The 57,671-nt window shown below is 70.8% G+C and carries 49 protein-coding genes (1 of these 49 running past the window's edge); 14 read left to right on the top strand and 35 right to left on the bottom strand.

The annotated features are described in order from the left end of the window. From AB0A90_RS23405 to AB0A90_RS23395, 3 genes are all read left to right on the top strand, one after another. On the top strand, positions 1-2,221 hold the 3' portion of the coding sequence (locus AB0A90_RS23405) for an immune inhibitor A domain-containing protein (protein WP_357251574.1). The gene continues 575 nt to the left of window position 1, outside the view; the window shows 2,221 of its 2,796 coding nt (coding positions 576-2,796); the start codon falls outside the window, past its left edge; it ends in the stop codon at positions 2,219-2,221. A 343-nt stretch (positions 2,222-2,564) separates the two neighbouring features. Continuing rightward, positions 2,565-5,015 carry an immune inhibitor A domain-containing protein gene (locus AB0A90_RS23400; RefSeq protein WP_357252029.1) on the top strand — a complete coding sequence of 817 codons (2,451 nt, stop codon included), beginning with the start codon at positions 2,565-2,567 and terminating at the stop codon, positions 5,013-5,015. A 171-nt stretch (positions 5,016-5,186) separates the two neighbouring features. Further along, a complete protein-coding gene (locus tag AB0A90_RS23395) occupies positions 5,187-6,119 on the top strand; it encodes an alpha/beta hydrolase (RefSeq protein WP_357251571.1) in 933 nt (310 codons plus the stop codon). 4 nt (positions 6,120-6,123) lie between these two features. On the opposite strand, the gene AB0A90_RS23390 is transcribed toward AB0A90_RS23395, so the two are convergent. Together AB0A90_RS23390 and AB0A90_RS23385 are read right to left on the bottom strand one after the other, a co-directional pair. Further along, a complete protein-coding gene (locus tag AB0A90_RS23390; RefSeq protein ID WP_357251568.1) occupies positions 6,124-6,489 on the bottom strand; it encodes a hypothetical protein in 366 nt (121 codons plus the stop codon). Next, on the bottom strand, positions 6,486-9,389 hold the full coding sequence (locus tag AB0A90_RS23385; RefSeq protein WP_357251565.1) for an SseB family protein: 2,904 nt from the start codon (positions 9,387-9,389) through the stop codon (positions 6,486-6,488). Before AB0A90_RS23385 ends, AB0A90_RS23390 begins: the two co-directional genes overlap by 4 nt. A 152-nt stretch (positions 9,390-9,541) precedes the next feature. On the opposite strand from AB0A90_RS23385, the gene mycP reads away from it, so the two are divergent. Next, positions 9,542-10,765 carry a type VII secretion-associated serine protease mycosin gene (gene mycP / locus AB0A90_RS23380; protein WP_357251562.1) on the top strand — a complete coding sequence of 408 codons (1,224 nt, stop codon included), beginning with the start codon at positions 9,542-9,544 and terminating at the stop codon, positions 10,763-10,765. A gap of 85 nt (positions 10,766-10,850) precedes the next feature. On the opposite strand, the gene AB0A90_RS23375 is transcribed toward mycP, so the two are convergent. Continuing rightward, on the bottom strand, positions 10,851-11,144 hold the full coding sequence (locus tag AB0A90_RS23375) for a WXG100 family type VII secretion target (protein WP_357251558.1): 294 nt from the start codon (positions 11,142-11,144) through the stop codon (positions 10,851-10,853). 22 nt (positions 11,145-11,166) lie between these two features. Then, entirely contained in the window at positions 11,167-11,487 is a 321-nt protein-coding gene (locus AB0A90_RS23370; protein ID WP_357251555.1) for a WXG100 family type VII secretion target, read from the bottom strand. 291 nt (positions 11,488-11,778) lie between these two features. On the opposite strand from AB0A90_RS23370, the gene eccE reads away from it, so the two are divergent. From eccE to rarD, 4 genes are all read left to right on the top strand, one after another. Continuing rightward, entirely contained in the window at positions 11,779-13,698 is a 1,920-nt protein-coding gene (gene eccE, locus AB0A90_RS23365; protein ID WP_357251552.1) for a type VII secretion protein EccE, read from the top strand. Between the two features lie 61 nt (positions 13,699-13,759). Next, positions 13,760-14,146 carry a phage holin family protein gene (locus AB0A90_RS23360; protein ID WP_357251549.1) on the top strand — a complete coding sequence of 129 codons (387 nt, stop codon included), beginning with the start codon at positions 13,760-13,762 and terminating at the stop codon, positions 14,144-14,146. A 115-nt stretch (positions 14,147-14,261) separates the two neighbouring features. Continuing rightward, positions 14,262-14,759, top strand: a complete 498-nt coding sequence (locus AB0A90_RS23355; RefSeq protein WP_357251546.1) for a GNAT family N-acetyltransferase — start codon at positions 14,262-14,264, stop codon at positions 14,757-14,759. Next, positions 14,756-15,676 (top strand): EamA family transporter RarD, encoded by a 921-nt coding sequence (gene rarD, locus AB0A90_RS23350; protein WP_357251544.1) that lies wholly within the window; start codon positions 14,756-14,758, stop codon positions 15,674-15,676. The genes AB0A90_RS23355 and rarD overlap by 4 nt, the downstream gene beginning before the upstream one ends. A 24-nt stretch (positions 15,677-15,700) precedes the next feature. On the opposite strand, the gene AB0A90_RS23345 is transcribed toward rarD, so the two are convergent. Together AB0A90_RS23345 and AB0A90_RS23340 are read right to left on the bottom strand one after the other, a co-directional pair. Next, positions 15,701-16,420, bottom strand: a complete 720-nt coding sequence (locus tag AB0A90_RS23345; protein ID WP_357251541.1) for a zf-HC2 domain-containing protein — start codon at positions 16,418-16,420, stop codon at positions 15,701-15,703. Next, positions 16,417-16,911: a sigma-70 family RNA polymerase sigma factor gene (locus tag AB0A90_RS23340; RefSeq protein WP_357252026.1), complete on the bottom strand. Its 495-nt coding sequence runs from the start codon at positions 16,909-16,911 to the stop codon at positions 16,417-16,419. The genes AB0A90_RS23345 and AB0A90_RS23340 overlap by 4 nt, the downstream gene beginning before the upstream one ends. Before the next feature lie 248 nt (positions 16,912-17,159). Here AB0A90_RS23340 and AB0A90_RS23335 point away from each other — a divergent pair, with 248 nt between their 5' ends. Then, positions 17,160-19,274, top strand: coding sequence for a PhoX family phosphatase (locus tag AB0A90_RS23335; RefSeq protein WP_357251537.1), 2,115 nt, complete (start codon positions 17,160-17,162; stop codon positions 19,272-19,274). Between the two features lie 111 nt (positions 19,275-19,385). Here AB0A90_RS23335 and AB0A90_RS23330 read toward each other — a convergent pair whose 3' ends face one another. Next, positions 19,386-20,168 (bottom strand): IclR family transcriptional regulator C-terminal domain-containing protein, encoded by a 783-nt coding sequence (locus AB0A90_RS23330; RefSeq protein ID WP_357251534.1) that lies wholly within the window; start codon positions 20,166-20,168, stop codon positions 19,386-19,388. Positions 20,169-20,322: 154 nt separating this feature from the next. Between AB0A90_RS23330 and AB0A90_RS23325 the strand changes: the two genes are divergently transcribed. Beyond that, positions 20,323-21,513 carry an MFS transporter gene (locus tag AB0A90_RS23325; RefSeq protein ID WP_357251531.1) on the top strand — a complete coding sequence of 397 codons (1,191 nt, stop codon included), beginning with the start codon at positions 20,323-20,325 and terminating at the stop codon, positions 21,511-21,513. Between the two features lie 94 nt (positions 21,514-21,607). Here AB0A90_RS23325 and AB0A90_RS23320 read toward each other — a convergent pair whose 3' ends face one another. The 25 genes from AB0A90_RS23320 to paaA all read right to left on the bottom strand — a co-directional run bounded on the left by AB0A90_RS23320 (position 21,608) and on the right by paaA (position 48,939). Further along, positions 21,608-22,693: a polyprenyl synthetase family protein gene (locus tag AB0A90_RS23320; RefSeq protein ID WP_357251529.1), complete on the bottom strand. Its 1,086-nt coding sequence runs from the start codon at positions 22,691-22,693 to the stop codon at positions 21,608-21,610. A 90-nt stretch (positions 22,694-22,783) separates the two neighbouring features. Beyond that, positions 22,784-24,337 (bottom strand): NADH-quinone oxidoreductase subunit NuoN, encoded by a 1,554-nt coding sequence (nuoN, locus tag AB0A90_RS23315; RefSeq protein ID WP_357251526.1) that lies wholly within the window; start codon positions 24,335-24,337, stop codon positions 22,784-22,786. Beyond that, positions 24,334-25,866 (bottom strand): NADH-quinone oxidoreductase subunit M, encoded by a 1,533-nt coding sequence (locus AB0A90_RS23310; protein ID WP_357251524.1) that lies wholly within the window; start codon positions 25,864-25,866, stop codon positions 24,334-24,336. The genes nuoN and AB0A90_RS23310 overlap by 4 nt, the downstream gene beginning before the upstream one ends. A 64-nt stretch (positions 25,867-25,930) precedes the next feature. Further along, positions 25,931-27,856: an NADH-quinone oxidoreductase subunit L gene (gene nuoL, locus AB0A90_RS23305; protein ID WP_357251521.1), complete on the bottom strand. Its 1,926-nt coding sequence runs from the start codon at positions 27,854-27,856 to the stop codon at positions 25,931-25,933. Between the two features lie 12 nt (positions 27,857-27,868). Then, complete coding sequence (nuoK, locus tag AB0A90_RS23300) at positions 27,869-28,186, bottom strand: NADH-quinone oxidoreductase subunit NuoK (protein WP_357251518.1); 318 nt, start codon at positions 28,184-28,186, stop codon at positions 27,869-27,871. Then, positions 28,186-28,956 carry an NADH-quinone oxidoreductase subunit J gene (locus AB0A90_RS23295; RefSeq protein ID WP_357251515.1) on the bottom strand — a complete coding sequence of 257 codons (771 nt, stop codon included), beginning with the start codon at positions 28,954-28,956 and terminating at the stop codon, positions 28,186-28,188. Before AB0A90_RS23295 ends, nuoK begins: the two co-directional genes overlap by 1 nt. Beyond that, on the bottom strand, positions 28,953-29,594 hold the full coding sequence (gene nuoI, locus AB0A90_RS23290) for an NADH-quinone oxidoreductase subunit NuoI (protein ID WP_112585694.1): 642 nt from the start codon (positions 29,592-29,594) through the stop codon (positions 28,953-28,955). The genes AB0A90_RS23295 and nuoI overlap by 4 nt, the downstream gene beginning before the upstream one ends. A 1-nt stretch (position 29,595) precedes the next feature. Beyond that, positions 29,596-30,948: an NADH-quinone oxidoreductase subunit NuoH gene (gene nuoH, locus AB0A90_RS23285; protein WP_357251511.1), complete on the bottom strand. Its 1,353-nt coding sequence runs from the start codon at positions 30,946-30,948 to the stop codon at positions 29,596-29,598. Further along, on the bottom strand, positions 30,945-33,446 hold the full coding sequence (locus AB0A90_RS23280) for an NADH-quinone oxidoreductase subunit G (protein WP_357251508.1): 2,502 nt from the start codon (positions 33,444-33,446) through the stop codon (positions 30,945-30,947). Before AB0A90_RS23280 ends, nuoH begins: the two co-directional genes overlap by 4 nt. Then, positions 33,446-34,762 carry an NADH-quinone oxidoreductase subunit NuoF gene (gene nuoF, locus AB0A90_RS23275; RefSeq protein WP_357251506.1) on the bottom strand — a complete coding sequence of 439 codons (1,317 nt, stop codon included), beginning with the start codon at positions 34,760-34,762 and terminating at the stop codon, positions 33,446-33,448. Before nuoF ends, AB0A90_RS23280 begins: the two co-directional genes overlap by 1 nt. Continuing rightward, positions 34,759-35,913: an NADH-quinone oxidoreductase subunit NuoE gene (gene nuoE / locus AB0A90_RS23270; RefSeq protein ID WP_357251503.1), complete on the bottom strand. Its 1,155-nt coding sequence runs from the start codon at positions 35,911-35,913 to the stop codon at positions 34,759-34,761. Before nuoE ends, nuoF begins: the two co-directional genes overlap by 4 nt. A gap of 53 nt (positions 35,914-35,966) precedes the next feature. Then, positions 35,967-37,292 carry an NADH-quinone oxidoreductase subunit D gene (locus AB0A90_RS23265; protein WP_357251500.1) on the bottom strand — a complete coding sequence of 442 codons (1,326 nt, stop codon included), beginning with the start codon at positions 37,290-37,292 and terminating at the stop codon, positions 35,967-35,969. Further along, positions 37,289-38,026, bottom strand: a complete 738-nt coding sequence (locus tag AB0A90_RS23260) for an NADH-quinone oxidoreductase subunit C (RefSeq protein ID WP_357251497.1) — start codon at positions 38,024-38,026, stop codon at positions 37,289-37,291. Before AB0A90_RS23260 ends, AB0A90_RS23265 begins: the two co-directional genes overlap by 4 nt. Further along, positions 38,023-38,700 (bottom strand): NADH-quinone oxidoreductase subunit B, encoded by a 678-nt coding sequence (locus tag AB0A90_RS23255; protein ID WP_124821345.1) that lies wholly within the window; start codon positions 38,698-38,700, stop codon positions 38,023-38,025. The genes AB0A90_RS23260 and AB0A90_RS23255 overlap by 4 nt, the downstream gene beginning before the upstream one ends. Positions 38,701-38,714: 14 nt before the next feature. Next, positions 38,715-39,080, bottom strand: a complete 366-nt coding sequence (locus AB0A90_RS23250) for an NADH-quinone oxidoreductase subunit A (RefSeq protein ID WP_121655464.1) — start codon at positions 39,078-39,080, stop codon at positions 38,715-38,717. Between the two features lie 135 nt (positions 39,081-39,215). After that, positions 39,216-40,493 carry a geranylgeranyl reductase family protein gene (locus AB0A90_RS23245; RefSeq protein ID WP_357251493.1) on the bottom strand — a complete coding sequence of 426 codons (1,278 nt, stop codon included), beginning with the start codon at positions 40,491-40,493 and terminating at the stop codon, positions 39,216-39,218. A 139-nt stretch (positions 40,494-40,632) separates the two neighbouring features. Then, positions 40,633-40,857, bottom strand: a complete 225-nt coding sequence (locus tag AB0A90_RS23240) for a hypothetical protein (protein ID WP_355027404.1) — start codon at positions 40,855-40,857, stop codon at positions 40,633-40,635. A gap of 127 nt (positions 40,858-40,984) precedes the next feature. Beyond that, a complete protein-coding gene (locus AB0A90_RS23235) occupies positions 40,985-41,695 on the bottom strand; it encodes a demethylmenaquinone methyltransferase (RefSeq protein WP_357251490.1) in 711 nt (236 codons plus the stop codon). Positions 41,696-41,832: 137 nt separating this feature from the next. Beyond that, positions 41,833-43,203, bottom strand: coding sequence for an LPXTG cell wall anchor domain-containing protein (locus AB0A90_RS23230; RefSeq protein WP_357251487.1), 1,371 nt, complete (start codon positions 43,201-43,203; stop codon positions 41,833-41,835). A 422-nt stretch (positions 43,204-43,625) separates the two neighbouring features. Next, positions 43,626-44,816 (bottom strand): cyclic dehypoxanthinyl futalosine synthase, encoded by a 1,191-nt coding sequence (mqnC, locus tag AB0A90_RS23225; protein ID WP_357251484.1) that lies wholly within the window; start codon positions 44,814-44,816, stop codon positions 43,626-43,628. Positions 44,817-45,095: 279 nt separating this feature from the next. Next, positions 45,096-46,205 carry a 1,2-phenylacetyl-CoA epoxidase subunit PaaE gene (gene paaE, locus AB0A90_RS23220; protein WP_357251481.1) on the bottom strand — a complete coding sequence of 370 codons (1,110 nt, stop codon included), beginning with the start codon at positions 46,203-46,205 and terminating at the stop codon, positions 45,096-45,098. After that, the gene (gene paaD / locus AB0A90_RS23215; RefSeq protein ID WP_357252023.1) at positions 46,202-46,645 is read right to left on the bottom strand and encodes a 1,2-phenylacetyl-CoA epoxidase subunit PaaD; all 444 of its coding nucleotides are present in this window, start codon (positions 46,643-46,645) and stop codon (positions 46,202-46,204) included. The genes paaE and paaD overlap by 4 nt, the downstream gene beginning before the upstream one ends. Before the next feature lie 128 nt (positions 46,646-46,773). After that, positions 46,774-47,499: a 1,2-phenylacetyl-CoA epoxidase subunit PaaC gene (gene paaC, locus AB0A90_RS23210; protein ID WP_357251478.1), complete on the bottom strand. Its 726-nt coding sequence runs from the start codon at positions 47,497-47,499 to the stop codon at positions 46,774-46,776. Between the two features lie 64 nt (positions 47,500-47,563). Further along, complete coding sequence (paaB, locus tag AB0A90_RS23205; protein ID WP_355027413.1) at positions 47,564-47,851, bottom strand: 1,2-phenylacetyl-CoA epoxidase subunit PaaB; 288 nt, start codon at positions 47,849-47,851, stop codon at positions 47,564-47,566. Further along, a complete protein-coding gene (gene paaA, locus AB0A90_RS23200) occupies positions 47,848-48,939 on the bottom strand; it encodes a 1,2-phenylacetyl-CoA epoxidase subunit PaaA (protein WP_357251476.1) in 1,092 nt (363 codons plus the stop codon). The genes paaB and paaA overlap by 4 nt, the downstream gene beginning before the upstream one ends. A 367-nt stretch (positions 48,940-49,306) precedes the next feature. Between paaA and AB0A90_RS23195 the strand changes: the two genes are divergently transcribed. Both AB0A90_RS23195 and AB0A90_RS23190 read left to right on the top strand, forming a co-directional pair. Then, complete coding sequence (locus AB0A90_RS23195; protein WP_357251474.1) at positions 49,307-50,299, top strand: hypothetical protein; 993 nt, start codon at positions 49,307-49,309, stop codon at positions 50,297-50,299. Next, on the top strand, positions 50,299-51,261 hold the full coding sequence (locus AB0A90_RS23190; RefSeq protein WP_357251471.1) for a hypothetical protein: 963 nt from the start codon (positions 50,299-50,301) through the stop codon (positions 51,259-51,261). Before AB0A90_RS23195 ends, AB0A90_RS23190 begins: the two co-directional genes overlap by 1 nt. Before the next feature lie 38 nt (positions 51,262-51,299). Here the strand turns inward: AB0A90_RS23190 and AB0A90_RS23185 are convergent, their stop codons facing one another. Both AB0A90_RS23185 and AB0A90_RS23180 read right to left on the bottom strand, forming a co-directional pair. Continuing rightward, positions 51,300-52,151, bottom strand: coding sequence for a menaquinone biosynthesis protein (locus AB0A90_RS23185; protein ID WP_357251468.1), 852 nt, complete (start codon positions 52,149-52,151; stop codon positions 51,300-51,302). 169 nt (positions 52,152-52,320) lie between these two features. Next, a complete protein-coding gene (locus AB0A90_RS23180; RefSeq protein WP_357251465.1) occupies positions 52,321-52,614 on the bottom strand; it encodes a hypothetical protein in 294 nt (97 codons plus the stop codon). Positions 52,615-52,741: 127 nt separating this feature from the next. Between AB0A90_RS23180 and AB0A90_RS23175 the strand changes: the two genes are divergently transcribed. Both AB0A90_RS23175 and AB0A90_RS23170 read left to right on the top strand, forming a co-directional pair. After that, the gene (locus tag AB0A90_RS23175) at positions 52,742-53,992 is read left to right on the top strand and encodes a DUF222 domain-containing protein (protein WP_357251462.1); all 1,251 of its coding nucleotides are present in this window, start codon (positions 52,742-52,744) and stop codon (positions 53,990-53,992) included. A gap of 371 nt (positions 53,993-54,363) precedes the next feature. After that, positions 54,364-56,631 carry an AAA family ATPase gene (locus AB0A90_RS23170; RefSeq protein ID WP_357251459.1) on the top strand — a complete coding sequence of 756 codons (2,268 nt, stop codon included), beginning with the start codon at positions 54,364-54,366 and terminating at the stop codon, positions 56,629-56,631. Here AB0A90_RS23170 and AB0A90_RS23165 read toward each other — a convergent pair. Next, positions 56,620-57,231 (bottom strand): hypothetical protein, encoded by a 612-nt coding sequence (locus tag AB0A90_RS23165; RefSeq protein ID WP_357251457.1) that lies wholly within the window; start codon positions 57,229-57,231, stop codon positions 56,620-56,622. The two genes, AB0A90_RS23170 and AB0A90_RS23165, sit on opposite strands and share 12 nt — an antisense overlap. Positions 57,232-57,671 lie beyond the last annotated feature (440 nt).

Here is a 57,671-nt window from a genome sequence, read left to right as displayed (position 1 = left end):
CTCGCCGTCGCACTACAACAAGATGCTCTACAGCAAGAAGGGCATCACCGAGCGGGTCCGCACGGACCTGCGGGGCCCGGACGGCAAGAAGGGCATCGACCTGTCCGGCCGCACCATGCACAACATGTACCTGGAGATGTCCAAGAACGCGTACACGGTGGACGGGCAGTCCAGCCCGTGGATCACCGTGCCGCACTCGGAGGGCTGGTACGCGGCCAACCGCTGCTTCCAGGACGAGACCGGCGCGTGGGTTCCCGGCCGTGAGCAGTCGATGAACGGCCACCCGGACAACCCGGCCGGCGCGGGCCGCCTGGCGACCGACGCGATCGACGCGCTCGTCGCGAAGGACCCGACCTTCCCGTGGGCCGACTACGACATCGAGGACCAGGCCGACCGCGACGGTGACGGCAACGTCTACGAGCCGGACGGCGTGATCGACCACCTCGTGCTGGTGCACGCCGGGCAGGGCAAGTCCCGCGGTGGCGGCGACCAGGGCGTGTACGCCGTGTGGGCGCACTCCTCCACGGTCGCCGGTGGTTACACCATCCCGGGCACCAACCTGAAGGCGTCGAACTACATCGTGCAGCCGGAGGACGCCGGCGTCGGCGTCTTCGCCCACGAGTTCGGCCACGACCTGGGCCTGCCGGACCTCTACGACACGTCCGGCAACGCCGACTCCGACGTGGACTTCTGGGACCTGATGGCCTCGGGCTCGCACTCGGGTGAGATCTTCCAGGCGCTGCCCACGCACATGGGCATCTGGGACAAGTGGGTGCTCGGCTGGGCCGACCCGCTGACCATCCGCCCCGGGTCGAACCCGCGTGAGGTGAAGCTCGGCCAGACCTCGCGTACGCCGATCGACTCCGAGGACGGCATCAAGGTCGACCTGCCGGACAAGGTGACGACGCTGGCCACCCCGCACAGCGGCACCAAGATGTGGCACAGCAACAACGACCAGGAGTGGGCCGACGTCAAGCTGAGCCGCTCGGTCGACGTGCCGGCGGCAGCCGACTCGAAGTTCTGGATGTGGAACAACTACATCATCGAGGAGGACTGGGACTACGGCTTCGTCGAGCTCTCCACCGACGGCGGTACGACCTGGACCGAGCAGAAGGTGTACGACGAGGCCGGCACGGCGGTCACCACGCCGGACGGCTACGCCGACCCGAACGGCCGGATGACCGACTTCGGCGGCAAGAAGTACGGCCTGACCGGCAGCACCGACGGCTGGCGGCACGACTACGTCGACCTGTCGGCGTACGCCGGGACGACCGTGCAGCTGCGACTGCGTCAGGCCACCGACGAGGCGTTCCAGGAGCGCAACTGGTTCGTCGACGACTTCTCGGTCACCGGCGGCGGCGCCACCACCTGGAGTGACGACGTCGAGGGCGGCGCCAACGGCTGGACGGCCACCGTCGGCACCTTCGTCGACACCACCGGCGGGGGCTGGAAGGTCTCCAGCGGCACCGAGGTCCACGCGCAGTTCTACCTCGCCGAGTGGCGCAACTTCGACGGCTTCGACAAGGGCCTGAAGTACGCGTACGACACGATCTACTCGCACGAGGCGTGGAAGGTCGACCGGATCTCGTACAACGCGCCGGGCATGCTCGTGTGGTACCGGGACAGCGCGCTCGGCGACGTCAACCACGTCACCGGGCAGATGACCGCGCTGCCCAGCTACGGCGCGAAGGGCGGGTTGCTCATCGTCGACTCGCACTTCGACCCGTACCGCCGTACCGGCGTGGCGGCCGAGAAGGACCCGTCGGTGACGGACAACCTGCCCAGCCGCCCGCAGTCGGCCAACGCGGCCTTCACGCTCCAGAAGACGTACCCCTTCACGGAGTGCCTGGAGGCGGCGGACGAGCCGTACAGCGAGTACTGCACCAAGTTCAAGGCGCAGGCGCCGGTGAAGTCCTTCACCGATGCCAAGACCTGGTACCCGGGCATCGAGATGCGCGACGGGGCCGCGTACGCCCGGGACAACGACGCGTCGGTTGTCGTTCCGTCGCGGAACAACGCGCCGTACACCACCCGGGTCACCCACCCGGACGGTAGCCCGGCGCCGGAGTTCTACGGCGTCACCCTGGGCGGCGGCGCGATCGTGCTGGGCACCGGCAACCCCGGTGACGCGGGCGTGAACTACGGCGTGTCGCTCACCATCAAGAAGGCCGCGAAGGACAACTCGTCCGCGACGATCTTCGTCACCCCGGCGAAGAAGTGACGATCTGCTGAGCGGTAACCGATAACAGCGGTGTGGTGGGGCCGGTGGCGAAGACGCCTCCGGCCCCACTGTCGTACATCGATCAGATTGATCGAGATATGTCGTTGCGCGCCGGAACGATCGGCCCGCCGCAGGTCAATGTGGCTGGTAAAGCGTTGGGGGTGTGACGGCGGAACGCATTCCCAACAAAATCTTGCAACAAATCGACGCGTTCATCTTCCCAGGTGTCCCAGCAGTAACTATGTTCACCCTTGGTCCCACTCGTGGGATCGATCTCCCACCGGCCCGTACCCCCGTGGGGCCGGTTCCCTCACACCGGAGGTACCACGTGCGCAAAGTCGCAGTGGGTCTGCTCGGGCTCTCACTGACGGCGACAGGCCTGGCTTTCGGCCCGTCCGCCTCGGCGGCGCCTCAGCCCAAACTGCCGGTAGCAGCACCTGCCGCTGCCGAACCGCAGGCACTGAAGGATGAGCTCCCCGACACGCTCGAGGACAAGCGCCGCGCCCTGCGCGAGCAGGGTCTCAGCGACGTGCTGAGCGGTCGTAGCAAGCCGATCGAGCGCAACGGCAGCACTGTCGTCAAGGTTGGCGAGGTCGGCAAGGCTGCGGCCAGCACCAACGCCCGCTCCGCCGCTGGCGCTCAGGACACCCAGGATCAGTACGTCGAGCTTGAGCGTGAGAAGACCGACAAGATCTTCGTGATCCTTGCCGAGTTCGGTGACGAGCGGCACCCGTCCTACCCGGACAAGGACATGAACCCGGACATCGCCGGTCCGGCGACGTTCGAGGGTCCGCTGCACAACAAGATCCCCGAGCCCAACCGGGCCGTGGACAACTCCACCATCTGGCAGCCGGACTTCAGCCCGGAGCACTTCCGCCAGATCTACTTCGGCACCAACCCGGGCGACGAGTCGCTCAAGCAGTACTACGAGGCACAGTCCTCGGGTCGCTACACCGTCGAGGGTGAGGTGACCGACTGGGTCAAGGTCCGGTACAACGAGGCCCGCTACGGGCGCTCCGACGACCCGATCCCGGACCCGGTGGTCGGCCAGCCGATCGACCCGCGGGACGACCGGGCCGTCTGCGCCGACAACGTCTGCTCGAACACCTGGAACCTGATCGCCGACGCCGCCAACCAGTGGGTCGTCGACCAGAAGGCCAAGGGCCGGACGGACGCGCAGATCACCGCGGACATGAAGTCCTTCGACCAGTGGGACCGGTTCGACTTCGACCACGACGGCAACTTCAACGAGTCGGACGGCTACATCGACCACTTCCAGATCGTCCACTCCGGCGGCGACCAGGCCGACGGTGACCCGCAGCAGGGTGAGGACGCGATCTGGAGCCACCGCTGGTCGGCTTTCAACAGCTCGAACGTCGGCCCGGCGAACAACCGGGCTGGTGGCACCCAGATCGGCAACACCGGCATCTGGATCCGCGACTACACGATCCAGCCGGAAAACGGCGGCCGCAGCGTCTTCTACCACGAGTACGCCCACGACCTGGGCCTGCCGGACGACTACGGACCGGCGGACAACAACAACGAGCACTGGACCCTGATGGCCCAGAGCCGGCTCGGCGCCAAGAACGACGCCGGCATCGGCGACCGGGGCGGCGACCTCGGCGCGTGGAACAAGCTCCAGCTCGGCTGGCTCGACTACAAGGTGTTCGTGGCCGGCCAGGACAAGAAGCTGGACCTCGGTCCACAGGAGTACAACTCGGAGAAGGCACAGGCCGCCGTGGTGGTACTGCCCAAGCGGGAGTACACCTTCAACTACGGCGCACCTGTCGAGGGCTCCAAGCAGTACTTCTCCGGTAACGAGGACGACCTCGACAGCAGCATGACGAGGACGTTCGACCTCACCGGGAAGTCCTCCGCGGCGCTGTCGCTCAAGGGCAAGTACAGCATCGAAGCCAACTACGACTACCTCTACTTCGAGGCGTCGACCGATGGTGGCCAGAACTGGATCGACCTGAACGGCACGGCCAACGGCCAGCCGATCGGCGTCGACGGCGTCGGCCGCCCGGCCCTCTCCGGCAGCAGCAACGGCACCTGGGTCGACATCAACATCCCGCTGACGGCGGTCGCCGGCAAGGCGGCGCAGGTTCGCCTGCACTACGTCACCGACGGCGGTGTCTCCGAGGGTGGTTTCTTCGGTGACGCGATCACCGTGACCGCCGACGGTCAGACCGTGTTCAGTGACGGCGCCGAGACCGACGCCGGCTGGACGCTCGAGGACTTCCAGGTGGTCGGCGCGACCTACACCCGGCTGTTCGACAACTACTACATCGCCGGCAACCGGTCGTACGTCTCGTACGACAAGTACCTGAAGACCGGCCCGTACTTCTTCGGCTACGCGAACACCCGCCCGGACTGGGTGGACCACTACGCGTACCAGGAGGGCCTGCTCATCTCGTACTGGAACACCCGCTGGTCGGACAACAACACCGCGCCGGTGTCGCAGTCCAACCCGGGTGGTCACCCCGGTGAGGGTCGCAACCTGTACATCGACGCGCACCCGGAGCCGATCTACAACCTGACCGGTGCTCCGTGGCGGGCCCGGATCCAGGTCTACGACGCGCCGTTCAGCCTCAAGAAGGCCGACTCGTTCACCCTGCGCCTCAACAGCCAGCCGCAGTACATCCGCGGTGAGGCTGCGCAGCCCCTGTTCGACGACACCAAGAAGTACTTCTACGAGGAGCTGCCGAACCACGGCGTCAAGCTCCCCGCGACCGGTGTCAAGATCAAGGTTCTGGAGCAGAACGGCACCTCGATGAAGATCCGGATCTTCTGACCGACGATCCCGCACCACCCAGCGGCGCCCGGGCAGCTCGTCTGCCCGGGCGCCGCCCTTTGTCCAGCCGGCACCGCGAACCCTCCACCCGGTAGGGGACAACCCGGGCTTCTCCCTGTTCAACGCGACCGCCGGGGCCGCCTGCGACAACGGGGTCCTAGGCTGTCTGCCATGACCGACCAGCGCGGCGGAGTCGTCGACGAGTCCTGTGTCCTCACCGAGGGGCCGTGGACGCACCGTTTCGTCGGCGCCAACGGCACCCGGTTCCATGTGGTCGAGGCCGGCACCGGGCCGATGGTGCTCTTCCTGCACGGCTTCCCGGAGCACTGGTGGGCGTGGCACCAGATGCTGCCGGCGGTCGCCGACGCCGGCTTCCGGGCGGTCGCCGTCGACCTGCGCGGCTACGGCGCCAGCGACAAACCACCCCGGGGGTACGACGGTTACACCCTCGCGGCCGACATCGCCGGGTTGATCCGTGCGCTCGGTGAACGGTCGGCGACGATCGTCGGCAGCGGCGTCGGCGGCATGGTGGGCTGGACGGTGGCCTCCTTCCATCCGCCCCTGGTCCGCCGCCTCGTGGTGTTGGGGGCACCACATCCGTTGCGACTGCGCGCCGGCATCTTCGCCGACCCGCGCGGGCAGTTCGCCGCCTCCACACCCGCGCTGAAGTTTCAGCTACCCCGCTACGAGCACGTACTGACCCGGGACGGCGCGGCGGCCATCGCGGAGATTCTGCGTCGCTGGGGTGGGCCACGTTGGGTCGCCGGGTCGGACTTCGAGGCGTACGCCGAGCGGTGCCGGGAGGCGATGTGCATCCCGCAGGCCGCGTTCTGCGCGCTCGAGGGTTACCGCTGGGCGTTCCGCTCGCTGCTGCGGCTGCACGGCTACCGGTTCGTCCGCCTCATGCAGAAGCCGCTGGCCACCCCGACCCTGCAACTGCACGGCGCACTGGACACCGCCTCCCTGCCGCGTACCGCCCTGGGCTCCGGCCGCTACGTCGTCGCCCCCTACGAGTGGCGGCTGCTGGACGGGGTGGGGCACTTTCCGCACCTGGAGGCACCGGAGTTGGTGCTCGGCGAAATCCTGCGCTGGGCCAAGAGCTGACCGCTCAGACCCGCTGCTCCCGGAGGTCGGTGACCTCGGAGGCCGGCGCCCAACCCTGGTAGACGCCGAAGTCGAAGACCTCCAGCCGCATCGCCTCGGCCACCGGCCAGCGGCCACCCGTGTATTCGACCCGCAACCAGGCGTCGTGCTCGCCGAGCACGATGAATGGCTGCCCCTGCCAGGTGCAGGTGGTCCGGACGTACGCCAGGTCCTCGATCTCGCTTGCCGGCAGCACCCGGACGTACCGGCCGGCGCGGACCTCCTCGAAGCCCTCGCCCGGCTCTCGTTGGTAGAGGCGGATGCTGTCGCCATCGGGGCTGGCCTGGTATTCCCGGCCCTGCCACCGGGCCACGTAACCGTCGCGCATCACGCCTCACCGACCCGTCGCCAGACCACCGTGTCGGTGTCCAGTTCGGCGATCACCCGCTCGGTGCTGTCCGCGCCGATCCGCCAGAGCTGTGCGCCGTGCGGAAGGCGCGCGCTGTCCACCTTGAACTCGGCCACCACGTCGCTGCTCTCCCCCGGGGCGAAGCCGTTGCCCCGGAAGGGGGGACGCTCGATGACCCACCCCTCCATGGCCCGCATCGCCGGCTCGTTCTGACCGCCGTAGGGGATCCGGTAGAGGCTCGGCCGGTGCGCCGGCCAGCGCAGCACGTAGATCTCCTCGGCGTCCCGGGCGAACGGCGAACCGGGGTAGCTGAGGCCGAGCGCGTCGTGCACCTGCGCGGGCGTGGTCAGGTGGGCCAGCTCACCGGCCCGGTGCACGAAGCCGGAGACCCGGTCGTACCCGCGATCCAGATAGTAGGCGAGTTGGCTGGGCGCGACCGCCTTCTGCATGACCGTCGGTCGGGTCGGGTCGACCGCCGTGGGGGCGTACCGGGGGCGGGCGGTGGGCTCCGCCACGGCCGGCGCTTCCTCCGGGTCCACCTCCAGGTCGTCGCCGAGCCCCACCTCGGCGGCCCAGTTGGCCAACGCGACGATCTGCTCACCGGGCAGCTTGGCACCGACCGGCGTGCCCGGGTTCACCGCGAACGACCAGTCCTCGTCGGGCCACCGCCGGATCAGTTGGGCGAACTTCACGCGGACGGTGACCACGTCGCCCTCGACGTGGTCGGCGAGGCGTTCCGGTGACGTGTAGACCACCACGTACGTCTCACCGTCGAGCTGCGCCGTCCGCCAGACGAAGCCCGAATCACCGGGACGGCTGCCCGGCAGCGAATCCGGGGCGGCCGGTAGCAGCACCCGGGCCAGCAGCAGGGTGGACAGGAACGTGTCGGTGCTGCCGGCACCTGCGGCACCGAGGAGGTCCTCCTCGACGGTGTTGGCCGGCTCGAACTCGACCGGGGCCGGCTCGTCGACGGGCGGCGGCTGTCCGGCGGCGTCCACGGTCGCGTGCTCGCCGCCGACCCGATCCGCGCCGGTCACGCCGACCGACGAGCCGTCGACGTCGGTGCGATCGCCACCGACCGCGACGCCGCCGCGGTCGTCGGTGTGCCCACTGCCGACGCCGCCGAGGTCGTCCGGGGTGTGGCCCCCGTCCGACGGGCCGCTGGAGGGCGGCGCCGATGGACTCGGACCGGGGTCGAACGACGCGGGACCGGACGGGCTGGGGCTGAAGGACGACGGCCGGAACAGGTCCGGACCGGAGGGCGCCGGCACGTACGGCGGCGGGGCGGCCTGGGCCGGGCGGGACGGCCGGGCCGCGTCGAACAGGCCGCTGGTCTCGACCGGCTCGGTGAGGTCGCGGGACTCGATGATGGTGCCCTCGATGACGATGGGCGTGAAGCCGCGGCGCGGCGCGGGCGGGCTGGAGACCGGTTCCGCGACGGACGCCGACAACTCCTCCACCGGCCCGAATCGGCTCGGCCGGTCGTGCGGGATCGCCTGGGTCTCGTCCGCCGACGGGCTGGGCCGCTCCGACACCCGGCTCAGCGGCTGCTCACCTGTCATCCGGAAGGCGCGGGTCGGCTCCTCGGCCATCGGGGCTGGTCGGCGCGGTGGCAGGGGCTGGGTGATCTCCTCGCCGGGCGCGGGTGCGCGTACCCCTCGGAACGCGCCGAGGTCGCCGGCCGGCGGTCGCAGCGGCCTGGTGGCGTCCGGGTCCGTCATCGGGAAGGCCCGGGTAGCGGCCTCCTCGGCCGGCGCATCGGCCGGACGGCGACGGGGGAAGGGTTGGCTGCCGCGCCCGAAGCGGGTCGGCGGGGCCGCCCGGTCAGCGGGGCGCCCCCCGCCCAGCGGCGGGTCGGACGCCCGCTCCCGGGCGGTGGTCGGTTCGAAGAAGGAGCGCCGAGCGGGCTGGGGGCCGCCGTTGCCGTTGGCCGCTGCCGGGCCGCCGGCGTCGCTGGGCCGATTCGCTGCCGGCCAGCCCACGCCCGGCCCGGGGGCCTCGGCCGGACCGGCACCGGGACGGTCGGTGGGTGCCAACGGCGTGAACCGGGACGGCCGCCCGCTGCGGGGCAGGGCGCCGATGCCCGGCGCTCCGGGTTGGGGCGGGGCGCTCCGGTGCCGCTGACCGGCGGCGGGTAGGTCCTCCTCGTAGGGTCGGCGCGACGGCTCGACGGGGCCGGGCGTCCGCGACGCCGGGCCGGGCGCCGGCGGGGCGCCGGCCGGCCGGCTCGCCGGATCCCACGCGGCCCTCCGGGGCGGAACCGGAGCAGGTGGCACCGGAGCAGCGGGAACCGGAGCAGGCGGCACCGGAGCCGGCGGAACCGCGGCAGGCGGTACCGGAGCCGGCGGGACCGGGGTGGGGCCGGACGGTGTCGCACCCGTCGTGGGTGGCGATCCAGCAGCCGGCGCGGCGTCCCGACCGGGCGTGCCGGTGCGGGTACGGGCCAGGGTCTCCGCCCGCTCCAACCGGGCGCGGGCACCCATGGCACGGCCGGGTAGGCGCACGTCGCCTCGGGAGAGCTGAGACACGAACCACGCTGGCAGGTAGCCCTCGACCGGCAGACCCGGGTTGACCGCGAGCCACCACTCCTGGTTGGGCCAGCCGACCGCGAGGTCGGCGAAGGGAACGCGTCGGTTGGTGCCGGGGTGCTCACCGAGGCAGACCCGCAGCGCGGCGGCGGATGTGAAGGCCAGCACGTGCGTCCGGCCACCGGTGGTCCAGGTGCCCCACCCGGGTGGTGCCTGGCCGGGCTGCGCCGGCGCGGAGACCGGCAGCAACAGGTCGGTGCGGGACAGGAGTCGGAAGTAGAGCTCCTGATCGTTGGCGCTCAGCGCGTCGCGCATCGCCACCTCGGCCTCCGTGGCCGGCTCCCATGCGGTCACGGCCACCTCCCCTTCCGAGAACAGGCCACAGGTATCGCGTACAACCTACAAGGTGGTACCAAGATCACAATGGCTGGCCGTCGACGGTCCGCCGGGGCACGGGCGAGCCGATAACATCCCGTTCCGGAGCCGACACGATACGGAGGCTGTCGATGTCCCGATCGATCACGCGCCCGGTCCTCGCAGGTCTGGCCGTCAGCGTGCTGACCGTACCGGTCCTCCCGACCGTCGCCGCCACCGCCAGGCTCCGGACGGCACCGGCGTGCGCGACCCCACTCGCCCCCGTCCAGCCGGTCACGGCCACACCGTGGCCACAGCAGCGGTACGACCCGACCCGGCTCGCGCCGCTGGCCACCGGCGCCGGGGTGACCGTCGCGGTGGTCGACTCGGGGGTGGACCGGGTGCACCCCCAACTGGCGGGGCGCGTGCTGGCCGGCACCGATCTGCTCGACCCCGGCGGTGACGGCAGTCGGGACTGCGCCGGGCACGGCACCGGTGTGGCGAGCATCATCGCGGCCGCGCCCCAGCCCGGAGTCGCCTTCCGCGGCCTGGCGCCGGATGCCCGGATCATGCCGGTGCGGGTGAGTGAGCAGCAGGTGGTGCAGGGGCGCGAGTCGGGGCGCACGGTCAGCGCCGACGAGTTCGCCCAGGCCATCCGGTGGGCCGTCGACCACGACGCCGACGTGGTGAACCTGTCGGTCGTGTTGTACGCGGACGACCCGGAAGTAAGTTCGGCCGTGCGGTACGCAGTCGACCGGGACGTGGTGCTGGTGGCCGCCGCCGGCAACCTGCACGACGGCGGGGATCCCCGACCGTTTCCCGCCGGCTACGACGGGGTGCTCGGCGTGGGGGCGATCGGCGCGGACGGTGGACGGGCGGCCTTTTCGCAGACCGGTTCGTACGTCGACCTGGTCGCGCCGGGCAGCGACGTGCTGACCGCCGCGCCCGGGTCGGGCCATCATCAGGTCGAGGGCACCAGCTACGCCGCGCCGTTCGTGGCCGCCACCGCCGCGTTGCTGCGCGAGTACCGGCCCGAGTTGACCGCAGCCCAGATCGCGGAACGGATCGTCGCCACCGCCGATCCGGCTCCCGACGCGGGCCACGGCGGCGGGTACGGTGCCGGCGTGCTGAACCCGTACCGGGCGGTCACCGAGACCAGCGGTGGCCGCGCGGCCGATCCTCGACCGGTGGCCGTGCTCGCCGACGACCGGGCCGACCCGGCACTGCTGGCCCGCCAGGCCCGCCGGGCGACCGCGCAGAGGCGCGCCCTGCTGGTCGCCGCGGTAGTCGGCACGGTGGCGGCCAGCGTGGCGCTGCTCGCTCTGGTGGTGCCCCACGGAGCCCGGCGACGCTGGCGCCCGGCCGACCCGGCCTGACCCCGACAGCCGACCGCCCGGACCGACGACCTCCGGCGGGCGGGTGGCTGACCGGGACACGGTCAGCGCTCCCGACCCACCGCGTTCACTGGAACAGCCCGGTGTTCTTCTTTTCGGTGTCCAGGTAGTCGGTGGCCGAGTCGTGCACCGCCACCTTGATGTCCCGCAACATCGCCTGGAGATCCTGCGAGGCGGACCGCCACCGTGCCTGCCGCTGCTCGTAGGCCTGACGGGCCTCACCCGTCCAACTCGCCACCAGCGGGGCGGCGTCTCGTTCGAGTTGACCGAGCTGCGAGTCGAGCGTGTTCAGCGCCTTTTGAATGTCCGCGCCGGCCTGCTGAAGCGCGGCGAAGTTGACGACCAGCACACCATGGTCCATCGGATTTCCCTCCCGAGCGGGATCAGAGCGGCAGCTGGATGCCGCCGCGATTGGTGCCGGCAACCCGGCTGGCCACCTCGTCGTCGGAGACGTCGTACTGCCGGCCGGCGGTGCGGATCGCCCCGGCGGTCTCCCGCAGCGCCCGGTGCAGCGCCACCTGGTCCTGGGACCACTGCTGTTTGACCTGCTCGAACGACCGGCCGCCAGCACCACGCCAGGCCTGCTGCAACACCTGCAGCTCGGCCAGCAGGCCGGTCAACATGGACTGCAACGACTGGTCGATCTGCTCGAACTTCGCGGCGGTCTGCTGCATCACCGCGGCTTCTGCCTGGGTCTGGGACACCCGGACGTCACCTCGTCTCCCTGATCGCGCCTTGGCCGTCGACGCGCCCGCCCTGTGAACGCGTCGTTCGCTTGGCCCGGTCGTCGAGCACTGAGACGCGGGTCAGCGATGACTTCGTGGCTGACGGTAGCGGCCTCGTTGCGGTTCTGCTACCCCTCACGTCTCCCCTGTGGACAACCACATGAGCCATCGGTCGCTTACGATGTGCCGCAGCCACGTCGCGGCGAGTGACGGGCCGTCGGAGGGCGGGCCGGTCGCCGGGACCCCGGTCCCACTGGTCGAGGAGGCACGGTGCCGGCGATCACCACCGGAGGGCCGCACCCGGCGACCCCGGTCGGGTCCGGGCCGAGTGCCAGCCCGCGAGCGATCGGGCCGGGTGAGTCGGCCGGCACCGAGGTCAGCCTGCACCCCACCGGTCCGCACACCGCCCGCCGCCGGTCACCCCTGGACCGCTGGGCCTGGTCCGAGCGGCGGGCCGGCACCGGGGTACGGGCCGGTCAACTGGTCACCGGGCAGGTTGCGGCAGCGCTCGTCCTTACCGCCGTGGGCCGGCCCGCGCCGGTCGTCGTCACTGCCGCACTGGTGGCCGCGCTGCTGCTGGCGGTCGCCGGGGTCCGGTTCCGGGGTCGGTGGCTCTTCGAGTGGCTGGGCACCGCGGTCGGGCACCTGACCCGCCGCCGGGCGCTCGCCGGGCCGACCGGGGCGGCCGAACTGCTCGACCTGGTCGCTCCCGGCACCGTCGTCCGCTCGACGGAGCTGACCGGCGGTCCGGCCGCCGTCCTGGTGGACACCGCGGGCCTGGTGGCGCTACTGGAGCTCGGCGACCCCGGTGACCTGCTCGGTGACGTGTCCCGGGTGATCCCCGCGCCGGCCGCGTTGCTGCCCCCGGCCGGTCCGGACGTGCCCCCGCTGCGGGTCCAACTGCTGCTCGCCGGGTCGCCCGCGCCGGTGCCGGCCGTGGGTGGCACGGCCGGCACGTCGTACCGGCAGCTCACCGACGGGCGGCTCGCCGGGCGGGAGCGGGCGGTGGTGGCGATCCGGGTGCCGCGGGTGGACGGGTGGTCCGAGGACGACCTGCGCCGGGTGCTCGCCGGCACGGTACGTCGCGTCGTCCGCCGGCTCGGACCGCTGACCGCGCGGCCACTCGGCGTACCCGCGGCCCTGCGCGTCCTGGCCGAGCTGGCTCACCACGACGGCCATCCGGTACGGGAGTCCTGGCCGGCCCTGCGCACCGGCGCCCTGGTGCAGGCCACCTTCCGGCTGGTCCGGTGGCCGGAGTCGGGCGCTCCGGGTGGGCCGCGGCTGGTGCCCCGGATGCTCGCGCTGCCGGCGACCGCGACGACCGTGTCGATCACCGCGGGCCCGTCGCCGAGCACCGGTGCCGGCCCGGCGCCGACCGAGCTGACCGTACGGCTGACCGCCACGACGGCGACCGAGCTGACCGCCGCCACCGACGCGCTGCAACGGCTGGTGACCGACCTGGGCGGGGAACTGCGACGTCTCGACGGTGCACACCTGCCCGGGTTGGCCGCCACGCTGCCGCTGGCGCTGACCACACCCGGGGCGTGGCCACGCATCGCGATGGACGACTGGGAGCTGACCCTGGGCGACGCGGGCATGATGGTCGGCACGAATCGGCATGGCCGGGCCGTCACCGTGCGACTCTTCCGGCCGGAGAGCACCCGGGTGCTGCTGGTCGGCGGGGTGCGCGCGGCGCAGTTGGTGGCCCTGCGCGCACTGGCACTCGGGGCGCTGGTGGTGGTGCAGACCGCGCGGCCACGCACCTGGGAGCCGTTCGTCCGGGGGGTGGGCGCACCGGGCGGGACGATCCCGCTGCTCCCGCCCGGTCGACGGGTCGCCGACGGGGTGGGCACCGCCCTGCGTCCGTTGCTGCTGGTCGTCGACGCCGGGCCGGTGCCGGCGGAGGCCGAGCCGGATCCGCCGTGGCGGGCCACGCTTGTCGTACGGGACGAGTTGACCCCCGCCGACGTCGACGCGTTGAGCCGGGCCGACCTCGCGTTGCTGCAACCGCTTGACGACGGCGAGGCCGCGCTGGCCGGCGCCGCCCTGGGGCTGGGCGGCTCGGCCGAGTGGCTGACCCGGATCCGGGACGACATGGTCGCCGTGGTCAACCGGCGGGCGCTGCGCTGGGCGCTGCTCTCCCCCACGCCGATCGAGGCACAACTGATCGGTCGGCCGGGCCGCGGCTGACCCACCGGCATGGTCAACTGGCGGGTTACGCCGGTGCGAGGTCCGTGGCACGATCCCCGCCATGGGTTTTCTGAAAGGTCTGCTGATTCGGCTGGCCAGCACAGCGCTGGCATTCTGGCTGGCCACACTCCTCATTCCGGGCATCTCGTTGGAGTCGGACTCCGCCGTCGAGACGGTCACCGCGCTGCTCCTGGTAGCGGTGATCTTCGGCGTGGTCAACGCGGTCCTCCAGCCGGTCATCAAGACCGTCGGCTGTGGCTTCTACCTGTTGACCCTGGGTCTCATCGCGCTTGTGGTGAACGGGCTGCTGTTCCTGCTCACCAGTTGGATCGCCGACCAGGCGGGGCTGCCGTTCACGGTGGACGGTTTCTGGCCGGCCGCGGTGCTCGGTGCCCTGTTCGTGAGCATCGTGACCTGGATCCTCGGCGCCGTCCTCGACCGGGACTGACCGTCCACGGGCCGGCGTCGATCCGGCCCACCGAGGCTGTGACCACGACCGGCCAATGACCAGGATCTGGGAATTGGCCGGTCTGGCCGCCCATCGGGGCGGCTAGCGTCGATGCGTGTTCTCGTTGACTCGCACCGACGGTTACCTGCTCAGCACCGACCCCGACCGACTCGATCTGGCCCGCGTGCATCTCTGGTTGTCCACCGACGCGTACTGGGCGCTCGGTCGGGACCGGGAGACCACGGCACGGGCGTTCGCCGGCTCGCTGCCGTTCGGCGTCTACCGACCCGAGGACGGCCAGCAGGTGGCGGTGGCCCGGGTGGTCACCGACGGCGCCACCTTCGCGTGGCTCTGCGACGTGTACGTCGACCGCGCCGCCCGCGGCCGCGGGCTGGGCGGCTGGCTGGCCGGCGCGATCCGCGACCACCTGGACGATCTCGGCGTACGCCGGATCCTGCTGATCACGAACGACGCGCACGAGGTGTACGCGCGGGCGGGTTTCACGCCGTTGGACGTGCCGGAGCGGTGGATGCAGCTCGACCGGCGTACGCCGGTGACCCCGGTCATCAGAAAGGAGCAAAGTGACAGTACGCCCCTTACGGTGGAGGGGTGACGCCACTCCGCCTGGGATACCTCTACGGCTTCGGCGCGTACCTGCTCTGGGGCTTCTTTCCGTTGTATCTCAGGCTGTTGCGGCCGGCCGGGCCGCTGGAGGTGCTGGCCCACCGGATCGTCTGGTCGGTGGTCTTCGTGGCCCTGCTGCTGGCGGCCCTGCGCAACATCGGCTTCCTGCGGGCGCTGGTACGACGTCCCTGGGCGATGGCCGGGATCGTCGTCGCCGCCATGCTGATCGCCGTCAACTGGGGCACCTACATCTACGGGGTCAACTCCAACCGGGTGGTCGAGACGGCGCTCGGCTACTTCATCAATCCGCTGGTCGTGGTGCTGCTCGGGGTGACCGTGCTGCGGGAGCGGCTACGTCCGGCGCAGTGGCTGGCGCTGGGAATCGGCGCGTCGGCGGTCGTGGTGCTCACCGTGGACTACGGCCGGGTGCCCTGGTTGGCGTTGACGCTGGCGTTCAGTTTCGCCGGCTACGGCTTGGTCAAGAAGCGGCTCGGACTGCCGCCGGCGGAGGGTCTCTTCGTCGAGTCGGCGGTGCTGGCACTGCCGGCGTTGGGCTACCTGGCCTGGCTCACCACCCGCGGGCAGTCCACCTTCGGCCACGTCTCGGCCGGGCACACCGCGCTGCTGGTGCTCGCCGGCGCGGCCACGGCGATCCCGCTGCTCCTGTTCGCCGGGGCGACCAACCGGCTACCCCTGAGCGGCCTCGGCATGATCCAGTATCTGGCGCCGATCCTTCAGCTCGGCTGCGGCGTGCTGATCTTCCATGAGCCGATGCCGCCAGCCCGCCTCGCCGGGTTCGCGCTGGTGTGGCTGGCCCTGATCGTCTTCACCACCGACGCCGTCCGAAGCTCCCGCCGGTCCCACCGCACCCGTGCCGCGGCCGAAACACCCGTCCCAGCCCTCTGACCCACTCCTCAGGGCCTGAGCAGGTCAGGGGACCGCGTACGTCAGCAGGGGCGTGCCGTCGGAGCGTTGGAGTTCCACGCTGACCAGCTCGGCGTCGGTGAAGCGGGTGAGGCCGGAGAAGCTGAGGTCGTCGCCGGGGGCCGCGAGCCAGGAGCCGATCTGCTCGCTGCTGCCGTTCGGACCGTGCGCCACCAGCCGGAACGGGTACGCCTTGCCGTAGCTCGTCCGCGCGTCGTACCCGCAGTGCATGGTCACCCGAGTGCCCCACTTGGTGCCGATCAGCCCGATGTCGGCGTGCACCGGCCCGGTGCTGGCCACCGGACGCATGGCGACCATCGACACCTGCGGTGCCGGTGTGCTGCCCTGGGCGACCGGCGGGCCGGGCGTGCTGGCGGGCCGGGGCAGCACCACGGCAGTGCCCACACCGACGAGCACGGCCAGCCCGGCGGCGGCCAGGGTGGTCAGCGCGAACCGTCGCCGGTCCGTGGCGCGTTCCCGACGCCGACGACGCCGGGCCTCCTCCAGCAGCGCGGGCACCCGGGGCGGGGCCGGCGGCGGCAGGATCTGCTCCAACCCCACCGGGTCGAGCCGTCCGAGCAACCCGGGCAGGACGGCGATCTCGGCGACCGCCTCCCGGCAGGACGCGCAGCCGCCAAGGTGCCGCTCGTAGGCCGCCCGCTCGGCGGGGGCCAGGGCACCCAGCACGTACGCGCCGTCGTCGTGCGCGAACTCGCACCGGGTCATCCCGTCACTCCCATCTCAGCCAGGACCAACCGTAGGGACCGCAGCGCGTAGTGGGTGCGGGACTTCACGGTCCCCGGTGGCACGCCCAGGCGGGATGCCGCCTCGGCCACCGACCGTCCCTGGTAGAAGCACTCGACGAGCACTTCCCGGTGGGTCGGGCTGAGCCGGTTGAGCGCCTCGGCGACGGTCCACGCCTCCACCGCCCGCTCGGCCTCGTCGATCACCTCGGGCGGTTCGGGAAGGTCGTCGGTGAAGACCTCACCGACCCGGGTGGAACGCCGCCGCCAGGCGTCGATGGCCAGGTTCCGGGCGGTGGTGAAGAGCCAGGACCGCACCGAGCCGCGTTGCGGGTCGAGCGACTCCGGATGTCGCCAGGCCCGCAGCAGCGTCTCCTGCACCAGGTCCTCGGCTCGCTGCCGGTCGCCGTTGACCAGCCGCAGAGCGTGCGCGTACAGCGCCTCCGCGTGCTCGTCGTGCAGCGCGCGCAGCAGTTGGGCGTCGTGGTCGCTGATGGCGGTCTCCCTCGCTTCCGGCGCGCGTCCGGCGTTGCGTTCGCTGGGGAATACGTGCGGTCACGCCGATCGGTTCAGCCCGAGGTCAGACCGGTTATGTGCGGTAGCCGCCCGCACAGGTGTTCACGGCCGGTTCACATCGTGGCCGACGGGTGCTCACCACGTCCTCCTAGCGTCCGCCTGGTACGCCGCCTGCCGTGCCACCGACTTCTCTGGAGGCTTCCCCCATGAGCGACCGCCCCCGGCTGCTCCCCCTGTTGACCGGCACCCGCCATGGCACCCGTGACGCCATGACCTGTCTGTACCGCTGCGGAAACGCCTGTGACCACCCGGTACCGAACACCTCCGACAACGCGTACTTCGGAGACGTGGTGAACGCGGAGGTCTCGCGGCGCGGCGTGGTCCGGGCCGGCGCGGTCGGCGCGCTGGTCCTGGGCTTCGGCGGCGCGGCTGCCGGTGCGGCCCCGGCCCTGGCTGCCCCCGCCACCCCGGACGTCCCGGAGTCCTTCGGTTTCGGCCGGCCCAGCACCGGGGTCGGCACCGGCGCGCTGACCTTCAAGCCGATCCCACCGAACAAGTTGGACACCCTGGTCGTCCCGAACGGCTACGACCACGCCGTGGTGATCAAGTGGGGTGACCCGGTGCTGCCGGGCGCGCCCGAGTTCGACCTGCACCACCAGACCGCCGCGGCGCAGTCCAAGCAGTTCGGTTACAACAACGACTTCGTCGGCGTGCTGCCGCTGGACAAGCAGGGCAAGCGGGCGCTGCTCGTGGTCAACCACGAGTACACCAACGAGGACCTGATGTTCCCGGGCTTCCCCGGCCTGGACGGGCTCTCCGTCGAGCAGCTCCGCACCGCCATGGCCGCGCACGGCATGTCGGTGGTGGAGTTGGAGCGGGTCGCGGGCACCGGGCAGTGGAAGCCTGTCGACTCCGGTCGGAGGCCGTACAACCGGCGGGTCACCGCGCTCAGCACCAGGTTCGACCTGACCGGCCCGGCCGCCGGTTCGGCCTGGCTGCGGACCGCCGCCGACCCCAAGGGTCGTACGGTCGTCGGCACGCTCAACAACTGCGCCGGTGGCGTGACCCCGTGGGGCACGGTGCTCTCCGGTGAGGAGAACTTCAACCAGTACTTCGTGGGCGCCGACGCCGCGCCGGCCGAGCTGAAGCCGAAGCTGGACCGCTACGGCATCGGCACCGCGAGCCGCTATCCCAGCGGCAGCCGCAAGTGGGAGCGCGCCGACGAGCGCTTCGACCTGGCCAAGCACCCCAACGAGGCGCACCGGTTCGGCTGGGTCGTGGAGATCGACCCGTTCGACCCGGAGAGCCGCCCCCGCAAGCACACCGCGATGGGCCGGTTCAAGCACGAGGGCGCGAACGTGATCGTCGCGAAGGACGGCCACGTGGTCGCGTACATGGGCGACGACGAGCGTTTCGACTACCTCTACAAGTTCGTCTCGGACCAGAAGTTCCTCAAGGGCAACTCCTGGGCCGCCCGCAAGCACAACCTGAGCCTGCTGGAGTCCGGCACGCTCTACGTGGCGAAGCTCGACCAGACCAGCGCCGCCGAGATCGACGGCTCGGGCCAACTTCCCACCGACGGCGCGTTCAACGGCCGGGGGCGCTGGATCAAGCTGGTCAGCGGCAACCGGTCGTTCGTCGACGGAATGACCGCCGCGGACGTCCTCACCTTCACCCGGCTGGCCGGCGACAAGGTCGGCGCGACCAAGATGGACCGCCCCGAGGACGTGGAGCCGAGTCAGCTCACCGGCAAGGTGTACGTGGCGCTCACCAACAACACCGACCGCGGTAAGGCCGGCAAGGCCGCGGCGGACGAGGCCAACCCGCGCAACGCCAACAAGCACGGGCAGATCCTGGAGCTGGTCGAGGACCGCAACGACAACACCGCGGAGACGTTCGCCTGGTCGCTGCCCATCGTCTGCGGCGACCCGACCGACCCGTCGACCTTCTTCGCCGGGTACGACAAGACCAGGGTCTCCCCGATCTCCTGCCCGGACAACGTCGCCTTCGACGCCACCGGCAACCTGTGGATCTCCACCGACGGTAACGCGCTGGGCAGCAACGACGGCCTCTTCGCCACCGCCGTCGAGGGCCCGGAGCGGGGTCACCTCAAGCAGTTCCTGACCGTGCCGCTCGGCGCGGAGACCTGCGGCCCGTTCATCACCGGCGACAACCGCTCGGTCTTCGTCGCCGTGCAGCACCCGGGCGAGATCACCGGCGCCTCGGTGGAGAACCCGGCCTCGAACTGGCCCGACGGCGACTACGCCAAGCCGGGCGTGGTGGTCACCTGGCGTCTCGACGGCGGCCCGGTGGGCAGCTGACGGTGCCGCCACGGTCGGTGGATCGCTGAACGTCACTCACGGCGGGTCCGGCGCTGGACCGCCACGAGAGGCCCTCTCCCAGCCCGGGAGAGGGCCTCTCGCCGTCGGGGGTCAGATGTCGCCGGCGATGCCGTCGGCGACGCTGCGGGCGACGGTGAGCAGTTTGGCGCGGACCACCCGGGCGGAGGTCATCATCTCGCTGGCCGGCAACGCGCAGGCCAGCACGACCCGGCGTTCCATGTCCTTGTCCGGCGCGACGAGCACCGCCGCACACGCCACCCCCTGGCGGAACTGCCCCATCTCCAGTTGCATGCCACGCCGGTCGCCGGCGGCCAGGTCGGCCTCGAACGCCTCGCTGGTGGTCAGCGTGGCGCTGGTGAACGGGCGCATGCCGTACTCCCGCAGATAGCGGTAGCGCTGATCGACGGTCAGGGTGGCGAGCAGTGACTTGCCGAGAGCCGTCGCGTGCGCCCCCTCGTCGAAGCCGGGGACCAGATCCTCCAGATAGGGCGAGCGGTGCCCCTCGGCGACCGCCGTGAGGGCCACCTGTCCGCCGACGAAGCGACCCAGGAAGTGGCTGTAGCCGGTGTCCAGAGCGGCCCGCCGCAGCGTCTCACCGACCACCGGCGGGCCGCGGAACGCCGTGACCAACTCCCGGTACCGGTCGGCCACCTCCAACCCCACGATGTACGTGCCGTCCTCGCGACGAATCACGTAACCCTCGTAGGCGAGCGTGCGGACCAGGTGGTAGGTGGTGGCCACCGTCAGCTCACACCGCCGGGCGATCTGCTTGACGGTCAGGCCTTTCGGGGCACGACCTACCGACTCCAACACCCGCAGCGCTCGGGACACGCTGCGGATCAGATCCGAAGGTTCTGCCAAGGGGTCGCGCACAACCACCTCCGCCGCCGGGGACTTACACCATATGAAAAACAGGCCCAGTGCGAAATGCCTGTTCGGGTGGAGGATGCCAGATCATCACCAACAGCGTGTACCCCGGTGGTCACCATGAGTTGCTTGAGTAGGGTTCACGTAGCTTTGCCGGACGATGACCAACACCGTCTCCACCTCCGACCCGACCATCGCCCGACCCCGCCCGGTCCGGGCCAGCGCCGGCGCAGTCGTCACCACCGTGGCCTGCGTACTGCCCGTGTTCCTGCTCGGTGGTCTCGCCGTGCAGATGGGCGCGGACCTCGGCTTCTCCCCCGCCGGCCTCGGCCTGGCCGTGGCCGTCTACTTCGGGGTCAGCGCGCTGACCTCGGTACCCTCCGGCCGGCTGGTCGAGCGGTACGGGCCGGCCCTGGTGGCCCGCTGCGGCATCCTGCTGGCCGCCGGGTCGATGCTGGCCGTGGCCGCCCTCGCCCGGTCGTACCCGACGCTCGTCGGCCTGCTGGCGCTCAGCGCCGCCGCGAACGCGCTCGGCCAGTTGGCCAGCAACGCGGCGTTGGCCCAGCACGTGCCGGCCCGACGTCAAGGGCTGTCGTTCGGCGTCAAACAGGCCGCCATCCCCGCCTCCACCCTGCTGGCCGGAGCGGCGGTGCCGGCCTTCGCGCTCACCGTGGGCTGGCGCTGGGCGTTCGTGGCGGCCGCCGTGGCCGCGCTGACGACGCTGCCCGCCGTACCCCGGCAGTTGCCCGGACCGGCGCGGCGGGCCGACGCGGCACGCGCGGGTCGGGCGACGGTGGCGCTCGTGGTGATCGGCGCGGCGGCGACGTTGGCCGCGGCCGCCGCCAACACGCTGGGCACCTTCCTGGTGGACTCCGCTGCGGCTCGGGGCCTCTCGCCCGGCATCGCCGGCCTCACCCTGACCCTGGGCGGCACGGTCTGCATGGTGGCCCGGGTGGGTGCCGGCTGGTTTGCCGATCGGCGCGACACCGGTCACGTCGCCCTCATCGCCGCGATGCTGGTCGTCGGCGCGGCCGGGTTGGCCCTGCTCGCGGCGACCGGCTCGGTGCCGCTGGTGGCCGGCGTGGTGCTCGGCTTCGGCCTGGGTTGGGCCTGGCCCGGCCTGATGAACTTCGCGGTGGTCCGGCTCCACCCGCAGTCACCGGCCACCGCCACCTCGATCACCCAGACCGGGGTGTACGCGGGCGGCTGTCTCGGCCCGCTGAGCCTCGGCCCACTCGCCGCCCACCTCGGCTACTCCGCGATGTGGACAACGGCGTCCGTGGCGATGCTGCTCGCCGCCGCTCTCATGCTCGTCGGCGGTCGCCTGTTGGCCCGCCCCACCCCGCCGTGATCATGACGTTGTCGTCGGATCACACGGCGTGTTGCGGCGATAACCTCATGACCGCCGCCGAGCGGCGGAGGTGCTGGGGTGCGGACCGCAGGGGTCAGCTGGTGCGGTCGGCGATGTAGTCGCAGAGCGATTCGAGGGCCTGCCGGGACGGACCCTGCGGAAGTGGGTCCAGGCGCGCGCGGGCGTCCTCGGCGTAGCTGCGAACGGTCTCCCGGGCGCGCTTGAGCGCCGGGCTCTCCCGCAGGAGCCCCAACGCCTCCGCGTGCAGCGCGTCGTCGGTCAGCGGGCCGGTCGCCAGGATCTCCCGCAGCCGCACCGAGGACGCGTCGGCGTCGTCCGCTGCGCGCGCGTAGAGCACCGGCAACGTCGGGACACCCTCGCGCAGGTCGGTGCCGGGCGTCTTGCCCGACTGACCCGACTCGGAGGCGATGTCCAGCAGGTCGTCGGAGAGCTGGAAGGCGACGCCGATCGTCTCGCCGTACCCGGCGAGCGCCTCCACGTGCTCCGCGGGGGCGCCACCGAACATCCCGCCGAACCGGGCCGACGTGGCGATGAGCGAGCCGGTCTTCTCGGCGATCACGTGCAGGTAGTGGGTCACCGGATCGTCGTCGACGCGCGGACCGACGGTCTCCGCGATCTGACCGTGCACGAGCCGGGCGAAGGTGCGCGCCTGCAACCGGACCGCCTCCGGGCCCAGATCGGCGGCGATGTCCGCCGCCCGGGCGAAGAGGTAGTCGCCGACCAGGATGGCGACGGAGTTGGTCCAGCGGGAGTTCGCACTCGGCGCGCCCCGACGGACGGCAGCCTCGTCCATCACGTCGTCGTGGTAGAGGGTGGCGAGGTGCGTGAGCTCCATCACCACGGCGGCCGGGACCACCTGCGCGCCGCTGGGGTCGCCGAACTGGGCGCCGAGGGCCACCAGCAGCGGCCGGAAGCGCTTCCCGCCGGCTTCCAGCAGGTGCCGGGCAGCCTCGGTGACGAACGGGTCGGTGCTCGCCACACTGGCCCGCAACTCGACCTCGACCATGTCCAGCACACCGAGCACGGACGCCTCGACGTGGGGATCGGCGAGATGGAGGCCGAGCGCGCCGAACTGACTCGTGCTCGCCCGACCCCGCCGACCGCCGGAGCCGGAGGAACCTGAACGCTCGCCCGCCGGATTCACCACGCTATCAACCATGCCACACCCGTTCTACCTGCTCCGGGCCGGGGATACGCACCGGGGGCCGGCCCGTGAACACGCGCCAACCCCCGGTGATCGTTCCCTCGGTCATCGAACGAATTCGGCAGCTCCGGTGGCCAACTCGAGCAGCGGCGCCGGGGCGACACCCAGCACCAGGGTCGCCAGTACCCCGATCATCAACGCGGCGGAGGTGAGCCCACCGGGCACGGTGACGGTCGGGGTGGACTCGCCCGGTTCGGACAGCCACATCATCACCACGACCCGCAGGTACGGGAACGCCAGCACCATGCTGGTCAGCACACCGGCGATCACCAGCCAGGTCTGACCACCCTCCAGCGCCGGCCCGAAGACCGCGAACTTGCTCATGAAGCCGCTGGTCAGCGGGATACCGGCGAAGGCCAGCAGGATGAAGGTGAACAGGGCGGCGAAGAACGGCGAGCGGCGGCCCAACCCGGCCCACCGGGACAGGTGGGTGGCCTCCCCGTCGGCGTCGCGCACCAGGGTCACCACCGCGAACGCGGCCAGCACCGAGAAACCGTACGCGACCAGGTAGAACATCGTGCCGGCCAGCCCGTCGCGGCTCGGCGCCAGCACACCGACCAGCAGGTAGCCGGCGTTGGCGATCGAGGAGTACGCGAGCAGCCGCTTGATGTCGGTCTGGGTGACCGCGAGGACCGCGCCGATCAGCATGGTCAGCACCGCCACCACACCGAGGACCGGGGTGAAGTCCCAGTTGGCGTCGGCGAACGCGACGTGGAAGACACGCAGCAGGGCACCGAACGCGGCGACCTTGGTGCAGGCCGCCATGAAACCGGTGACCGGCGTCGGGGCGCCCTGGTAGACGTCCGGGGTCCAGACGTGGAACGGTGCCGCCGCGGCCTTGAAGAGCAGGCCGATGGCGAGCAGCGCCATGCCGGCGAAGAGCAGCACCTGGCTGGACGGCGACTCGCTCACCGCCGCGTTGATGGTGGCGAAGTCGACGCCGGCCACCCGGCCCGGCGTACCGGCGGTGAAGCCGTAGATCAGGGCCACCCCGAACAGGAAGAAGGCGGAGGCGTACGCGCCGAGCAGGAAGTACTTCATCGCGGCCTCCTGACTCAGCAGGCGGCGACGACGGGCCAGCGCGCAGAGCAGGTAGAGCGGCAGCGAGAAGACTTCCAGCGCGATGAACATGGTCAGCAGGTCGTTCGCCGCCACGAAGATCAGCATGCCGCCGATCGCGAACGTGGTCAGCGGGTAGACCTCGGTCAGACCGTTGCGCCCCTCGGCCTGCCGCCGGTCGTCGGCCGACTCGGCGGTCACCGCGGCCTGGGCGACGAACGCCCCACCCAACTCGACCGAGCGGTCACCGATCAGCAGCAGCGCCATCGCGGCCAGCACCAGGATCGCGCCCTGGAGGAACAGCGTCGGACCGTCGATCGCGAGGGCCTGGCCGGCGGTGATCATCCGCTCGTCGGCGTTGAGCACCACCATGGTCAACGCCGCGAGCACCGCCACCAGCGCCACCGTCAACTGCACGACGTGCCGCCAGCGTCGGGGCACGAAGGCCTCGACGAGCACGCCGAGCAGGGCCGTGCCCAGCATGATCAGAATCGGGGAGAGCGCCGCGTAGTCGATCGACGGCAGTTTGAAATCGGTCACTTTGCCGCCTCCTGGACGGTGCCGACCGACGGGGCCGGGTCGGTTCTGCCGATGTCGTCCATGGTCGCCTGGACGGCCGGGTTGATCACGTCAGTGACCGGCTTGGGGAAGAAGCCGAGCAGCACGATCAGGGCGATCAGTGGAGCGACCACGACCTTCTCGCGCAGGTTGAGGTCCCGGCGCATGCCGTCGACCTCGGTGAGCGTCGGGTTGAGAGTGCCCTGGGTGGTGCGCTGCACCATCCACAGCACGTACGCGGCGGCCAGGATGATGCCGAGCGTCGCGATGATCGCGACCGGCTTGTTCACCGTGAAGGTGCCGATCAGCACCAGGAACTCGGAGATGAACGGCGCCGTACCGGGCAGCGCGAGCGAGGCGAGACCGGCGAAGAAGAGCACCCCGGCGAGCACCGGGACCAGCTTGCCGGCACCACCGAAGTCACTGATCAGCGCGGAACCCCGCCGGGAGATCAACATGCCCACCACCAGGAACAGCAGGCCGGTGGCCAGGCCGTGGTTGAGCATGTAGAGCACGGCGCCGGTGCCGGCCTGGGTGGTGAAGGCGAAGATACCCACCCCGATGAACCCGAAGTGCGCGATCGAGGTGTACGACACCAGCCGCTTGAGGTCGTTCTGACCGACCGCCAGCAACGCGGCGTAGACGATGCCGATCACGCCCAACGCCAGCGCCCACGGCGCGAACCACTTCGACGCCTCCGGGAACAGCGGCAGGCAGTAGCGCAGGATGCCGAACGTGCCGACCTTGTCCAGCACGCCGACGAGCAGGGCCGCGGCACCAGCCGGGGCCGCCCCACCGGCGTCGGGCAACCAGGTGTGGAACGGGAAGAACGGCGCCTTGATGGCGAACGCGAGGAAGAAGCCGAGGAACAGCCACCGCCCGGTGCCGGTGCTGATGTCGACCTCCGACAGCTTCTGCCAGTCGAAGGTCTTGCCACCGGCCACCCACAAGCCGATCACGGCGGCCAGCATGAACAGACCGCCGACGAGCGAGTAGAGGAAGAACTTCACCGCCGCGTACTGCCGCTGGTGGCCGCCGTAGCTGCCGATCAGGAAGTACATCGGCACCAGCATGACCTCGAAGAACACGTAGAACAGGAAGACGTCGGCGGCCGCGAAGACACCGATCATCGTGCACTCGAGGACCAGCAGCAGCGCGAAGTAGACAGGCACCGACCGCTTCGACGACTCCGCGTCGTGCCAGGAGGCCAGGATCACCAGCGGCACCAGCACCGCGATCAGCATCAGCATCACCAACGCGATGCCGTCGGCGGCGAACGTGAAGCTGACGCCCCAGTCCGGGATCCACGAGTACGACTCGCGGAACTGGAACCGCTGACCGTCGGCCTTGAAGCTGACCCACATCACCACGGAGAGCACCAGCACCAGCAGTGACCAGACGAACGCCACCTGCTTGGCCAGCTCCGGCCGATGGCGCGGCAGGAAGGCCACCACCAGGGCGCCCACCAGTGGCGCCACGGTGAGCACCGAGAGGAACGGGAAGTTGGACATTATGCGGCCTTACCTCCGTCGTCACTGCGTGGTCCGCCGGCGGGGGCGGCCGGGAACAGGTCGATCACGCCAGCCACCCCGCCTGGACCGCCAGGAACGCCGCCATCACCAGCAGCGCACCGGCCAGGATCGAGGTGGCGTACGAGCGGACGAAGCCGGTCTGCATCCGCCGGAGCCGACCCGAGCCACCGCCGACCGCGGCGGCGAGCCCGTTGACCAGCCCGTCGATACCCCGGTTGTCGAGGTAGACGAGCGCCCGGGTGAGGAAGATGCCCGGCTTCTCGAAGACCGCCTCGTTCACCGCGTCCGCGTACAGGTTGCGCCGGGCGGCGGTGACCAGCACCCCGGCCGGCTGCGGTGCGGTGGCCGTACCGGCCCGGAACAGGAACCAGGCCAGCCCCGCGCCGAGCACGGTCACCAGCAGCGACAGCGTGGTGATCACGGCGTGCGAGAGGACCGCCTCGTGCTCCGCGTGCTCGCCGCCCAGGCCGGCGGTCGCCGTCAGCCAGTCCGGCACCGACGTGGACAGCAGGAAACCAGCGCCGACCGAACCGGCCGCCAGCAGGATCAGCGGAATGGTCATCAGCTTCGGCGACTCGTGCGGGTGCTCGATGTCGTCGGTCCAGCGCTTCGGGCCGTGGAACGTGAGCACGAACAGCCGGGTCATGTAGAACGCGGTGAGCCCCGCGCCGAGCAGCGCCGCACCGCCGAAGAGCCAGGCGGTCCAGTCCTCCCGCTCGAAGGCGGCCACGATGATCGGCTCCTTGGAGAAGAAGCCGGAGAACGGGAACATGCCGATGATGGCCAGCCAGCCCATCATGAACGTCAACCAGGTGACCTTCATGTACGTCGACAACCCGCCGAAGCGGCGGATGTCGACCTGGTCCTTCATCCCGTGCATGACCGAGCCGGCGCCCAGGAACATGTTGGCCTTGAAGAACCCGTGCGCCAGCAGGTGCACGATGGCCAGCGCGTACGCGCCGCCACCCAGGCCGACGCCGAGGAACATGTAGCCGATCTGGCTCACCGTCGACCAGGCGAGCACCCGCTTGATGTCGTCCTTGGCCGCGCCGATGATGCAGCCCATCAGCAGGGTGAGCGCGCCGACGCTGACCACCACGAGCTGGAGCGTCGAGTTGGCGGAGAAGATCGGGTTGGACCGGGCGATCAGGTAGACGCCCGCGGTGACCATGGTGGCGGCGTGGATGAGCGCCGACACCGGGGTGGGGCCCTCCATCGCGTCCGGCAACCACGCCTGGAGCGGGAACTGACCGGACTTGCCGGCCGCACCGAGCAGCAGCAGCAGACCGAGGACCAGCACGGTCGCACCGGTCAGCGCGCCGACACCGTTGAACACCTCGTCGTACTGGGTGGTGCCCAGCGTGGCGAACATGATGAAGATGCCGATGGCCAGGCCGGCGTCGCCGACCCGGTTCATCAGGAACGCCTTCTTGCCGGCGGTGGCCGCGCTCGGCCGCTCGGTCCAGAAGGAGATCAGCAGGTACGACGCCAGACCGACGCCCTCCCAGCCGAAGTACAACATCACGTAGTTGTTGCCGAGCACCAGCAGCAGCATCGCCGCGACGAACAGGTTGAAGTACGCGAAGAACCGGCGACGGCCCGCGTCGTGTGCCATGTACTCCACCGCGTACAGGTGGATCAGGAAGCCCACCCCGGTGATCAGCAGCACGAAGACCGCGGCCAGCGGGTCGAACAGCAGGCCGAAGTCGACCCGCAGATCACCGACCGCGATGAAGTCCCAGAGGCTCAGCTCGACCGACTTGTTCTCCAGGCCGCGAAGCTGGACGAAGAACGTCAGGCCGAGCACGAACGCGGCACCGATGGCGGTGACGCCCAACCAGTGCCCCCAGCGGTCGGCCCGGCGGCCGAGCAGCAGCAGGATGGCCGCGCTGAGCAGCGGGATCGCCACCAGCAGCCAGACGCCCCCGAGCAGCCCCGTGGCCTGGGCGTATTCCACAGTCTCTTCCACCGGTGGACCCCTCTAGTACTTGAGCAGGTTGGCGTCGTCGACACTCGCCGAGCGTCGCGTCCGGAAGATGGACATGATGATCGCGAGCCCGACCACGACCTCGGCCGCCGCCACCACCATCACGAAGAACGCCATGATCTGACCGTTGAGATCACCGTTGATCCGGCTGAAGGTGACCAGCGTCAGGTTGGCCGCGTTGAGCATCAGCTCCACGCACATGAACAGCACGATCGCGTTGCGCCGGATCAGCACCCCGGAGGCGCCGATGGTGAACAACACCGCGGCGAGGACGAGGTAGTAGGTCGGCTCGACCGAGAAGAACGATCCCATTACTTGTCCGTGCCCTTCAGCGAGGTCTCCTCGGCGGTCAGCTCGCGCTGCGGGAGGATCGCCGGGGTGCTGCGGTCGGTCAGGCGGCCGTCGGGGAGCCGGGCCGGGGTGGCCACCGACGAGGAGGTCGCGAAGACGCCGGGGCCGGGCTTCGGACCGGGGTAGTTGCCCGGGGCGAAGCGCGCCCGCATGGTCGACACCTGGTCGACCTTGTCCTGCTTCCGCCGCTCGACGTGGGCCAGCACCATCGCACCGACCGCCGCGGTGATCAGCAGTGCCGAGGTCAGCTCGAACGCGAAGACGTACTTGGTGAACAGCAGTCGGGCGATGCCCTGCACGTTCCCCTCCGTGTTGGCCTGCTCCAGGCCGACCGCGGTGGTTCCGTCCAGCGCCTGGTAGAGGCCGGTGGCGACCAGGCCGGCGAAGCCCAGGCCGAGCACGATCGCGGCGACCCGCTGGCCCCGCAGCGTCTCGATCAGCGAGTCCGTCGAGTCCCGACCGACGAGCATCAGCACGAAGAGGAACAGCATCATGATCGCGCCGGTGTAGACGATGATCTGCACCATGCCGATGAACGGACCGGCCTGGAGCACGTAGAACACGCCCAGACAGAGCATGGTCAGCACCAGCCACAGCGCCGAGTGCACGGCGTTGCGCGCGGCCACCATCCCGATCGCGCCGATCAGCGCGAGCGGGGCGAGGATCCAGAAGGTGACCGCCTCGCCGCCGGACACCGTACCGGCGGCGGCGAGCACCGTAGACGTGGTCATGCTTCCTCTCCCTTGCCGGCCGCGACGCGCTGGGCGGCCTGCTCGGCGCCCGGGAACGTCACGCCGGGGTGCTCCTCGACCTGGTAGCGGCCCGGACCCATCGGGGACGTCTCCGCACCGGCGGAGGTGCCCGGGTTGTCCAACGCGCCGACGTAGTAGTCCTTCTCGCTGTCACCGAGGCGCATCGGGTGCGGAGGCTGCTCCATGCCCTCCAGCAACGGCGCGAGCAACTGCTCCTTGGTGAAGATCAGGTCCTGCCGGTTGTCCCGGGCCAGCTCGTACTCGTTGCTCATGGTGAGCGACCGGGTCGGGCAGGCCTCGATGCACAGTCCGCAGAAGATGCACCGGGCGTAGTTGATCTGGTAGATGCTGGCGTACCGCTCACCCGGCGAGAAGCGCTGCTCGTCGGTGTTGTCGCCACCCTCGACGTAGATCGCGTCCGCCGGGCAGGCCCACGCGCACAGCTCGCAGCCGATGCACTTCTCCAGGCCGTCCGGGTGCCGGTTGAGGATGTGCCGCCCGTGGTAGCGCGGCGCCGACACCGGCGGCTTGAACGGGTAGTCGGTCGTGACGACCTTCCTGAACATGTGCGAGAAGGTGACACCGAATCCCTTGAACGTTCCGGTGATCGCGCCCACGTCACACCTCCCTGGAGTCCGAGCCGGCAACGATGTTGGCCGGCTCCCGCTCGGCGACCACGCGCGTGATACGCGGGCTCGGTGGTACCTGAAGATCCATCGGTGGCAGCGGGAAGCTCCCGTACGGCCGGTTGTCGACCTGTTCCTGCGTCGTCGGCTTCGGCTTCGGACGCCGGCTGGGCCAGAAGATCGTGACGATCAGCAGGATGCCGGCCGGGATGCCGACCGCGATCACCTTGCCGCGCGAGTCCCAGTCCTCGATGGACCGCAGGCCCGACAGGACCAGGATCCAGACCAGGTTGATCGGCAGCAGCACCTTCCAACCGAGGCGCATGAACTGGTCGTAGCGCAGGCGGGGCAGCGTGCCGCGCAGCCACACGAACACGAAGACCAGCGCGATCACCTTGCCGAAGAACCAGAGCATCGGCCACCAACCGGAGTTGGCGCCCTCCCACAGCGTGATCGGCCAGGGTGCACGCCAACCGCCGAGGAACAGCGTGGTGGTGACCGCGGACATGGTCACCATCGCGACGTACTCACTGAGCATGAAGAGCGCGAACTTCAGCGAGCTGTACTCCGTCATGAATCCCGCGACCAGCTCGGACTCGGCCTCGGGCAGGTCGAACGGCGCCCGGTTGGTCTCACCCACGGTGGCGATGAAGAAGATGACGAAGCTGGGCAGCAACAGGATCGCGTACCAGCCCGGCGCCGGGATCGTCTGACCGAAGACACTCAGCTCGGTGCCGTCGCCCTGTGCGGCGACGATCCCGCTGGTGCTCATCGTGCCGGCGGTCATGAAGACCGCCACGATGCTCAGGCCCATGGCGACCTCGTAGGAGATCATCTGGGCGCTCGACCGCAGACCACCGAGCAGCGGGTACGTCGAACCGGAGGCCCAGCCGCCGAGCACGATGCCGTAGACGCCCATCGACGAGCAGGCCAGCAGCAGCAGCACCGCCACCGGCACGTCGGTGACCTGCAACGGCGTGTGGTGGCCGAAGATGCTCACCATCGGGCCGAACGGCACCACCGACAGGGCGGTGACCGCGCAGATCACCGAGATGGTCGGGGCGAAGAAGTAGACGACCTTGTCGGCCGCCTTCGGCAGGATGTCCTCCTTGAAGGCCATCTTCAGGCCGTCGGCGAGGGTCTGCAGCAGGCCGAACGGACCGACCTGGTTGGGGCCAGGCCGCACCTGCATGTAACCGACGACGCGCCGCTCGAACCAGACACCGAGCAGGGTGGCCAGCAGACCGAAGGCGAACGCGAAGACGATCTTGCCGAGAACCAGCCACCACGGATCCCGGCCGAAATCGGCAAGCGTCGGATCCTGGGCCAGGATTGACGGAGTCACTGGTTACCCCCGGAGTTGAGGAGCGGGAGACCGGTCTCGTCGGCCGCCACGCGTCCGGCCGGGATGGCCGTTCCCGTCGCGGGGACGGAGATCCGGACGACCGCGCCGGACGTCGCCCCGAGGCTGCGCCGCACGGTCGAGCCGGGTGAGTTGGTCGGCAGCCAGACCACGCCGTCCGGCATCTCGGTGAGCTCGGCCGGCAGGGTCAGCGCCCCCCGGTCGGTGCCGACCGTGACCGCGTCACCGTCGACCACACCGAGCGCCTCGGCGGTGCCCTTGCCCAACCGGACCACCGGCGGGCGAGCGGTGCCGGCGAGGTTCTCGTCGCCCTCGGTCAGGCTGCCGAGGTCCACCAGTTGGTGCCAGGTGGCCAGCACGGCCTCCCCGTCGCCCGGGTGCGGCACCCGGCCCGGCGCCACCGACGGCGCGGACGGTCGCGACGTACGCGTCGCCGGCAGCGCGCCCAACTCGCGACGCACGCTCGGCACGTCAGCGGTGCCGAGCCGCACGTCGAGCAGCGCGGCCAGCGCGTCGAGCACCCGACCGTCGGTCATCGCCGCAGTCGTCAGCACCGCCTCGAACGGGCGCAGCCGACCCTCCCAGTCCAGGAAGCTGCCGGCCTTCTCGGCCACCGGGGCGACCGGCAGCACCACGTTCGCCCGCCGGGTCACCGCGGTGGGGCGCAGCTCCAGGCTGACCAGGAACGGCACCGTGTCCAGAGCGGCCTCGGCCAGTCGCGGGTCGGCCAGATCGGCCGGGTCGACCCCGCCGACGACAAGCGCACCTAGCTGCCCGTTGGCGGCGGCGTTGAGGATGCCGTCGGTGTCCCGACCGGGCTGGCTCGGGATCACCCCGGCCGGGATGTCCCACGCCTCACCCAGCTCGGCGCGGGCGGCCGGTTCGTTGACCAGCCGTCCACCGGGGAGCAGGTTGGGCAGGCAGCCCGCGTCGACGGCGCCGCGGTCACCCGCGCGCCGCGGCACCCAGGCCAGCTTCGCACCGGTACGCCGGGCCACGTCCGCCGCGGCGGAGAGCCCGCCCGGCACACTTGCCAGCCGCTCGCCGACGATCAGGATCGCGCCCGGTGCGCTCAGCGCCTCGTCGACCGTGGCGTGCTCGGCGAGCACGCTGGCCTCCTCGCCCGGCACGACCCGGGCCAGCTTCGCGCCGAGCTTCTCCAGGCCGCGGGTGGCGAACGGTGCCAGCGCGTACACCGTCAGGGTCTTCTTCAGGTACGCCTTGCGCAGCCGCAGGAAGAGGATCGGGCACTCCTCCTCCGGCTCCAGGCCGACGAGCACCACCGCCGGCGCGTTCTCCACGTCGGTGTAGGTGACGTCGGTGACCCCGGCGACCGAGCTGGCCAGGAAGTCGGCCTCCTCGCGGGAGACCGGCCGGGCCCGGAAGTCGATGTCGTTGGTGTTCAGGGCGACCCGGGCGAACTTCGCGTACGCGTACGCGTCCTCGACGGTCAGCCGGCCGCCGGTGAGAACCGCCGTGCCCTGGCCACCCTCGCGAGCGGCGTGCAGCCCCTCGGCGGCCACGGTGAGCGCCTCGCTCCAGGACGCCTCGCGCAGCTCACCGGTGCGCTCGTCGCGAACCAGCGGGGTGGTCAGCCGATCGGTGGCGCGGGTGTACTGGAAGCCCCACCGACCCTTGTCGCAGTTCCACTCCTCGTTGACCTGCGGCTCGTCGCCGGCCAGCCGGCGCAGCACCTTGCCGCGTCGCCAGTCGGTGCGCTGCCCGCAGCCGGCCGAGCAGTGTTCGCAGACGCTCGGGCTGGAGACCAGGTCGAACGGGCGGGCCCGGAACCGGTACTGGGCACCGGTCAGCGCCCCCACCGGGCAGATCTGCACGGTGTTGCCGGAGAAGTAGGAGTTGAACGGAACGTCGCCCTCGTCGCCCTCCTCGCCGTACGCGTCGTCCCGGTAGATGTTGATCTCTTCGGCGGACGACCGGCCCATCAGGTCGATGAACTTGTCGCCGGCGATCTCCTCGGAGAACCGGGTGCACCGCTGGCAGAGGACACAACGCTCGCGGTCCAGCAGCACCTGGCTGCTGATCGCCATCGGCTTCTCGTACTCCCGCTTGTGCTCGTGGAAGCGCGAGTCGGTGCGACCGGTGGACATCGCCTGGTTCTGGAGCGGGCACTCGCCGCCCTTGTCACACATCGGGCAGTCCAGCGGGTGGTTGAGCAGCAGCAGCTCCATCACCCCCTCCTGCGCCTTCTTGGCGACCGGCGAGGTGAGCTGGGTCCGGACGACCATGCCGTCGGCGACGGTCTGGGTGCAGGAAGCCACCGGCTTGCGCTGGCCCTCCACCTCGACCAGGCACTGCCGGCACGCGCCGGCCGGGGCCAGCAGCGGGTGGTCGCAGAACCGGGGGATCTCGGTGCCCATCTGCTCGGCGGCCCGGATCAGCAGCGCCCCCTTGGGGGCGGTGACCTCGACGCCGTCGATGGTGAGGGTGACGGTCTCGGTCTTCTTTGCTACATCAGTCATCAGTGCGCCCCTACCAGGGTCTTCTCTGACAGCTTCGGTGCGGTCCGTCCCTCGATGTAGTCGAGGTAGTCCTGCTTGAAGTACTTCAGTGAGGAGGTCACCGAGCTGGTGGCGCCGTCACCCAGGCCGCAGAACGAGCGGCCGAGGATGTTGTCGCAGGTGTCCAGCAGGGTGTCCAGGTCCTCGTGGGTGCCCTGACCGGCGAGGATCCGCCGGTAGACCCGGACCATCCAGTAGTTGCCCTCCCGGCACGGGGTGCACTTGCCGCACGACTCGTGGTGGTAGAACTCCAGCCACCGGTACGTCGCGTAGACCGGGCAGTCCTGGTCGGAGAAGATCTGGGTGGCCGTGGTGCCGAGGATCGAGCCGGCCGCCGCCACGCCCTCGAAGTCCAGTGGCACGTCCAGGTGCTCGGCGGCGAGCAGCGGGGTGGACGAGCCACCCGGGGTCCAGAACCGCAGGTTGTGACCAGGCTGCATGCCACCGGCCAGTTCCAGCAGGTCGCGCAGCGTGACGCCCATCGAGCACTCGTACTGACCCGGGTTGACGATCCGGCCGGACAGCGAGTAGATCATCGGCCCGGAGGACTTCTCGGTGCCCATGGACTTCCACCAGTCGGCCCCACCGAGCACGATCGGCGGCACGCTGGCGATGGTGCCGACGTTGTTCACCACCGTCGGGCTCGCGTACAGGCCGTGGGTGGCCGGGAACGGCGGGCGCAGCCGGGGCTGACCCCGGAAACCCTCAAGCGAGTCCAGCAGCGCCGTCTCCTCGCCGCAGATGTACGCCCCGGCGCCGGAGTGCACCACCAGCTCCAGGTCGTAGCCGCTGCGCAGGATGTTGCGGCCCAGGTAGCCCTTGTCGTACGCCTCCTGGACGGCGTTGCGCAGCCGACGCGCGGCGTGCACCGCCTCGCCCCGGATGTAGATGTAGGCGCGGCTGGCCCGGATCGCGTACGACGCGATGATCACGCCCTCGACCAGCGCGTGCGGGTCGTGGGTCATCAGCGGCAGGTCCTTGCAGGTGCCCGGCTCGCCCTCGTCGGCGTTGACCACCAGGTAGTGCGGCTTGCCGTCGCCCTGGGGGATGAAGCCCCACTTGAGGCCGGTCGGGAAGCCGGCGCCACCGCGCCCGCGCAGCCCGGAATCCTTGATCAGCTGGATCAGGTCGTCCGGGTGGGCCTTGAGCGCCTTACGCAGGGCGGCGTAGCCGTCGAGCTGCTCGTACGTGCCGATGCGCCACGCATCCGGCGACAGCCAGCGCTTGGTCAGCACCGGCGTCAGCTTGGCCACGGTCTCCGGGCGGGGAGTGGTCACTTCTGTGCCCCCGTTTCGTTCGCGTCCGCCGGTCCGGCGCCGTCGGCGTCCGTACCAGCCTTCGCTTCGGTGAGGTTGCGCTCCTGCGCCCCGGCCTCGTCGCCGGCGGGCTTGCCGTCGCCGGCCGGCGGGTTGGCCGCCACACCGGCGGCCTCGGCCGACCGTGCGTCGCGCGGCTCGGACGCGGTGCTGTCCGCCGGGACCTTGGTGCCCGGGGCGTCCGGCACCGCCGTGCCCGCGTCCGGCTGCCGGGTCTCGGCGGTACGCACCTGCGGCGACTTGTCGTCCGGTGCCTTCACGTCCCGCGTGGTGCTGCCGGTGGCATCCGCGGGCTTGGCCGGCTCGGCCGCCCCGGTCGGGGCGGAAGCCCCGTCGCCACCCTTGACCGGCGCCGCGCTGGCCTCGACGGGCGCCGGCTTGGCGGCCTCCGCCTTCGCCTTCGCCTCGGCGGCGGCCTTGTCCGCCTCCGCCTTGCTCCGGATCGGGGTGTTCGGGTCGAAGCCCGGCACCGAGACGCCGTGCTCTTGCGCCAGCCGCAGCCCGCGCAGGGTCGGCTCGCCCGGCCCGCCGTCGGCGACCGCGCCGTCCCGCTCGTCGGCGAAACCGGCGAGCTGCACCGCCATCTCCTTGAGGGTGCAGAGCCGGGCACCCCGGGTCGGCATCGGCCGCCCACCCGCCCGCAGCTCGTCGACGACACCGACCGCGGTCGACGGGTCCACGCCGTCGAAGAAGTCGTAGTTGACGGTCATCACCGGGCCGTAGTCGCACGCCGCCAGGCACTCGGCGTGCTCCAGCGTGATCGTGCCGTCGCCGGTGGTCTCGTCGTGCCCGACGCCCAGGTGCTCGGACAGGGTGTCGTAGACCTCCTGACCACCGAGCACGTTGCACATGGTGTTGGTGCAGACGCTGACCAGGAAGTCACCCGTCGGCTTGCGCTTGTACATCGTGTAGAAGGTGGCCACCGCGCCGACCTGGGCCTTGTTCAACCCCAGCACCTCGGCGCAGAACGTGACCCCGGCCGGGGAGACGTACCCTTCCTCGGCCTGCACCAGGTGCAGCAGCGGCAGCAACGCCGAGCGGGACCGGTCCGCCGGGTAACGGGCGATGATCTCGCGCGCCCGCTCCCGGGTCTCGTCAGTGAAAACACTCATCGGCGTCGCCTTCCCGTTCGCGACTGCGGGGCTCGCAAGCTCACTCCTCGCACTCACCTGTCACAACCCCCCATGACCGGGTCCAACGAGGCGCCGCCGGCGATCACGTCGGCGATCAGGCCACCCTCGGCCATCGCCGGGAGAGCCTGGAGGTTGACGAAGCTCGGCTCCCGGTAGTGCACCCGGTACGGCCGGGTGCCACCGTCGGAGACCGCGTGCACGCCCAGCTCGCCGCGGGGCGCCTCGATGGCGACGTACACCTGGCCGGGCGGAACCCGGAAGCCCTCGGTCACCAGCTTGAAGTGGTGGATCAGCGACTCCATCGACTGACCCATGATCTTCGCGACGTGCTCCAGCGAGTTGCCCATGCCGTCCACGCCGATGGCGAGCTGCGCCGGCCAGGCGATCTTGCGGTCGGCGACCATCACCGGTCCCGGACGGAGCCGGTCCAGGGCCTGCTCGACAAGCTTCATCGACTCCCGGATCTCGGCGAGCCGGACCTGGTAGCGGCCCCACACGTCACCGTCGGGGTGGGTCGGCACGTCGAACTCGTAGTTCTCGTAACCGCAGTACGGCATGGTCTTGCGCAGGTCCCAGGCGAGGCCGGCGGAGCGCAGCACCGGACCGGTGATGCCGAGCGCGACACAGCCGGTCACGTCCAGCACCGCGACGTTCTTCGTCCGCTCGGTCCAGATCGGCTGGCCGGAGAGCAGGTCCTCGTACTCCTTGAGCTTCTTCGGCATCATCTTGAGGAACTCGCGGATCTTGACGATCGCGTCGTCCGGCACGTCCTGCGCCACGCCGCCCGGCCGGACGTACGCGTGGTTCATCCGCAGGCCGGTGATGGTCTCGAAGATGTCGAGGATGTACTCCCGCTCGCGGAAGCCGTACAGCATGATCGAGATCGCGCCCAGCTCCATGCCGGTGGTGGCCAGCCAGACCAGGTGCGACGAGATCCGGTTGAGCTCCATCATCAGCACGCGGATGGTGGTGGCCCGCTCGGTGATGTCGTCGGTGATGCCGAGCAGCTTCTCGACCGCGAGCGCGTACGCCGTCTCGTTGAAGATCGGGGCGAGGTAGTCCATCCGGGTCACGAACGTCGAGCCCTGAACCCAGTTGCGGTATTCGAGGTTCTTCTCGATACCGGTGTGCAGGTAGCCGATGACGGATCGGGCCTCGCGGACCGTCTCGCCCTCCAGCTCCAGGATCAGCCGCAGCACCCCGTGCGTGGACGGGTGCTGCGGACCCATGTTGACGACGATCCGCTCGTCGTTGATCGGGTCGGTGCCCGAGACGATGGTGTCCCAGTCCCCACCGGTGACGGTGAAGACCCGACCCTCGTCGGTCTCGCGCTCACTCGCGTAGTTCGACGTCGTCACTGGTACGACCTCCGCTCGTTCGGCGGCTGGATCTCCGCGCCCTTGTACTCGACGGGGACACCGCCGAGCGGGTAGTCCTTGCGCTGCGGGTGGCCCTCCCAGTCGTCCGGCATGAGGATCCGGGTCAGGTTGGGGTGGCCGTCGAAGACGATGCCGAACATGTCGTACGCCTCCCGCTCCTGCCAGTCCGCCGTCGGGTAGACCGCGGTCACGCTGGGCAGGTGCGGGGCCGCCACGGAGACCGCGGCCTCCAACCGGACCCGACGCCGGTACGTCATCGAGGTGAGCAGGTAGACCACGTGCAGCCGGCGCTCGTCGGCGCCCAGGTAGTCCAGGCCGGACACCGAGGAGCACAGCTCGAACCGCAGCGCCAGGTCGTCACGCAGCACCTGGCAGACCTCGGCGATCCGCTCCGGGCGGACGTGCAGGGTCAGCTCGCCCCGATCGACCACGACCTTCTCGATCGCGTCGGCGAAGGCCGGGTACGCCTCCTCCAACGCGTCGCGGACCTCGTCGAAGTAGCCCCCGTACGGCCGGGCCGCCTCCTCGATGGGCTGGCGCTGGCGGACCAGGCCGCCGTAGCCGGACACGTCGCCGGTGCCCTGGTTGCCGAACATCCCGCGACCGGCCGGGCTGGCCGGCGGGAGCTCGGCGGGGGCACCGCTGGTGGCGCCGGCCGGCGTGACCGGCACCGGCACCCCGCCGTCGTTGGGCTTGTCCGTGGGTGACGTCATTTGGGGCCTGCCTGCGGGTGGAGGTGGTTCTGAGCGTTCATCCAGTTCTCGATCCGCAACTGCTCCTCGCGGCCCTCGCGGACCGCCCGGGTCCACTCGGCACGGCGGGCCTTGTCGCTGCGGTACGAGGAGGGCATGGAGCCGTAGGGGACGATCGGAACGTCGCCGCGCTCCTGGCGGGCGGCCAGCATCTTGCGACCGTTCGGGCCGAGCGGCTCATACATGATCTTCTCGCGGAGCTTGAGGATCGCGTCGATGAGCATCTCCGGCCGGGGCGGGCAGCCGGGGAGGTACATGTCGACCGGCACCACGTGGTCGACGCCCTGCACGATCGCGTAGTTGTTGAACATGCCGCCGCTGCTGGCGCAGACGCCCATGGAGAGCACCCAGCGGGGCTCGGCCATCTGGTCGTAGATCTGGCGCAGCACCGGAGCCATCTTCTGACTCACCCGGCCGGCCACGATCATCAGGTCGGCCTGCCGGGGGGACGCCCGGAAGACCTCCATGCCCCAGCGGCCCATGTCGTAGTGCGGACCACCGGCGGCCATCATCTCGATGGCGCAGCAGGCCAGGCCGAAGGTGGCGCCCCACACGGACGACTTCCGGGACCAGTTGACCAGCTTCTCCACCGAGGTGAGCAGGACGCCGGCGGGAAGCTTCTCCTCGATGCCCATCTGACGTTCCTTCCTCAGTCCCAGTCCAGGCCGCCGCGCCGCCACACGTAGGCGTACGCAACGAAGACCGCGACGATGAACAGGACCATCTCCACGAAGCCGAAGATCGGCAGGGCGTCGAACGAGACCGCCCAGGGGTAGAGGAAGATGATCTCGATGTCGAAGACGATGAAGAGCATCGCCGTCAGGTAGAACTTGATCGGGAACCGGCCGCCGCCGACCGGCTGCGGGCTGGGCTCGATGCCGCACTCGTAAGCCTCGAGTTTGGCCTTGTTGTAGCGGTGGGGACCGGCGAAGCGGGCGGCGCCGACGGAAAACAGCGAGAACGCCGCGGCGAGGGCGAACAGCCCGATGATCGGTGCGTAAGGCGAGAGCGACATCGTTTTCTCCTGCTCGTCCTTCCCTGCCCTCGGTGCTTGACGAAAATCACACTATTCACGTCCCTCGCAGTGGCAGTCGGCGGGGGTCGATCTTTGTCAGCGTCGGGGCCGTGACCAGCACCGATGCCGTCCTACTCAGACAGCTGGCGCGGCCTTCGTCATCGCGTTGATGACCCGGTCCATCGCGTCCCCGCCACGCGGGTCGGTCAGGTTGGCCAACAGCTTGAGCACGAAACGCATCAGCGTCGGGTGCGGCATGCCGTGTTTGGTGGCGATCCGCATGATCTCCGGACGGCCGATCAGTTTCACGAAGATGCCGCCCAGCCGGTAGTAGCCGCCGAGGCGGGCTTTCAGCTCGTTCGGGTACGCCAGCAGCGCCCGCTCCCGCTCCGGCCCGGCCGGCCGGGCGAGGGCCTGGACCATGACCTCCGCGGCCAGTTCGCCGGACTCCATCGCGTACGCGATGCCCTCGCCGTTGAACGGGTTGACCATGCCGCCCGAGTCGCCGACCAGCAGCACCCCTCGGGTGTAGTGGGGCACCCGGTTGAAGCCCATCGGCAGCGCGGCGCCGAGGATCGGGCCGTCGGCGTTCGTCTCGTCGGTCATCCCCCAGTCTTCCGGGGTGTTGGCGAGCCAGTCGGTGAGCAGCCGGCGGTAGTTGGTCTTGCCGAACGCGGAGGACGAGTTGAGCACCCCGAGGCCGACGTTGACCCGGCCGTCGCCCAGGCCGAAGATCCAGCCGTACCCGGGCAGCAGGTTGTCGCCGCTGTCCTTGCTGCGCAGCTCCAGCCAGGACTCCAGGTAGTTGTCCTCGTGCTTGGCCGGCGAGCGGTAGTAGCGGCGGACGGCCACGCCGATCGGCCGGTCCTCCCGCTTGGCCAGCCCGAGCGCGAGCGGGAACCGGCCGGAGACGCCGTCCGCGGCGACGACGAGCGGGGCGTGGAACGTGGCCGGTTCCTTACCCGGCCCGACCTCCGCCTCGACGCCGGTGACCCGGCCGTCGCCGTCGAGCACCGGACCCAGCACGTTGACGTTGGTTCGGAGCTTGGCGCCGGCGGCCACCGCCCGCTGGGCGAGCAGGTCGTCGAAGTCCAGCCTCGTGCGCACCAGGCCGTAGTTGGGGAAACTGGCCAGCTCGGGCCAGTCCAGCTCCAGACGCACGCCGCCGCCGATGACCCGCAGGCCGCGGTTGTGCAGCCAGCCGGCCTCGGGCGAGGTGTCCACACCCATCCGGACGAGCTGGCGCACCGCGCGCGGGGTCAACCCGTCGCCGCAGACCTTCTCCCGCGGGAACTCGGTCTTCTCCAACAACAGCACCCGTACGCCGTGCCGAGCCAGGTGGTACGCAGTAGCTGACCCACCGGGACCGGCGCCCACGACAATGACGTCGGCGTCATGTTCCACCGCGGTCATTCGCGCCTCCTCCCGCACGCTCGTGAAATGCTTCACAAGCCAGACGGGACGAGTGTATGACCGGCGTCATACCTGCGCAGGATCAGGGGTACCTAACTCGCCGATGTGACAGCCCTCGACCGTCCACAGCGGTCGAGTGTCAGGCCGGGCTGGGGGCGTCCAGACCCGCATCGACCCGAATGGCCTCCGGCAGATGCTCCCGGAGCGCACCGCCCGCCGCCCGGTCCAGCGCCGCCAACACCTCGGCGACCACCTGTCGGACCTCCACCGGATCGGCTCCGGCCAACGCGCGCAGTTGCGCGACGAGTTCGGCAGCGTCGTCGTCGGTGGCGGCCACCGGGTCCGCCGGGTCTGCTCCGGTCATGCGGACGAGCGTACGGGGCAAAGTGGACTAAAGGCCGACATTCACGAAACCTGAGCAATGTCCGCGTGAATGGCCGTCCGGCCCGCCGGCTCGGTGATCGTCGTGCGGCCCGCGTCGGTCGCGACGACTACTCGCGGATCCCCCGGTGCAGGGCCACCACACCACCGGTCAGGTTGCGCCAGGCCACCCGGCCCCACCCGGCCGCGGCGACCCGGCCGGCAAGCGCCTCCTGCGCCGGCCAGGCCCGCACCGACTCGGCGAGATAGACGTACGCGTCGGGGTTGCTCGACACCGTTCGGGCGACCACCGGCAGCGACCGCATCAGGTACGACAGGTAGACCGTTCGGAAGACCGGGTTGACCGGGGTGCTGAACTCACAGATCGCCAACCGCCCACCCGGCCGGGTGACCCGGGCCAGCTCGCGCAGGGCCGCGTCGGTGTCGTTGACGTTGCGCAGCGCGAAGGAGATGGTCACCGCGTCGAAACTGGCGTCGGCGAACGGCAGCCGCAGCGCGTCGCCGGCCAGCAGCGGCACCTCGGGACGGACCCGCTTGCCGGCGTACAGCATGCCCAACGACAGGTCAGCCCCCACCGCGTACGCCCCGGACTGCGCCAACTCCCGGGTCGAGACGCCGGTGCCCGCGCCCACGTCCAGCACCCGCTCGCCCGGCCGCAGCCCGAGCGCCGCCCGGGTGGCCCGACGCCAGGACCGGTCCTGGCCGAAGGAGATCACCGTGTTGGTCAGGTCGTAGCGCTCCGCCACGCCGTCGAACATCGCGGCGACCTCGTGCGGCTGCTTGTCCAGACTGGCGCGCTGGCCCTGCGGGGAACGGCTCACCCCTCCACTCTGCCAGCCGTCCGCCAGGCGGTGCCCGTGGGGTGGTGCGGCACCCCCGGTACGCGAAGGGGCGGGGTGGTCGCCCACCCCGCCCTCGCGTCGTTCCGGCGTCCGGACGCCGGCGGCCAGTACCGCTGTCAGTCGGTGGGCTTCTCGTCGCTCGGGGCGACCAGGACGACCTTGCGCCGGCGGGAGAGCACCAGCAGCGCACCGCCCAGCAGCAGGATGAGGCCGCCGATGCCACCGATCAGACCGACCTGCACACCCGTCACCGGCAGGCCACCACCACCGGAGCCGCCACCACCGGCAGCCGGCGACGTGCTCGCGCCCGGCGTCGGCGTACCACCCGGGCTGGGCGTACCACCCGGGCTGGTCGTACCACCCGGCGTCGGGGTGGCGGTCCCACCCGGCGTCGGGGTGGCCGTGGGCGTCGGGGTGGCCGTGGACGTCGACGTGGCGGTGGGCGTCGGGGTGGCCGTGGACGTCGGGGTGGCCGTGGGAGTCGGGGTCGGGGTCGGCTGCGCGGTCAGGTCGACGAAGACGTCGAAGATCGCCTGGTTGTCACTCTCGTCGACCTCGGTGAAGGCCTTGCGCTGGGCGCTGGTCGCCGGCTCGGGCTGCTCCTCGGCCTGACCCGTGGCACCGTCGAGACCCTGCGCGACCAGCTCACCGACCCGCAGCACCGACTCGGTGACGTTCGCGCCGACCGTCACCTTGACGTCCGCCGTGTAGTACTCGCCGGGCTTGATCACCGCACCGTCGTCCTCGCAGAGGGCCTGGGCGACACCGCCCAAGGTCTGCGACGTGCAGGCGTCCGGCAGCGTGGCGAAGGTGACGCCGGCCGGGAGGGTGAGCACGTAGGACAGGCCGGTGGCCTTGCGGCTGCCGTCGTTGTAGACCGCCCAGTCCAGCGGCACCGTCTCGCCGCGCTTGACCGGCCGGAGGTTGGGGTCGTCGCCCTGGACGCCGTTCACCACGACGTTCGCGTAGACGTCCTGCACCCAGCTGGTCAGGTCGTAGCCGCGCTTGCCGACGGTGATGTCGTGCTCGACCCTGTTGTCCTTCTTCTCGGGGTCGGCGGTGGCCGAGGTGATGGTGACCACCAGCGTCCCGGCCTCGCCGCGCGCACCCGTGGAGAAGAGCGGAATGCCGAAGTCCTCGCTGGTACCGGCCGGCACGTCGCCGAGCGGGCAGGTGAACGTCTTGCCCTTCACCTGGCAGCCGATGGGCACGACGACCCCGACCACGCTCTTCAGCAAACTGCTGGTGTCCACGGTGTAGCTGACGCCCTTGGCGGCGACCGTGCTCCGGGTGTTGTCGACCAGAAACTTGAACGGCTTGGCCTTGGCCGCCTTGACGCCCTTGGCCAGCTCGGAGCTCAGCGGCACCAGGGCCAGATCGGCCTGGTCGGCGGCCTGCGCCGGGGCGGCCACGGCGGCCAGGCCACCGGCCGCGAGCAGAGCCACCACGCCAGCGCGGGCCAGGGCCGAGCGGTGGAACGCTGTCATCGGTCCCCCGGGGGGTAGGGAAGAAAGATTGATTGCGGAACGAGCGGACGTTATCGGAGGTCGATCACGCACGCCAGCGTGCGCGGCCCAATTCATCCGTCCGGCCCGGGGTCCGGAGACGGTACGGGCGGGATGGTCACCCATCCCGCCCGTACCGCCGTGCGTTATATGAACGACCCGCCACGGGCCGATGGAGGACAGCCCACGAACGACCATCAAACCACCCGCCACCAGCGCGATCGCGGTGATTCGCGCTCGCCGGTGGCGACGGATACGAGCCGGGACGCTAGCGGCCGCCGATCACCTTCACCACCCCGCGGCGGACAGCCTGACGCTGCGGCGGCCCGGACCACCCGTACCGCCGAGGCGAGCCGGCGGGAGCATGAGCCTCGGTCAGCCGAACGGCCGGGCGACGCGCCGCGTCAGTTGACCTCGACGAGCGGCAGGGACCGGCCCGCGCCGCCGCCGGGAAGCGCGATCGAGGAGAAGTGCGACACCACCCGCTCGTCGGTCGGGTCGTCGGCAGGCGTGTGGTGCACCGCGAGCCGGTGGTAGAGGGTGTCGCGCTGCGCGGGGATCCGGTCCGCCGAGCGGATCATGCCGATCAGCTCGTGCAGGTTGGAGCGGTGCCGCGCTCCGGCGGAGGAGATCACGTTCTCCTCCAGCATGATCGAGCCGAGGTCGTCCACGCCCATGTGCAGCGAGAGCTGACCGACGTCCTTGCCGGTGGTCAGCCAGGACGCCTGCAGGTGCGGCACGGTCTCGAAGAAGAGCCGGGCCACCGCGACGAGGCGCAGGTATTCCAGGGTGGTGGCCTGGGTGCGGCCCTTGAGGTGGTTGTTCTCCGGCTGGTACGTCCACGGGATGAAGGACCGGAATCCGCGGGTGCGGTCCTGCACGTCCCGGATCATGCGCAGGTGCTCGATGCGCTCGGCGTGCGTCTCGCCGGTGCCCATCATCATGGTGGCGGTCGACTCGATGCCCTGCCGGTGCGCCAGCTCCATGACCTCCAGCCAGCGCTCGCCCGACTCCTTGAGCGGCGCGATCGCCTTGCGCGGACGCTCCGGCAGCATCTCCGCGCCGGCGCCCGCGATCGAGTCCAGACCGGCGGTCTTGATCCGCGCGATGGCCTCGTCCAGGCTCACCCCGGAGACCTTCGCCATGTGCAGGATCTCGCTGGGGCCGATCGAGTGGATGACCAGCTGCGGGTACGCCTGCTTGACCGAGGAGAACAGCTCCTCGTAGTACTCCACGCCGTAGTCCGGGTGGTGCCCGCCCTGGAGCATCACCTGGGTGGCGCCCAGCTCGACCGCCTCGCCGCAGCGGCGCAGGATCTCCTCGGTCGGGTGGGTCCACCCTTCCGTGTGCTTCGGCGCGCGGTAGAACGCGCAGAACTTGCACGCCGTCACGCAGACGTTCGTGTAGTTGATGTTGCGATCGATCAGGTACGTGACGACGTTGTCCGGGTAGCGCCGCCGACGCACCGCGTCCGCCGCCTCGCCCAACGCGTGGAAGGGCGCCTCGGTGTAGAGCAGCAACGCCTCCTCGGGCGTGATCCGCCCGCCGTCCGCGCCCCGCTGCAGGATGTCGTCGATCTCCCGGCTCACCGTCACGCCCCCGAGCCTACGCCGGTCACGCGCGTTGGCCCTGAGGGGTGGTTCAGGGCTGTGATGTCAGGATCTCGCGCCACACCGTTTCCGCGATCTTGCACTTTCTGTCGCGGCATCAGGGGCATTCCACGCAAACAGGCGACAGAAAGTGCAAGATCGACGCGGGTGCGGCGGTTGCGCCAGGCCAGCAATACGCCTCCCACCCCTCCACGTAACCGGTCGGCCGTCGCCCGCCGGTGACCTCGGCGAACCGCTCGACGAACTCCCGGTCGTTCGGCGCGCTCATGCGTCGTAGTCGACGGTGAGTCGGTCGGTGGTCGGGCTGGACTGGCAGGTCAGGACGTAACCGGCGGCCAACTCGTCCGGCTCCAGGGAGTAGTTGCGGGCCATCGTGACCGACCCGTCGACCACCTTCGCTTTACAGGTCGAGCAGACGCCGCCCTTACAGGCGTACGGCAGCTCGCCACGCACCTTCAACGCGGCGTCCAGCACCCGCTCCTCGCGACCCATCGTGAAGCTCGACGACCTGCCGTCCAGCACGATGGTCACCTCGGCCCCGGCACCCGCCTGGTCCACCGGACGCCGCACCGGCTCCGGCGGCGCGTCGACGTGGAACAGCTCGGTGTGCACCGCCGACTCGGGCAACCCGCGTCCGGTCAGCACGTCCCGGACGTCGACCACCATGGCGTACGGGCCGCAGAGGAACCACTCCTCGATCACGTCGCCCGGCACGATGGCGCCCAGCAACCGGCCCAGCCGCTCGGCGTCGATCCGCCCGGAGAGCAGCGCCGACTCGCCCTGCTCCCGGGAGAGCACGTGCACCAGGTGCAGCCGGGTGGGATAGCGGTCCTTCAGATCGGCCAGCTCCTCGGCGAACATGACCGTGTTCGCCGTGCGGTTGCCGTACACCAGGGTGAAGGTGCTGGCCGGCTCGACGGCCAGCGCGGTCGCGACGAGCGCGAGCACCGGGGTGATGCCGGAGCCGGCGACGACCGCGCCGTAGTGCCGCACCCGGTCCGGCGCGAACGCCGTGGTGAAGGTGCCCAACGGCGGCAGCACCTCGACGGTGTCGCCACCGCGCAGCGCCCCGCACGCGAACGCCGAGAAGGCGCCGCCGGGGATCTCCCGCACCCCGATCCGTAACCGGCCGTGCCGGGCCAGGTCGTCGGGGGTGGAGCAGATCGAGTACGACCGGCGCACATCCGTGCCGTCCTCCGCGGCTCGCCGCACGGTGAGGTGCTGACCCGCGCGGAAGGCGAAGGTCTCCCGCAGATCCTCGGGTACGGCGAAGGTCACCGCGACCGCATCGTCGGTGAGCCGGTCGACGGCCGCGACCGACAACGGGTGGAAGACCGGTCGGCGGCGGACCGGACGGGTGATGGTGACAGTCACAGCGCCTTCAGGTGGTCGAAGGGTTCGGAGCAGGAACGGCAGCGCCACAGCGCCTTGCACGCGGTGGAGCCGAACCGGCTGACCTGCTCGGTCTCCGGTGACCCGCACTGCGGGCAGCGGACCGCGAGCGTCAGCGGGACGACGCCGGAGGTGGGCACCGGGGCCGGCGGGGCGATCCCGGCGGCGGCGAGCTTGGCCCGCCCACCCTCGGAGATCCAGTCGGTGCTCCACGGTGGGCTGTAGACGGTGCGGACCTCGGCGTCGGGGTGGCCGGCGACCGCCAACGCGCGGCGGATGTCGGTGCGGATCACGTCCATCGCCGGGCAGCCGGTGTAGGTCGGGGTGATGGTGACGGTGACCCGGCCGCTGGCCCGGTCCACCTCGACCGCCCGCAGGATGCCCAGCTCGTCGATGGTGATCACCCGGATCTCCGGGTCCACGACACCGGCGGCGGCCTCCCGCGCGCTAAGCGTGCCGCCGGTCGTGGCTGGCGGGTTCGCGCTCCGCGCGCTCACCGTGCCGCCGCCGCTCGCGACTGCGGGGCTCCGCTGCGCTGCACTCCTCGCGCTCACCACCGCGCTCCGGGATGGGCGCGGTGCAGCACCTGCATCTCGGCGAGCAGGTAGGCCAGGTGCTCGGTGTGCACGCCGTCCCGCCCGCCGGCCGGCGCCCAGCCGCTCTCCGGCCGGGTGAGCGTCGCCTCGGCCAGCACCGCGCCGACGGTCTCGTCGAACGCCGGCCGCAGGGTGGCCGGGTCGACCGGCGCCGCCGGGTCCGCGGCGAACAACTCGTGGGTGTACGGCCACACCTGGTCGACGGCCGCCTGCATCCGACGGTGCGACTCCTCGGTGCCGTCCCCGAGCCGCTTCACCCACAACGCGCCATGGTCCAGGTGGTACGCCGACTCCTTGCGCGCCTTCGCTCCGATCGCGGCCAGCCGCTCGTCGGCGCAACCGGCCAGCGCCGTGTACAGCGGCAGTTGGTAGGCCGCCAGGAAGAACAGCTTCGCCATGGTCACCGCGAAGTCGCCGTTGGGCAGCTCGACCAGGAGCGCGTTGCGGAACTCGCGGTCGTCGCGCAGGAACGCCAACGCGTCCTCGTCCCGGCCCCCGCCCTCCAGCTCGCCCGCGTACGACAGCAGCAGCCGCGCCGCCCCGAGCTGGTCGAGGGCGATGTTGGCAAGCGCGATGTCCTCTTCCATCTCCGGCGCGCGGGTCGTCCACTCGGCCAGTCGTTGCGCCGCGACCAACGCGTCGTCGGCGAGGGCGAGGGTGAAGTCGTACGGCCCGTTCACGCCACCACCTCGCTGCGCTCGGCGGCCCCGCTGCTGAGCCGGCTGGTTCGCTCGCTCCGCTCGTTCACAGGTGGGCCACCCCGTCCGGCACCTCGTAGAAGGTGGGGTGGCGGTAGACCTTGTCGGCGGCCGGGTCGAAGAAGGCGTCCTTCTCGTCCGGGCTGGACGCGGTGATCGCGCCGGCCGGCACCACCCAGATCGACACACCCTCTTGACGGCGGGTGTACAGGTCCCGGGCGTTGCGCAGGGCCAGCTCCGCGTCGGGGGCGTGCAGGCTCCCGACGTGGGTGTGCGACAACCCGCGTCGCGCCCGCACGAAGACCTCCCAGAGCGGCGAGTGTTCGGTAGTCACGCGGCCACCTTCTCCTTCTGTTGCGCCCGCTTCGCGGCGTACGCCGTGGCGGCCTCGCGGACCCAGGCGCCCTCGGCGTGTGCGGCCCGGCGGTGGGCGATCCGCTCCCGGTTGCACGGCCCGTCGCCGGAGATCACCCGCAGCAGCTCGTCGTAGTCCGGCTGGGTGTAGTCGTACGCCTGCCGCTCCTCGTTCCAGCGCAGGTCCGGATCGGGAATGCGCACGCCGAGGATCTCGGCCTGCTGGACGCACATGTCGACGAAACGCTGCCGCAGGTCGTCGTTGGAGAAGCGCTTGATCTTCCAGGCCATCGACTGGGCGGAGTGCGTGGAGTCGCCGTCCGGCGGGCCGAACATCGCCAGCGACGGGTACCACCACCGGTCCACCGCGTCCTGGGCCATCGCCTGCTGCCCCGGGGTGCCGTGTGCCAGGGTGTGCAGGATCTCGTAGCCCTGCCGCTGGTGGAACGACTCCTCCTTGCAGACCCGGATCATCGCTCGGGCGTACGGGCCGTACGAGCAGCGGCACAGCGGCACCTGGTTGACGATCGCCGCGCCGTCCACCAGCCAGCCGATCGCGCCCACGTCGGCCCAGCTCAGGGTGGGGTAGTTGAAGATCGAGCTGTACTTCTGGCGACCGTCGAGCAGTAGTCGGACCAGCTCGTCGCGGCTGATGCCGAGGGTCTCGGCGGCGGCGTAGAGGTAGAGGCCGTGACCCGCCTCGTCCTGCACCTTGGCCAGCAGGATCGCCTTGCGCTTGAGCGAGGGCGCCCGGCTGATCCAGTTGCCCTCCGGCTGCATGCCGATGATCTCGGAGTGGGCGTGCTGGGCGATCTGCCGGATCAGCGTCCGGCGGTACGCGTCGGGCATCCAGTCGCGTGGCTCGATCTTCTGCTCGGCGTCGACCACCTCGGCGAAGTACGCCGCGAGGTCCTCGTCGGGCGCGGGTCCGCCACGGCGACCGCGCGCCGCCGCCGCGCGTAGCTCTGCCTCGGCGGCCTCGACCTCGCCCAGCAGGCCGGCGGCGGGCGCGTCGCCCGCAGCGGCGTCCGACGTGTCGGTCGGGGTCGGGAAGTCGTTGCCATACATGGGACAAGTGTTACAGCTGGCCATCCAAGAAGCCATAGGGTGTAACAGGATTCCGGCATCCGATCCGTAGCGGAATGAGCGCTTTGCGTGACCCGGCCGCCGGGCTGGCGGCGTGACTTGGGCCACGAAACAAAGGTGAATCCCCGCAAGAGCCGCATACCGGTCGCATATCTCACCTTTATCCCAGGTCGCCTAGTGTCGGGTCCTGGCAAGTCACCCAGCCGGACGTAGACTTTCGGCCGGCACACCGATCGGCTTCAGATGATTGCCGCCAGACAGAGGCCACCTCCCCCGGCCTTGGCGATCGGCCGATCCGTCCGGACAACAAGCCGGTCCCCCGGCCCTGACACCTGGAGTTCACCCACTCATGCGTTCCCGCGTGACCCTGGTGCTCGCCATCGTGGCGATCCTGCTCGGCGGCGTCCTCCTGGTCCCCGCCGCGTACGCCCGACTCTCCAAGGGCGACAGCGGCGGAGGCGGTGGAGGCGGCGCTGCCTCGCAGGTCGCCGCGCCAGCACCCGCGCCACCGCCGCCGCCCACGCTGGCGGCCGGTCCGGTGTCGGTGGACTTCCAGGGCGACTTCTTCTCCTGGGCTCTGCTGGATCGGCAGACCGGCGCGATCTCCGGGTCGCCGAACATGGCCGAGACCAGCTCCACCGAGTCGATGATCAAGGCGTGGATCGTCTCGGACTACCTGCGGCAGCTCGGCGACAGGGAACCGCCGCCGGCACTGAAGAAGGCCGCCAGCCTCGCCATCATCGACAGCAACGACACCGCGGCCAACCAGGTCCACGCTGCCGCGGGCGGCTCGTACAAGCCATCCACGAGCAGCACGCCCGACGCGGTGATCCAGCGGGCGATCAAGATCTGCGGACTGACCGACACCAAACGCGGCAACATCAAGCCGTTCTCCGGCTACTGGAGCTTCACCCAGATGTCCCCGCGGGACGCGGTCCGGCTCGGCGACTGCATCGCCGACGGTAAGGCCGCTGGCCGGAAGTGGACCCCGTGGGTGCTGGATCAGATGAGCAAGGTCCGGGGCACCACCGCGGCGAAGGACCAGAAGGCCAGGACTGGCGGCGGCCGCTGGGGGATCATCGACGGCCTGCCAAAGTCGATCACCGCGCAGGGCCCGGTCAGCATCAAGAATGGATGGACGCGGATCTACTACGACGCCAACTGGCACGTCAACTGCCTCGCCGTCACCGGCAAGTGGAGTCTCGCGGTGATGCTGCGGTACCCGGCCAGGAACAGTCTCGACTACGGCGCGAAGGTGTGTGCCAGCGTGGCCACCCAACTGGTCACCCCCCAGCCCGGCGCCGCGCTCAAGGTGCCCCAGCAACCGGTCGGGAAGCTCTGATGGCGGGAAATCGGCGGGCCGACCGGCGTGGCGGCGGTGAGGCGTCCCCGCTGCGGCTGATCGCCATCGCCGTCATCCTGATCGGGTTGGTGCTGGTGTCGCTGCGGCTGCTCCCGGGGTCACCGTTCGAGTCGGCAGCCGCCGCCAAGTGGGGCGACGCCGGCTCCGGCACGAGCGACCGCCCCACCGGCGCAGGCACCAACCGGAGTGCCCGCCAGCCGACCGCGCCGTCACCGAGCCCCAGCCCGTCGCTGGAGCCGCTGCCGTTCGTGGCCAAGGATCTCAAGCTGGACATCGAGGGCTGGTACTCCTGGAGCGTGCTGGACCGGCGCACCGGGCAGATCATCGGCTCCAAGAACATGAACGAGACAAGCACGACCGCCTCGATGATCAAGTCCTGGATCGTGGCCGACTACCTGCGTCGCGCGGCCGACGCCGGCCAGACGCCCAGCGACGCGAAGCTCGCCGACGCGACGCGGATCATCCGGGACAGCGACAACACCCGGGCCGAACAGTTCTACAACCAGGTCGACCGGGACGCCTCGATCAAGCGGCTGATCTCCATGTGCAAGCTGACCGACAGCAAGGTGGCCCCCGACGGCGGTTGGAGTCGGACGGCGCTCTCCCCCCGGGACACCGCCCGCCTGGGCAACTGCATCGCCACCGGCACCGCCGCCGGGCCGAAGTGGACCAAGTGGCTGCTCAACGAGATGAAGCTGGTCCGCGGCGCTGGTGACTTCGGCATCCGCAAGGCCTTCCCGGCCGACGAGCAGAAGCAGATCGCCATCAAGAACGGGTGGATCGACCGGACCAAGGAGCAGGAGATGCACATCAACTGCCTGGCCATCGGCGACACCTGGACGATGGGCGTAATGGTCAAGTACCCGATCAACATGGGCTACGACTACGGCATGAAGAACTGCGAGAAGATCACCGAGGCGCTCCTGCGCCCCGGCACCTGAGCCGCGGCCCCGCGCACAGCGCGGGGCCGACCCGCCGGTCAGCCGGCGAAGAACTCCGGGCCGCCTTCCGGCAACTCCGGGGCCGCACCGATCGCGGCGGCTCGCCGGGCCCACTCACGCAGCCCGGCGACCTGCCGGTCACCGAGCGAGAAATCCAGGGTACGGAAGTACGTGGCGAGCGTCTCCGCGTCGAACGTCTCCCAGCGGGCTGCGGCCTCGGCGACCTGGTCCAGCTCGGCCAGGCAGAGATCCCGCGAGCGTAGGAACGCCTCGTGCACCTCCTTGACCAGACCCGGGTGGGCGGCGGCGAAGTCGCGGCGGACCGCCCAGACGGCGAAGACCATCGGCAGCCCGCTCCACTCCCGCCACGCCTGCCCGAGGTCGGTGACGATGAGCCCGCGCTTCGGCGCCTCGTAGTACGCCCGCAGCGCCACGTCCCCGATCAGCACCCCGGCGTCGGCCTCGAGCAGCATCTGCGTCAGGTCCGGCGGGCAGCGGAAGTATTCGGGCCGCACGTGGTACCGCTCGGCGAGCAGCAACTGGGCCAGCATCACCCCGGTCCGCGAGGTCGAGCCGAGCGCCACCCGGGCGCCGTCCAGCTCGTCGAGAGGTCGGGTGGAGACCATGTTGACCGAGAGCACCGGTCCGTCACTGCCCACCGCCAGGTCCGGCAGGAGGAGCAGCTCGTCGGCGTGCTTCAGGTACTCCAACAGGGTGATCGGGCCGATGTCGAGGTCACCGGCGACAAGCGCCGCGCTCAACCGATCCGGCGAATCCTTCTGCAGGTCGACGTCGAGCAGGGCACCGGAGCGCATCAGACCCCAGTAGATCGGCAGGCAGTTCAGGAACTGGATGTGCCCGACCCGCGGGCGTGCGATGCGCTCAGCCATGACCCGACCGTATCCCCGGTCTTCGGGTCCGGCTCGGCGGGTCGGCCCGGAGTGGCCAAGCCCGCATCCGTCCTGCTGATCCGCTGGGCACCTACCACCGCTGGCGTCAACGCCGGACCGGCTGCTCGCCCACCGGTCCGCCCACCCTGTCGCACTTCGGTCCGGCCGGTTACCCGCGCTCCGGCCCGTATAGCGCCCGGGCGACGACCGGCACGAACACCAGCACCACCAGGATCCCGGCCGCGCCGGCCACCGCGATCAGCGGCCGGGGCGACGCTCGCGTGAGCAGCGCGCTGCCGAGCAGGTAACCGGCCATCGAGCCGCCCTGCACCGCCGCGCCAAAACTGGCGTACGCGCGGGCGCGCATCGCCTCCGGCACCCGGAGAGCGATAAGAAGGCTGGCGAAGACGTTCGCCGCTCCCGCCACCAGCCAGAGCGGCACCAGCACGCCGGCCGTTGGCACCCCCGCGGCCAGCGGCGTGGCGCGGTGTTGCGACGCGATTTGCGGGCTCGGTGATCGACGGAAATGGGTTCGTTCCATTGATCATCGACAACCCGAAAGTGTCGTACGTCAGTTCTATTCTGTCTTCATGTTGGGGGCGTTGGCGCAGGCAGGAGGCGCGGTCGACGACTGTGCCGAGACCGCGCTCTGGGGGCTCTCCGACGATGACCTGCTCGCCTCGCTCGACGCGACTCAGGTGCTGGCGCAGCGGCTGGCCACCATTCAACTCGGGCTGATCCGCGAGTTGGACGGCCGCGGCCTGGCGGTCGCCCAGGGTGCCTCGTCCACCGCCGTCTGGCTGCGGGAGCGGCTCCGGCTCTCCGGTCGCTCCGCGCGCCGACTGGTCCAGTTCGCCGCCACCCTCGACGCCGCGCCAGCAGCGGTGCGCGACGCGCTGCTCAGCGGTGCCATCACCGTCGACCAGGGTCGAGTGGTGGCCGAGACGATCGCCGCCCTTCCGGTGGAAGCCGGCCCCGAGGTGGCGGACAAAGCTACGCAACTCCTGGTCGCCTGGGCCGACCGGTTCGATCCGACCATCCTGAGCCGGCTCGGAGAGCGCGTCCTCACCCACGTCGCACCGGATCTGGCCGACCAGGCTGAGCTGAAGGCTCTCCAACGGGCCACCGAGCGGGCCGAGGCCCGCCGACACGTCACGCTCTCCGAGCAGCACAACGGTCAGGTACGCCTGAGCGGAAACCTCGACACCGAGACCGCGAGCCTGCTACGTGAGGCGATCGACCCGCTCTGCGCCCCGGCCGGTGCGCACGATGATCGCAGTCCAGGTCAGCGCCGTGCCGACGCGCTGGGCGAGATCTGCCGGCTGGCGTTGCGTACGGGTGAGCTGCCCGACAGCGGCGGGGACCGGCCTCAGCTCGTGGTGACCGTGTCGCTCGACGATCTGGTCAACCGCGTACGTGCCGGCACCCTGGAGACCGGCACTCGCCTCACGCCGGGCGCGGTCCGCCGGCTCGCCTGCGACGCCAACCTGTTGCCGGCCGTGCTGGGTGGCAACAGTCAGGTCCTGGACGTGGGCCGCCAGCGCCGGCTCTTCACCGGCCCGCTGAGGCGTGCGCTGGTGCTGCGGGACGGCGGTTGCGCCTTCCCTGGCTGCGATCGGCCGCCGAGATGGTGCGACGGTCACCACGTCCGACACTGGGCCGACGGTGGGACGACAGCGTTGGACAATGCTGTGCTGCTCTGCGGCTACCACCACCGGGTCGTCCATCGCGGCGACTGGGCGGTCCGCGTCGCGGCGGACGGCCGGCCCGAGTTCCTCCCGCCTCGCTGGCTCGACCCGCTACGCGCCCCCCGCCGCAACCTCTACCACCTGCGCTGCTGATACCGCCGACCACGCCCACGCCGCCCGTGCCCGTGCCCGTGCCTGCGGCTACGCCTGTGCCTGTGCCCGGACCAGGACCAGGACCAGGACCAGGACCAGGACCAGGACAAGCCCGGCCCAACCCTGCGGCCCTGCGGCCCTGCGGCCCTGCGGGTCTGTGGCTCTGCGCCATCTCACCGGGCAACACGCCATCTCTGATGGGTGGTCGTCTGGGTAATTCGTTGGAAGCGTCGGGTTCGGGAGCGTAAGGTTGCAGGCCGCTTGACGGCCGAGGTGAGCTGCACCGGAACGGACGTCTTTCGCGCCGGGCGGCCGGCCATCCGCCCCCGGACACGCGAGCGCGCAGCAGATGTGAACGATGGGACGTCAGCATGCCCGCACTTGATCTCGACACCCAGCTCGACTCGGATCTGTCCGCCGAACGCGCACACCTGGCCGCCTCGCGGAGCGCGCTACGGCAGATGCGGGAGCGCGCCGAAGCCCTCTTCGCCACCGGTGACCAGGTGGCCGGCGACGCGTACGCGGCGGAGACACTCGGCCGCACCCTGGCCCGTCGGGTGGCCGAACTGGCCGACGACCCGACGACGCCCCTGTTCTTCGGCCGCCTCGACTTTGCCGAGTCCACAGACCCCGAGCCCACAGACCCCGAGTCCACAGACCCCGACGGCACGGACCCCGACAGCACGGAGACCGCCAGCAGCACCGGGCAGGGCAGCACCGGGCAGGGCAGCACCGCGCAGGGCAGCACCGCGCAGGGCAGCACCGCGCAGGGCAGCACCGGGCACAGCAGCACCGCGCAGGGCAGGGCCAGCGACGGGGATCCCGGCGCGGTTGTGCGCAGTTCGGGGCATGACGGTCGGCGGTACCACGTGGGGCGTCGGCATGTCGCCGACGACCGCGGCGAGCCGTTGGTGTTGGACTGGCGGGCACCGGTCTCGCGGTCGTTCTACCAGGCCAGCGCGCGGGATCCGCAGGGAGTGGCGGTACGGCGGCGGTTCGGGTTCAGCAACGGGGTCCTGACCAGTTTCGAGGATGAGCGTCTCGATCGGGGTGAAGAGCTCGGCACGACCAGTCGGATCCTCACCGCCGAGATCGAACGGCCGCGTGTCGGGCCGATGCGCGACATCGTCGCCACGATTCAGCCGGAGCAGGACGAACTGGTCCGGGCCGACCTTGCCGACTCGATCTGCGTGCAGGGAGCGCCGGGCACCGGGAAGACGGCTGTCGGCCTGCACCGGGCCGCGTACCTGCTCTATCTGCACCGGGAGCGGCTGCGGCGGGCGGGTGTGCTGATCGTCGGACCGAACAGGGCGTTCCTGTCGTACATCGCGGCGGTGTTGCCGGCTCTCGGCGAGGTCGAGGTCGAGCAGGCCACGGTGGAGGAGTTGATTTCCCGGGTGCCGGTGCGGGCGGTCGAGGCGCCAGCGGTGGCCGTACTCAAGCACGACGTCCGGATGGCGCGTGTGTTGCGACGCGCGCTGGGTGCGCAGATCGCTACGCCGACGGAGTCGATCACGGTGTCGGACGGTTCGTTCCGGTGGCGGATCGGGCTGGAGCCGTTGCACCGGATCGTCGAGGAGACCCGCCGGGAAGAGCTGCCGTACGGCACGGGTCGGGAGCGGGTCCGCGCGCGAGTGGTGAGCCTGCTGCAACGGCAGGCCGAGGCGCGGCGGGCGGAGTCGCCGAGCGATGCCTGGTTGCGTCGGATGGGCCGCTGCCGACCCGTGGTCGACTTCCTGGACGCGGTCTGGCCGGCGCTCACCCCGGAGGGGCTGGTCTTCGGCCTGCTCTCCGACCCGGGGCGGCTCGCCACCGCGGCGGACGGGCTGCTCAGTGAGACCGAGCAGGCGCTGCTGACGTGGCCGAAGCCGGCCCGCACCGCGAAGGCGACCCGCTGGACCGCCGCCGATGTGGTGTTGCTCGACGAGGCGGCCGGGCTGCTGGAACGGCCCTCCGGTTTCGGGCACGTGGTGGTGGACGAGGCGCAGGACCTCTCCCCGATGCAGTGTCGGGCCATTGCCCGGCGCAGCGAACACGGCTCGGTCACCCTCCTCGGGGACCTCGCCCAGGGCACCGCGCCGTGGGCGGCGACGGACTGGCGGGAATCGCTCGCCCACCTGGGCAAGCCGGACGCTGTGGTGGTCCCGTTGACAGTTGGTTTCCGGGTGCCCGCGGCGGTGGTCGCGTTCGCGAACCTGCTGCTTCCGGCACTCGCGGTGGACGTACCGCCGGCCGAGTCGCTGCGCCACGACGGCGGACTGGACGTGCGTACCGTGACCGACCTGGTCGCGGAGACGGTGGCCGAGGTGCGGGCGGCGCTCGCCCACGACGGCTCGGTGGGTGTGATCGCGGCGGACGACGCGGTCGACGAACTGCGCGCGGCGCTGGCCGCCGCCGGTGTCGCGACCGCGACCGCCGACGACGTGGCGGCCGCGGAGCGGGTCACCGTGGTGCCCGCGACCCTGGTCAAGGGCCTGGAGTACGACCACGTGGTGGTCGTCGAGCCGGCCGCGATCGTCGCGGCCGAGCCGCGCGGGCTACACCGCCTGTACGTGGTGCTCACCCGGGCGGTGTCCCGACTGGCGGTGCTGCACCGCGAGCCGCTGCCCGCCCCGCTCGTCGTCGGCTCAGCCGGCTGACACGGCCGCCGCGACCTCCCGCAGGGGTCGGCCGGAGTCGGCCAGCGGCACGTGGAACGACAGCCACGAACCGTCGGCGAAGTCGAGCCGCAGTCGTTTCCAGTTCAACCGGTACCAACCGACACGTGCGGTCACCGTCGTGCGCGGCGCCGACCCGAGCAGTTCGACGTCGGTCTGCGCCCGTTCGCTCGCCGCCGAGCTGGAGAACAAGGTGACCGGTGCTGTCGCGCCGAGCAGCAACCGCTGGTCGGTGACCCCCAGCACGAGGTCGCGGAGGTCGAAACCCTTCGTCGCCACGGTCACGGCGTAATGCAGCAGCGAGGCCTGCGAGCCCGGTGCGCCTCGACCTCCGACGCCGAAGAAGAGCCAGTCGACGGCGCCGTCCGCCCGGCCGAAGGTGATGTTCGGCGAGAGCACGGTGAGCAGGACACCCAGCACTCTCGACCCACCGGGGGCGGGAGGCGCCGCCGGCTGCGGGGGCGCCGCCGGGACCAGACCTCCGCCCACGCGGACCTGGGCCACCGCGCGCACCCGCTCACCGGCGGGTAGCAGCCGGGTGAGCCCTTCGACGTACCGGGCGCGGATCTCGTCGACCATCATCGGCGCCCCTCGCGGCCGCCCGCCCCCTGGTCCCGGGAAGCCGCGGCGAACGCCGCCCCGGCCTTCGGCTGGGCGTCCAGCTCGTTGTGCGGGCTCGACACGGAACCCTCCTCTGTGTCCTGCGCGACGGGTCAGCCGCCGCGGCTCCCACCATAGGCACTGCCCGCGCAACCGGTGGCCCCACCCGCGACGTCGGGGTCACCGAGCTTTGACTTTGCGTCATAAGGTTCGGTACGGAATCCGACGACGATCTGCTTCCCACGGCGCCGGTGTAGACGGGGCCGGTTGGCGTTCGAGGAGCACGCCGAACGGTTCGCGCGCACAGCTCGACCCCACTCCGTCGAAGGAGTTTCAATGACCAAGTCAAGCCGTAGACGCGGTCAGCGGTGGTGTGGGTTGGAACTCGCGGCCGTCGCGCAGCAGTGCCCAGACGACGTCGA

Source organism: Micromonospora sp. NPDC049204 (assembly GCF_040647935.1).
Classification (GTDB): Bacteria; Actinomycetota; Actinomycetes; order Mycobacteriales; family Micromonosporaceae; genus Micromonospora.
Note: the sequence above shows the minus strand (reverse complement) of the source record. Positions and strands in the feature narration are given on the sequence as shown.

Excerpts from the sequence above, each read along its gene's own strand:
- AB0A90_RS23255 (WP_124821345.1), bottom strand. The coding sequence starts at position 38,700 with ATGGGCATCGAGGAGAAGCTTCCCGCCGGCGTCCTGCTCACCTCGGTG.
- AB0A90_RS23185 (WP_357251468.1), bottom strand. The coding sequence starts at position 52,151 with ATGGCTGAGCGCATCGCACGCCCGCGGGTCGGGCACATCCAGTTCCTG.
- AB0A90_RS23325 (WP_357251531.1), top strand. The coding sequence starts at position 20,323 with ATGACCAACACCGTCTCCACCTCCGACCCGACCATCGCCCGACCCCGC.
- AB0A90_RS23245 (WP_357251493.1), bottom strand. The coding sequence starts at position 40,493 with ATGACCGCGGTGGAACATGACGCCGACGTCATTGTCGTGGGCGCCGGT.
- AB0A90_RS23395 (WP_357251571.1), top strand. The coding sequence starts at position 5,187 with ATGACCGACCAGCGCGGCGGAGTCGTCGACGAGTCCTGTGTCCTCACC.
- AB0A90_RS23260 (WP_357251497.1), bottom strand. The coding sequence starts at position 38,026 with ATGACGTCACCCACGGACAAGCCCAACGACGGCGGGGTGCCGGTGCCG.
- AB0A90_RS23280 (WP_357251508.1), bottom strand. The coding sequence starts at position 33,446 with ATGACTGATGTAGCAAAGAAGACCGAGACCGTCACCCTCACCATCGAC.
- AB0A90_RS23320 (WP_357251529.1), bottom strand. The coding sequence starts at position 22,693 with ATGGTTGATAGCGTGGTGAATCCGGCGGGCGAGCGTTCAGGTTCCTCC.
- AB0A90_RS23165 (WP_357251457.1), bottom strand. The coding sequence starts at position 57,231 with ATGATGGTCGACGAGATCCGCGCCCGGTACGTCGAAGGGCTCACCCGG.
- mycP (WP_357251562.1), top strand. The coding sequence starts at position 9,542 with ATGTCCCGATCGATCACGCGCCCGGTCCTCGCAGGTCTGGCCGTCAGC.
- AB0A90_RS23310 (WP_357251524.1), bottom strand. The coding sequence starts at position 25,866 with ATGTCCAACTTCCCGTTCCTCTCGGTGCTCACCGTGGCGCCACTGGTG.
- AB0A90_RS23345 (WP_357251541.1), bottom strand. The coding sequence starts at position 16,420 with ATGACCCGGTGCGAGTTCGCGCACGACGACGGCGCGTACGTGCTGGGT.
- paaA (WP_357251476.1), bottom strand. The coding sequence starts at position 48,939 with ATGTATGGCAACGACTTCCCGACCCCGACCGACACGTCGGACGCCGCT.
- AB0A90_RS23250 (WP_121655464.1), bottom strand. The coding sequence starts at position 39,080 with ATGTCGCTCTCGCCTTACGCACCGATCATCGGGCTGTTCGCCCTCGCC.
- AB0A90_RS23170 (WP_357251459.1), top strand. The coding sequence starts at position 54,364 with ATGCCCGCACTTGATCTCGACACCCAGCTCGACTCGGATCTGTCCGCC.
- AB0A90_RS23230 (WP_357251487.1), bottom strand. The coding sequence starts at position 43,203 with ATGACAGCGTTCCACCGCTCGGCCCTGGCCCGCGCTGGCGTGGTGGCT.
- AB0A90_RS23240 (WP_355027404.1), bottom strand. The coding sequence starts at position 40,857 with ATGACCGGAGCAGACCCGGCGGACCCGGTGGCCGCCACCGACGACGAC.
- AB0A90_RS23195 (WP_357251474.1), top strand. The coding sequence starts at position 49,307 with ATGCGTTCCCGCGTGACCCTGGTGCTCGCCATCGTGGCGATCCTGCTC.
- AB0A90_RS23190 (WP_357251471.1), top strand. The coding sequence starts at position 50,299 with ATGGCGGGAAATCGGCGGGCCGACCGGCGTGGCGGCGGTGAGGCGTCC.
- AB0A90_RS23360 (WP_357251549.1), top strand. The coding sequence starts at position 13,760 with ATGGGTTTTCTGAAAGGTCTGCTGATTCGGCTGGCCAGCACAGCGCTG.
- nuoK (WP_357251518.1), bottom strand. The coding sequence starts at position 28,186 with ATGGGATCGTTCTTCTCGGTCGAGCCGACCTACTACCTCGTCCTCGCC.
- AB0A90_RS23175 (WP_357251462.1), top strand. The coding sequence starts at position 52,742 with ATGTTGGGGGCGTTGGCGCAGGCAGGAGGCGCGGTCGACGACTGTGCC.
- AB0A90_RS23295 (WP_357251515.1), bottom strand. The coding sequence starts at position 28,956 with ATGACCACGTCTACGGTGCTCGCCGCCGCCGGTACGGTGTCCGGCGGC.
- AB0A90_RS23335 (WP_357251537.1), top strand. The coding sequence starts at position 17,160 with ATGAGCGACCGCCCCCGGCTGCTCCCCCTGTTGACCGGCACCCGCCAT.
- nuoE (WP_357251503.1), bottom strand. The coding sequence starts at position 35,913 with ATGAGTGTTTTCACTGACGAGACCCGGGAGCGGGCGCGCGAGATCATC.
- AB0A90_RS23375 (WP_357251558.1), bottom strand. The coding sequence starts at position 11,144 with ATGGACCATGGTGTGCTGGTCGTCAACTTCGCCGCGCTTCAGCAGGCC.